The sequence below is a fragment of the Flavobacterium sp. DSR2-3-3 genome, from assembly GCF_049896585.1.
GTDB lineage: Bacteria > Bacteroidota > Bacteroidia > Flavobacteriales > Flavobacteriaceae > Flavobacterium.
Genome location: NZ_JAFCUP010000001.1, coordinates 519,043 through 576,713, shown reverse-complemented (window position 1 = coordinate 576,713; position 57,671 = coordinate 519,043). Strand labels below are relative to the sequence as shown.

General features: G+C 34.7%; 58 protein-coding genes and 1 tRNA gene (2 of these 59 only partly in view). 18 read left to right on the top strand and 41 right to left on the bottom strand.

Features of this window, described 5'->3' with window-relative positions:
* The 5 genes in view from ACP7AQ_RS02600 to ACP7AQ_RS02580 are tightly spaced (at most 47 nt apart) and all read left to right on the top strand, a layout consistent with a single transcriptional unit that may run on beyond the window.
* On the top strand, positions 1-424 hold the 3' portion of the coding sequence (locus ACP7AQ_RS02600) for a hypothetical protein (protein ID WP_426094271.1). Its footprint begins 293 nt before the window's first position; 424 of the gene's 717 nt are visible here — the last part of the coding sequence; the start codon falls outside the window, past its left edge; the stop codon is at positions 422-424.
* A gap of 16 nt (positions 425-440) precedes the next feature.
* Complete coding sequence (locus ACP7AQ_RS02595; RefSeq protein WP_091203405.1) at positions 441-764, top strand: SUF system Fe-S cluster assembly protein; 324 nt, start codon at positions 441-443, stop codon at positions 762-764.
* A 1-nt stretch (position 765) separates the two neighbouring features.
* The gene (locus ACP7AQ_RS02590) at positions 766-2,598 is read left to right on the top strand and encodes an ABC transporter ATP-binding protein (protein ID WP_426094270.1); all 1,833 of its coding nucleotides are present in this window, start codon (positions 766-768) and stop codon (positions 2,596-2,598) included.
* 9 nt (positions 2,599-2,607) lie between these two features.
* Positions 2,608-3,123: a DUF2480 family protein gene (locus tag ACP7AQ_RS02585; RefSeq protein WP_426094269.1), complete on the top strand. Its 516-nt coding sequence runs from the start codon at positions 2,608-2,610 to the stop codon at positions 3,121-3,123.
* Positions 3,124-3,170: 47 nt separating this feature from the next.
* Positions 3,171-4,019, top strand: a complete 849-nt coding sequence (locus ACP7AQ_RS02580; RefSeq protein WP_426094268.1) for a DUF3078 domain-containing protein — start codon at positions 3,171-3,173, stop codon at positions 4,017-4,019.
* Between the two features lie 246 nt (positions 4,020-4,265).
* Here the strand turns inward: ACP7AQ_RS02580 and ACP7AQ_RS02575 are convergent, their stop codons facing one another.
* The 3 genes from ACP7AQ_RS02575 to hflX form a co-directional block, all read right to left on the bottom strand.
* Complete coding sequence (locus tag ACP7AQ_RS02575) at positions 4,266-5,309, bottom strand: hypothetical protein (RefSeq protein WP_426094267.1); 1,044 nt, start codon at positions 5,307-5,309, stop codon at positions 4,266-4,268.
* A 170-nt stretch (positions 5,310-5,479) separates the two neighbouring features.
* Positions 5,480-6,199, bottom strand: a complete 720-nt coding sequence (locus tag ACP7AQ_RS02570) for an SLATT domain-containing protein (protein ID WP_426094266.1) — start codon at positions 6,197-6,199, stop codon at positions 5,480-5,482.
* Between the two features lie 322 nt (positions 6,200-6,521).
* A complete protein-coding gene (hflX, locus tag ACP7AQ_RS02565) occupies positions 6,522-7,772 on the bottom strand; it encodes a GTPase HflX (protein WP_426094265.1) in 1,251 nt (416 codons plus the stop codon).
* A 708-nt stretch (positions 7,773-8,480) separates the two neighbouring features.
* Between hflX and ACP7AQ_RS02560 the strand changes: the two genes are divergently transcribed.
* Positions 8,481-10,595, top strand: coding sequence for a glycoside hydrolase family 97 protein (locus ACP7AQ_RS02560; protein WP_426094264.1), 2,115 nt, complete (start codon positions 8,481-8,483; stop codon positions 10,593-10,595).
* Positions 10,596-10,922: 327 nt separating this feature from the next.
* Here the strand turns inward: ACP7AQ_RS02560 and ACP7AQ_RS02555 are convergent, their stop codons facing one another.
* From ACP7AQ_RS02555 to ACP7AQ_RS02525, 7 genes are all read right to left on the bottom strand, one after another.
* Positions 10,923-11,384 carry an FKBP-type peptidyl-prolyl cis-trans isomerase gene (locus ACP7AQ_RS02555; protein ID WP_426062404.1) on the bottom strand — a complete coding sequence of 154 codons (462 nt, stop codon included), beginning with the start codon at positions 11,382-11,384 and terminating at the stop codon, positions 10,923-10,925.
* A 60-nt stretch (positions 11,385-11,444) separates the two neighbouring features.
* Positions 11,445-12,800, bottom strand: a complete 1,356-nt coding sequence (locus ACP7AQ_RS02550) for a DUF5689 domain-containing protein (RefSeq protein WP_426094263.1) — start codon at positions 12,798-12,800, stop codon at positions 11,445-11,447.
* A 10-nt stretch (positions 12,801-12,810) separates the two neighbouring features.
* Positions 12,811-14,685: a hypothetical protein gene (locus ACP7AQ_RS02545; protein ID WP_426094262.1), complete on the bottom strand. Its 1,875-nt coding sequence runs from the start codon at positions 14,683-14,685 to the stop codon at positions 12,811-12,813.
* 9 nt (positions 14,686-14,694) lie between these two features.
* On the bottom strand, positions 14,695-15,648 hold the full coding sequence (locus ACP7AQ_RS02540) for a carboxypeptidase-like regulatory domain-containing protein (RefSeq protein ID WP_426094261.1): 954 nt from the start codon (positions 15,646-15,648) through the stop codon (positions 14,695-14,697).
* A 459-nt stretch (positions 15,649-16,107) separates the two neighbouring features.
* Positions 16,108-17,319: an MFS transporter gene (locus tag ACP7AQ_RS02535; RefSeq protein WP_426094260.1), complete on the bottom strand. Its 1,212-nt coding sequence runs from the start codon at positions 17,317-17,319 to the stop codon at positions 16,108-16,110.
* A 169-nt stretch (positions 17,320-17,488) separates the two neighbouring features.
* Complete coding sequence (locus tag ACP7AQ_RS02530) at positions 17,489-18,529, bottom strand: Gfo/Idh/MocA family oxidoreductase (protein ID WP_426094259.1); 1,041 nt, start codon at positions 18,527-18,529, stop codon at positions 17,489-17,491.
* A 156-nt stretch (positions 18,530-18,685) separates the two neighbouring features.
* Positions 18,686-19,753: an NADH:flavin oxidoreductase/NADH oxidase gene (locus tag ACP7AQ_RS02525; protein WP_426094258.1), complete on the bottom strand. Its 1,068-nt coding sequence runs from the start codon at positions 19,751-19,753 to the stop codon at positions 18,686-18,688.
* A gap of 191 nt (positions 19,754-19,944) precedes the next feature.
* Here ACP7AQ_RS02525 and rseP point away from each other — a divergent pair, with 191 nt between their 5' ends.
* A complete protein-coding gene (gene rseP, locus ACP7AQ_RS02520; RefSeq protein WP_426090612.1) occupies positions 19,945-21,294 on the top strand; it encodes an RIP metalloprotease RseP in 1,350 nt (449 codons plus the stop codon).
* Positions 21,295-21,431: 137 nt separating this feature from the next.
* A tRNA-Asn gene (locus tag ACP7AQ_RS02515) sits at positions 21,432-21,505 on the top strand.
* A gap of 96 nt (positions 21,506-21,601) precedes the next feature.
* On the opposite strand, the gene ACP7AQ_RS02510 is transcribed toward ACP7AQ_RS02515, so the two are convergent.
* Complete coding sequence (locus tag ACP7AQ_RS02510) at positions 21,602-22,000, bottom strand: NUDIX hydrolase (protein WP_426090611.1); 399 nt, start codon at positions 21,998-22,000, stop codon at positions 21,602-21,604.
* A 691-nt stretch (positions 22,001-22,691) separates the two neighbouring features.
* Here ACP7AQ_RS02510 and ACP7AQ_RS02505 point away from each other — a divergent pair.
* Complete coding sequence (locus ACP7AQ_RS02505; protein ID WP_426062412.1) at positions 22,692-23,081, top strand: Dabb family protein; 390 nt, start codon at positions 22,692-22,694, stop codon at positions 23,079-23,081.
* Positions 23,082-23,189: 108 nt separating this feature from the next.
* Here ACP7AQ_RS02505 and ACP7AQ_RS02500 read toward each other — a convergent pair whose 3' ends face one another.
* The 3 genes from ACP7AQ_RS02500 to ACP7AQ_RS02490 form a co-directional block, all read right to left on the bottom strand.
* Entirely contained in the window at positions 23,190-24,257 is a 1,068-nt protein-coding gene (locus ACP7AQ_RS02500) for an SDR family oxidoreductase (RefSeq protein WP_426094257.1), read from the bottom strand.
* 95 nt (positions 24,258-24,352) lie between these two features.
* Positions 24,353-24,916, bottom strand: a complete 564-nt coding sequence (locus tag ACP7AQ_RS02495) for a Crp/Fnr family transcriptional regulator (RefSeq protein WP_426062414.1) — start codon at positions 24,914-24,916, stop codon at positions 24,353-24,355.
* 204 nt (positions 24,917-25,120) lie between these two features.
* Positions 25,121-25,540: a DUF2452 domain-containing protein gene (locus tag ACP7AQ_RS02490; protein ID WP_426090607.1), complete on the bottom strand. Its 420-nt coding sequence runs from the start codon at positions 25,538-25,540 to the stop codon at positions 25,121-25,123.
* Positions 25,541-26,038: 498 nt separating this feature from the next.
* On the opposite strand from ACP7AQ_RS02490, the gene ACP7AQ_RS02485 reads away from it, so the two are divergent.
* Together ACP7AQ_RS02485 and ACP7AQ_RS02480 are read left to right on the top strand one after the other, a co-directional pair.
* Entirely contained in the window at positions 26,039-27,163 is a 1,125-nt protein-coding gene (locus tag ACP7AQ_RS02485; protein ID WP_426094256.1) for a PQQ-dependent sugar dehydrogenase, read from the top strand.
* Positions 27,164-27,166: 3 nt separating this feature from the next.
* Positions 27,167-27,610: a c-type cytochrome gene (locus ACP7AQ_RS02480; protein WP_426094255.1), complete on the top strand. Its 444-nt coding sequence runs from the start codon at positions 27,167-27,169 to the stop codon at positions 27,608-27,610.
* 22 nt (positions 27,611-27,632) lie between these two features.
* On the opposite strand, the gene ACP7AQ_RS02475 is transcribed toward ACP7AQ_RS02480, so the two are convergent.
* Positions 27,633-29,711, bottom strand: coding sequence for a TonB-dependent receptor family protein (locus tag ACP7AQ_RS02475; RefSeq protein WP_426094254.1), 2,079 nt, complete (start codon positions 29,709-29,711; stop codon positions 27,633-27,635).
* A 330-nt stretch (positions 29,712-30,041) separates the two neighbouring features.
* Here ACP7AQ_RS02475 and ACP7AQ_RS02470 point away from each other — a divergent pair, with 330 nt between their 5' ends.
* A complete protein-coding gene (locus tag ACP7AQ_RS02470) occupies positions 30,042-31,070 on the top strand; it encodes a hypothetical protein (protein WP_426094253.1) in 1,029 nt (342 codons plus the stop codon).
* Between the two features lie 14 nt (positions 31,071-31,084).
* A complete protein-coding gene (locus ACP7AQ_RS02465; RefSeq protein WP_426094252.1) occupies positions 31,085-31,933 on the top strand; it encodes a polysaccharide deacetylase family protein in 849 nt (282 codons plus the stop codon).
* A gap of 213 nt (positions 31,934-32,146) precedes the next feature.
* On the opposite strand, the gene ACP7AQ_RS02460 is transcribed toward ACP7AQ_RS02465, so the two are convergent.
* The 25 genes from ACP7AQ_RS02460 to ACP7AQ_RS02340 all read right to left on the bottom strand — a co-directional run bounded on the left by ACP7AQ_RS02460 (position 32,147) and on the right by ACP7AQ_RS02340 (position 54,660).
* On the bottom strand, positions 32,147-33,364 hold the full coding sequence (locus ACP7AQ_RS02460) for a murein hydrolase activator EnvC family protein (RefSeq protein WP_426094251.1): 1,218 nt from the start codon (positions 33,362-33,364) through the stop codon (positions 32,147-32,149).
* Positions 33,365-33,423: 59 nt separating this feature from the next.
* Positions 33,424-34,209: a DUF4292 domain-containing protein gene (locus tag ACP7AQ_RS02455; RefSeq protein ID WP_426094250.1), complete on the bottom strand. Its 786-nt coding sequence runs from the start codon at positions 34,207-34,209 to the stop codon at positions 33,424-33,426.
* Entirely contained in the window at positions 34,209-35,558 is a 1,350-nt protein-coding gene (locus ACP7AQ_RS02450; RefSeq protein ID WP_426094249.1) for a tetratricopeptide repeat protein, read from the bottom strand. Before ACP7AQ_RS02450 ends, ACP7AQ_RS02455 begins: the two co-directional genes overlap by 1 nt.
* A gap of 109 nt (positions 35,559-35,667) precedes the next feature.
* Positions 35,668-36,678, bottom strand: coding sequence for a sugar phosphate nucleotidyltransferase (locus ACP7AQ_RS02445; protein WP_426094248.1), 1,011 nt, complete (start codon positions 36,676-36,678; stop codon positions 35,668-35,670).
* A gap of 77 nt (positions 36,679-36,755) precedes the next feature.
* Complete coding sequence (dut, locus tag ACP7AQ_RS02440; RefSeq protein ID WP_426094247.1) at positions 36,756-37,190, bottom strand: dUTP diphosphatase; 435 nt, start codon at positions 37,188-37,190, stop codon at positions 36,756-36,758.
* A 223-nt stretch (positions 37,191-37,413) separates the two neighbouring features.
* Complete coding sequence (locus ACP7AQ_RS02435) at positions 37,414-38,880, bottom strand: lipopolysaccharide biosynthesis protein (RefSeq protein WP_426094246.1); 1,467 nt, start codon at positions 38,878-38,880, stop codon at positions 37,414-37,416.
* A gap of 119 nt (positions 38,881-38,999) precedes the next feature.
* Positions 39,000-39,461 (bottom strand): hypothetical protein, encoded by a 462-nt coding sequence (locus tag ACP7AQ_RS02430; protein WP_426094245.1) that lies wholly within the window; start codon positions 39,459-39,461, stop codon positions 39,000-39,002.
* A gap of 10 nt (positions 39,462-39,471) precedes the next feature.
* Positions 39,472-39,915: a GNAT family N-acetyltransferase gene (locus ACP7AQ_RS02425; RefSeq protein ID WP_426094244.1), complete on the bottom strand. Its 444-nt coding sequence runs from the start codon at positions 39,913-39,915 to the stop codon at positions 39,472-39,474.
* Positions 39,916-40,005: 90 nt separating this feature from the next.
* Positions 40,006-40,866: an ATP synthase F1 subunit gamma gene (atpG, locus tag ACP7AQ_RS02420; RefSeq protein ID WP_426094243.1), complete on the bottom strand. Its 861-nt coding sequence runs from the start codon at positions 40,864-40,866 to the stop codon at positions 40,006-40,008.
* 98 nt (positions 40,867-40,964) lie between these two features.
* Positions 40,965-42,542: a F0F1 ATP synthase subunit alpha gene (atpA, locus tag ACP7AQ_RS02415; protein WP_426062443.1), complete on the bottom strand. Its 1,578-nt coding sequence runs from the start codon at positions 42,540-42,542 to the stop codon at positions 40,965-40,967.
* 38 nt (positions 42,543-42,580) lie between these two features.
* Complete coding sequence (atpH, locus tag ACP7AQ_RS02410) at positions 42,581-43,114, bottom strand: ATP synthase F1 subunit delta (RefSeq protein ID WP_426094242.1); 534 nt, start codon at positions 43,112-43,114, stop codon at positions 42,581-42,583.
* A 2-nt stretch (positions 43,115-43,116) separates the two neighbouring features.
* Entirely contained in the window at positions 43,117-43,608 is a 492-nt protein-coding gene (locus ACP7AQ_RS02405) for a F0F1 ATP synthase subunit B (protein WP_426094241.1), read from the bottom strand.
* Between the two features lie 77 nt (positions 43,609-43,685).
* On the bottom strand, positions 43,686-43,886 hold the full coding sequence (gene atpE / locus ACP7AQ_RS02400) for an ATP synthase F0 subunit C (protein ID WP_026708812.1): 201 nt from the start codon (positions 43,884-43,886) through the stop codon (positions 43,686-43,688).
* Between the two features lie 41 nt (positions 43,887-43,927).
* Positions 43,928-45,079, bottom strand: a complete 1,152-nt coding sequence (gene atpB, locus ACP7AQ_RS02395) for a F0F1 ATP synthase subunit A (protein ID WP_426094240.1) — start codon at positions 45,077-45,079, stop codon at positions 43,928-43,930.
* A 131-nt stretch (positions 45,080-45,210) separates the two neighbouring features.
* Complete coding sequence (locus ACP7AQ_RS02390; RefSeq protein ID WP_426094239.1) at positions 45,211-45,594, bottom strand: hypothetical protein; 384 nt, start codon at positions 45,592-45,594, stop codon at positions 45,211-45,213.
* A complete protein-coding gene (locus ACP7AQ_RS02385; protein WP_091203367.1) occupies positions 45,591-45,830 on the bottom strand; it encodes an AtpZ/AtpI family protein in 240 nt (79 codons plus the stop codon). The genes ACP7AQ_RS02390 and ACP7AQ_RS02385 overlap by 4 nt, the downstream gene beginning before the upstream one ends.
* Entirely contained in the window at positions 45,805-46,203 is a 399-nt protein-coding gene (locus ACP7AQ_RS02380; protein ID WP_426094238.1) for a bactofilin family protein, read from the bottom strand. Before ACP7AQ_RS02380 ends, ACP7AQ_RS02385 begins: the two co-directional genes overlap by 26 nt.
* 3 nt (positions 46,204-46,206) lie before the next feature.
* Positions 46,207-48,834, bottom strand: coding sequence for a tetratricopeptide repeat protein (locus tag ACP7AQ_RS02375; RefSeq protein ID WP_426094237.1), 2,628 nt, complete (start codon positions 48,832-48,834; stop codon positions 46,207-46,209).
* Positions 48,835-49,147: 313 nt separating this feature from the next.
* Positions 49,148-49,843, bottom strand: coding sequence for an ABC transporter ATP-binding protein (locus ACP7AQ_RS02370; RefSeq protein ID WP_426094236.1), 696 nt, complete (start codon positions 49,841-49,843; stop codon positions 49,148-49,150).
* Between the two features lie 50 nt (positions 49,844-49,893).
* Entirely contained in the window at positions 49,894-51,357 is a 1,464-nt protein-coding gene (locus ACP7AQ_RS02365; RefSeq protein ID WP_426094235.1) for a DUF5687 family protein, read from the bottom strand.
* A gap of 261 nt (positions 51,358-51,618) precedes the next feature.
* Entirely contained in the window at positions 51,619-52,290 is a 672-nt protein-coding gene (locus tag ACP7AQ_RS02360; RefSeq protein WP_426094234.1) for a hypothetical protein, read from the bottom strand.
* A 10-nt stretch (positions 52,291-52,300) separates the two neighbouring features.
* Positions 52,301-52,972, bottom strand: coding sequence for a hypothetical protein (locus ACP7AQ_RS02355; protein WP_426094233.1), 672 nt, complete (start codon positions 52,970-52,972; stop codon positions 52,301-52,303).
* A gap of 2 nt (positions 52,973-52,974) precedes the next feature.
* Entirely contained in the window at positions 52,975-53,649 is a 675-nt protein-coding gene (locus ACP7AQ_RS02350; RefSeq protein WP_426094232.1) for a hypothetical protein, read from the bottom strand.
* Complete coding sequence (locus ACP7AQ_RS02345) at positions 53,646-54,308, bottom strand: hypothetical protein (RefSeq protein ID WP_426094231.1); 663 nt, start codon at positions 54,306-54,308, stop codon at positions 53,646-53,648. The genes ACP7AQ_RS02350 and ACP7AQ_RS02345 overlap by 4 nt, the downstream gene beginning before the upstream one ends.
* Before the next feature lie 10 nt (positions 54,309-54,318).
* A complete protein-coding gene (locus ACP7AQ_RS02340) occupies positions 54,319-54,660 on the bottom strand; it encodes a PadR family transcriptional regulator (protein ID WP_426062455.1) in 342 nt (113 codons plus the stop codon).
* Between the two features lie 152 nt (positions 54,661-54,812).
* On the opposite strand from ACP7AQ_RS02340, the gene ACP7AQ_RS02335 reads away from it, so the two are divergent.
* From ACP7AQ_RS02335 to ACP7AQ_RS02315, 5 genes are all read left to right on the top strand, one after another.
* Entirely contained in the window at positions 54,813-55,865 is a 1,053-nt protein-coding gene (locus ACP7AQ_RS02335; protein ID WP_426094230.1) for a 2Fe-2S iron-sulfur cluster-binding protein, read from the top strand.
* A 263-nt stretch (positions 55,866-56,128) separates the two neighbouring features.
* Positions 56,129-56,311 carry a hypothetical protein gene (locus ACP7AQ_RS02330; RefSeq protein ID WP_426094229.1) on the top strand — a complete coding sequence of 61 codons (183 nt, stop codon included), beginning with the start codon at positions 56,129-56,131 and terminating at the stop codon, positions 56,309-56,311.
* 73 nt (positions 56,312-56,384) lie between these two features.
* Positions 56,385-56,636, top strand: coding sequence for a type II toxin-antitoxin system ParD family antitoxin (locus ACP7AQ_RS02325; protein WP_426094228.1), 252 nt, complete (start codon positions 56,385-56,387; stop codon positions 56,634-56,636).
* The gene (locus tag ACP7AQ_RS02320; RefSeq protein ID WP_426094227.1) at positions 56,629-56,922 is read left to right on the top strand and encodes a type II toxin-antitoxin system RelE/ParE family toxin; all 294 of its coding nucleotides are present in this window, start codon (positions 56,629-56,631) and stop codon (positions 56,920-56,922) included. The genes ACP7AQ_RS02325 and ACP7AQ_RS02320 overlap by 8 nt, the downstream gene beginning before the upstream one ends.
* Before the next feature lie 25 nt (positions 56,923-56,947).
* Entirely contained in the window at positions 56,948-57,256 is a 309-nt protein-coding gene (locus ACP7AQ_RS02315) for a hypothetical protein (protein ID WP_426094226.1), read from the top strand.
* Between the two features lie 54 nt (positions 57,257-57,310).
* On the opposite strand, the gene ACP7AQ_RS02310 is transcribed toward ACP7AQ_RS02315, so the two are convergent.
* A protein-coding gene (locus tag ACP7AQ_RS02310; RefSeq protein WP_426094301.1) for a glycosyltransferase family 9 protein crosses the window boundary here: on the bottom strand, positions 57,311-57,671 show its 3' end. The gene runs 656 nt beyond the window's last position; the window shows 361 of its 1,017 coding nt (coding positions 657-1,017); the start codon falls outside the window, past its right edge — the gene reads right to left on this strand; it ends in the stop codon at positions 57,311-57,313.

The window sequence follows — 57,671 nt, the reverse complement described above, 5'->3', positions numbered from 1 at the left end:
AACTCATACGATAGAAGGAACCTATGATTTAAAAAAGAATAAAACAAAACTATTTTTTACGAGAGGAAATAACGCATTAAACGAAACTTTTAAAAAATATTTTGGAGGTAATTACAATGCGTTTATATTCAATGTCGTTGTAAATTACAATGAAAAAAAAATACATACTAACTATCCCAAAACGAATTATACAAAATCGTTTGACTCACAATTAAAAAAGATCAACTTTACAAGTGACGATAAAAGTATAGGAACGTACACTTTTCAAACAAACAAAGGTTTTCAAACCAATTTAGTTACTTTAGACAAAAAGTACAATAATAAAATTACTCCTGATATTATATTTTCAAACACTGATTTTGGAGTTATTAAAATAGCTTCCCTATTTGATACAATTACATTAATATCAGTTATTTACGAGTAATAAAATAATAAAAATTATGACACAAGAAATAGACACTGCCGAATTAGGAGAATCAATCGTAAAAATATTAAAGACTATTTACGATCCGGAGATTCCTGTCGATATTTACGAATTAGGATTAATTTACGACGTGATGGTCAATACGGATTTTGAAGTAAAAATCCTGATGACGCTCACATCACCAAACTGCCCGGTTGCAGAAAGTTTACCACGAGAAGTGGAGGAAAAAGTAAAATCATTAGAGAATGTAAAAGACGCTGAAGTAGAAATTACTTTTGATCCACCTTGGAGCAAAGATTTAATGAGTGAAGAAGCAAAATTAGAATTGGGAATGCTTTAAAATGGCGCGGACTCAACCCAAATCTTTAAACGATCAAAAAATTGGATTAAAATCTTCTTTTGATTCGCTTTTTTTTATACCCCGCTTTTTCAAAGAAATTTGGCGTACTAACAAAACGTTATTCTTGACATCAGCTTTTTGCAGAATCGTTGCGGCTTTGTTGCCCGTTGCAATTTTATGGGTTGGAAAACTCATTTTTGATGCCATCATCCAAATTACAACACACGGCGAAAAGGATTATTCTACGCTTTGGAATTCTGTGGCAATAGAGTTTATACTTGTAGTATTATCTGATTTGGTAGGTCGGGCAATTTCACTTACCGATGGAATTCTTGGAGATCAGTACAATATCAATAGTTCGATTAAAATCATCAAAAAGACTAATGAAATCGATATTAGTCTGCTGGAAAATTCTGAATTTTACGACAAGCTTGACCGCGCAAGAACGCAAACGGCTGGTCGTGTCGATTTAATGTCGAATGTTTTAGGTCAGGCGCAAACTACTATTTCTATCTTTTCGCTTGTGATAGGTTTGATTTATTTTGAACCTTATTTGATTGTGTTATTAGTTTTAAGCATTTTTCCGTCTTTTATTAATGAAGTCCGTTTCAGCCAACAACAATATTCGCTTGCTAGAAGCTGGACTTCCGAAAGAAGGGAATTGGATTACCTTAGATTTATTGGCGCCAATGATAAAACGGCAAAGGAAATTAAGCTTTTTGGATTAACTAGCTTTCTGGTCGAAAGATTTGAAACCCTTGCGACGCGCTATTTTAAATTAAATAAATCGCTCGTTGTAAAACGTTCCAGTTATGGGTTTTTATTTAATGTTTTAGGATCAATTAGTTATTATGCAGCGTATGTTTTTATAATTTACAGGGTACTTTCAGGTGGAATTACACTTGGTGAATTAACTTTTTTATCCGGGAGTTTCAATCGTTTAATGAGTAGTCTGCGAGATTTTTTTTCGAAATTTACTCGGATATCCGAAAGCTCTTTATATCTGAAAGATTATTTTGATTTTCTTGACATTCCATCCGAATATAAAAATGAAAAGGAAGTTCCGTTGCCAGAAAAAATTAAAACCGGATTTGAATTTAAAAACGTCTATTTTGCTTATCCGGAATCTGATAATCAAATAGTAAAAGATATTAGTTTTATTATAAAAGCAGGAGAAAAAATAGCATTTGTTGGGCAGAATGGTGCCGGAAAAACAACATTGACCAAATTACTGCTTCGGTTTTACGAGCCAACATCGGGTGAAATTTTGCTTGACGGCATTAATATAAATCGATATAATAAGGCCAATTATCAGGAATATTTTGGAGTCCTTTTTCAGGATTTTTTCAAGTATGAATTTTCAGTGAAAGAAAATATTGCCATCGGAAAAATTGATGAAATTAATGATTCCGAACGAATACAAAAAGCGGCTGAATTAAGTTTGGCTGACGAAGTTGTTTCTGAATTAAAGTATGGCTACGAACAACAACTGGGAAAACGATTTGCCAAAGGTCAGGAACTATCCGGAGGACAATGGCAAAAAATCGCATTGGCGCGGGCTTACATGAAAAATGCTGAAGTTATGATTCTGGACGAGCCCACATCGGCGCTGGACGCCAAGGCCGAAAGCGAAGTTTTTGAACGGTTTATAGGATTAATAAAAGATAAAACTAGTGTAATAATTTCTCATAGATTTAGCACTGTGAGACAGGCAGACCGCATTTTAGTCTTACAAGAAGGTAAGATCTTAGAATCAGGAACGCATAATGAGTTAATGGAAAACAATAAATTATATGCCCAACTGTTCACACTGCAGGCTGAAGGCTATCAATAAAAAAATGGTATGGAAGATGAAATTATAAATAAAGTTGCCAATAGTATTTTGGTAATATTTGATCTTGAGGATTATTATCCAACAGGGATTCGCACACAAATAGATATTTCGCAATGGCTTTTTGATGGATTTTTATTAAAAGAAAAAGACTTTAGAGCGGAATTAAAAAAGCACGATTGGACACAATATCAAAATCAATATGTGGCAATAAATTGCAGTACCGATGCTATCGTTCCGGCTTGGGCTTCCATTTTGGTTGCGATTCAATTAGCACCTTTTGCCAAGAAAATCATCAATGGAACTTTGGAAGATTTAGACGCTTCACTTTATGAACAATTACTGTCTGAAATTGACTATTCAGTTTATAAAAACAAGTCTATTATCATAAAAGGATGTTCCAGAAAACCGGTTCCGATGAGGGCTTATGTTTTAGCTGCCAAATATTTACAGCCTTTTGCGCGAAGCATTATGTATGGTGAAGCTTGCTCTGCCGTTCCATTGTACAAAGCGCTTAAAAAGGACTAACAAAGGTTTATTTTATACTTTAATTGCCACATTTAAAATATAAAGTCATGAAAAAAATAGCTTTTTCATTTGTATTCTTTTTTGTCCTGATTTCTGTTTCTGCACAAGAAACAGTAAAAGATACTACAAAGTTTTGGACCAAAAAAGGAAATATTTCATTGCTTTTTAATCAATCTGCATACAACAAGCAATGGTTGGGTGGGGGAACTTCGAATATTGCGGGGAATTTTGGACTAAATTATGACTTCAATTATAAAAAAGAAGATATCGTTTGGGATAACAAATTTATTTTAGCGTATGGTTTAACCAAAATAAAAGGAGACCAAAAAACTGCAAAAACGGACGATCGTCTGGAACTGAATTCTATTTGGGGAAAGAAAGCAAAAGGACAATGGTACTATTCGATGTTTTTTAATTTCAAGACTCAAATGGATACTGGATTAGACAAAAATGATGATAAAATATCGCATTTTTTCTCTCCGGCTTATTTCCAGTTGGGACCAGGAATGCTGTGGAAAAAAAGCAATAATTTGAGTATCAATTTTTCTCCGGCGACAGCAAAACTGATTATTGTTCATCCTCATTTTACTGAATTTGGACCTTCGTTTGGAGTATTGCAAGGGGATTCAACTCGATTTGAGTTTGGAGCTAGTATTACGGCATACTATAAATTCAATATCATGACGAATGTATCTATAGAAAACCGATTGAATTTGTACTCCAATTATTTAGATAATCCTCAAAACGTTGATATCGATTACCAAATGAATGTCATCATGAAAATCAATAAATACTTGTCGGCTAACGTAGCGGTACAAGCCATTTATGATGACAATTCTATACAAGCCGTTCAAGTACGAGAAGTATTTGGTTTAGGCGTTAATTACGGTTTCTAAGAAAATCCATTTTTATAAAAAAAGATCTTTAGAAATTTCTAAAGGTCTTTTTTTATGTTCTTTAGTGGATTTAAATAGCTTTTTTTTAGCTATCCGTAATGCTAACGCTATTATTTGTATTTTAGTTTAAGTAGGTACTCGTCACAGACGAGCACCAGATAACGTGGACAAACGAGCGCCAGTTGGTTACGAAACGGTAATTCCACTAAACCCGAGTTAGCTCAAAATGACTGTTGTGCCAAGTTTTCATTTTTTGTGATATTCATTATAAAAATTAAATTTTACTTCATTTAGTAAAATAGAGTTCGCATAAATTGTTTTGGTAGATATTAATTGTTTTTTTAAAAAGGTGTTTTGTCCTTCATAGACTTTGGAAATTAATTCTCCAATATATTTTGTATTTTCATTGATCACTGACTCATATTTCAATTTTTTATTTAAATCATTTATAGATCTTACCAAATCATTTTCAATTCTAAATAAAGTCCCTTTTTGCTTCTCTATATTTATACAATTTTCTGTTAAATATGAATCTTTAAAAAAATTAAAGGTGTGTTCATTGCCAGTTTGAATTGGTTGCATAATAGTTAAAACTCCTTTGTCTAATTTTAAATCGCCAATATCCTTTTGTGTATTTCTATTATATTCCCAATCACCTATAATTGTCATTCCATTTTCTTGTAATTCCATTTTTTTAGGATATGGAAACCCACAACTTTGAGAAACTAAATAATCATTTGATCCATTTATTAATAAGATATTGTTTATTCTCAAACCAAAACAAGATGGATTAGATTGAAATACAAAAGTTTCAACTCCAAAAGCATTTAATCCTATTGATTTTTTTGTAGATTCTAAAAAATGTATTTGTAAAAATCTATCTTTTTTACCTAATCTATTATCAATAAATAGTCTAGGATTTATTAATGCTTTATTTTTTTCCAAATAATAATAATTTAACCACAAGCCAATTCTAACTTTATCTAACCAGTCTAAAATTTTAATTGATTCATTACCTGTTAGTTCCTCTTTATTTAATAATTTTTCAACTAAAGTTCTAATTTCGGCTTCAAAGGCAGCATACCTATCATTACATTTCGTGCATGATGGACATGTTAAATTTTTCCAATTAAATACTAATGGTTTACCACTGTTAGTTTCATGACCAAAGGTCACAATTCTATTTGGATCGCCAGTAAGTTTTAATAGCCATTGAGGAAGTACATGCTCTTTATTCTTCTTTTCTGGTTTTTTACCACAAAATACACATATTTTATCCATAGTAATCAAAAGAATAATATTTATAATTTTTAACGATAGGTTGTTATAAAATTTTATAAAAGTTCCCTACCTAAAAGCAGTTTAGGATTAAATTAAGCCCATTATTCGGATTTGCCATTGCATTCAAATACAAAACCAACTCCAATTAAGCCTAAAATCCAAATTGCATTTAGCGTGTATTAGCAATAGTTACTTTTACTTAGTGCTATTATAATTAGTATCAATAAAGGTCCAAATATCAATATGTGGTAAACAAGATAAACTTTGCCATAGTATTTAAACTGAATCCATTTTATCTTTGCAGAACTTAATTCAAAATAGTCTGGTTTAGTTAGTTGAAATTTCATATAATCTATTGGTAAATGATTTTCATATTTTTTTAGAATTCTATCATATTCAATACTTATTTGTAGAAGTTCGCCTTGTTTTGTTAAAGGGTTTGTTGTAAAGTCTTTTGTAAATCTTGCCCTATTGTAGAGTTCAGAAATATCTAATGAACAACTATGATGTCGTTCTGATTTTAAGGCAAAATTTTCAGAACTTTCAAGTTGACTAAAGAGAAGGATTAAAACAGAAAAAGCAGTTGAAATAAAACCAACTTGATTATCAAATATTTCAACACCTAATAAATTGATATCGTACAAATTGACGACTCCAATAATTATAAGATATGCAGATAAATATCCAATTGATTTCGAAGATAATTTGTTTAAGGTATGATTTCTATGACTTGCAGAAAATCTTGCACCTTTAGTTGACCATAATTTATAATTTAATTCTTCTTCAAAACTATTGTTTTTAAGATAAGGCGGGATTTTATTTTTGTTCTTAATTTTGATTTTACGTATATTCTTTGCTTTTTTTATAGCTTTCCATTTTTTACAAAAATATTCTATCATTTACATCTTAAGTTATTGAATTATACGTTTTTTCTCATAATTATTACTAACTTTTATCTAGGCGCTACTGCATAGCGTATTACTTTCAAATATACACTTTAATAATTATCTTACAAATCATCAATTGGACTTTTTATTTGTAAATTATCGTTATCGCTAATCCGCATGAAGGATGGCAGCGAAAATCCTCCCGATTTTTCTTCGGGAGATTGCAACGAACAGCCTGACGCAGCTGCGACGCAGAGAAAGCTGGGGCATGCCCAAAAAAAATCCCTCTTGAAAATTTCAAAAGGGATTGCTGTATTTTATGTTTTGGAAAAAACTATTCGGTTTCTTCCTCTTCTTTTTCTTCTTTTTCCACTGCGTCTTTATAATCCGGATACAAAAACTTATTGTACGGAAAACGGGTAATGTGAATGTGTCGGACCGCTTCGTAAACGCGTTCTCTGAATTCCTCGAAATTTTCTTTCTTGGTAGCCGAGATAAATAGAGCATTTTGCTCGCCTACTCTGCTCATCCAAGTCGATTTCCATTCTTCCAGCGTATAATGCCTTGGCGTTTTTTCGGTCATTAAATCATCTTCATCAATGGTCAAATGCTTGTAAGCGTCAATTTTATTGAAAACCATAATTACAGGTTTGTCATTAGCCTTGATGTCCAATAACGTTTGGTTTACGGATGCAATATGATCTTCAAATTCAGGATGCGAAATATCAACAACGTGCAATAACAAATCAGCTTCGCGAACTTCATCCAGTGTACTTTTGAACGAATCAACCAGTTGTGTTGGCAATTTCCTGATAAATCCTACAGTATCCGAAAGCAAGAAAGGCAGGTTCTTGATGACCACTTTTCGAACGGTGGTGTCCAAAGTGGCAAAAAGTTTGTTCTCAACAAAAACATCACTTTTCCCTACGGCATTCATCAAGGTTGATTTCCCAACATTAGTATATCCCACTAAAGCCACACGAACCATCGCGCCACGATTGCCGCGTTGTGTTCCCATTTGCTTGTCGATACTTTTTATTTTTTCTTTCAATAATGCGATTCGGTCACGCACAATACGTCTGTCGGTTTCAATCTCCGTTTCGCCGGGTCCACGCATTCCAATTCCTCCTTTTTGACGCTCAAGGTGCGTCCACATTCCGGAAAGTCTTGGTAATAAATATTGGCACTGCGCTAATTCTACTTGCGTTCTCGCATACGAAGTTTCGGCACGTTGCGCAAAAATATCAAGAATAAGGTGTGTTCTGTCTAAAATTTTACATTCTGTAATGATTTTAGATATATTTTTTTGCTGTGAAGGCGATAATTCATCATCAAACACCAAAGTCGAAATATCATTCTCTTTTACAAAAAGATGAATCTCTTCAATTTTTCCTGTTCCCACAAAAGTCTTGGGATTTGGACGTTCCATTTTTTGCGAAAAACGTTTCACCACTTCACCTCCTGCGGTAAAAGTCAAAAACTCCAATTCGTCAAGATATTCACGGAGTTTTTCTTCACTTTGGTTTTGAGTTACGATACCAACTATAGCCGTTTTTTCGAAATTTATTACTTCTTTTTCTAACATGTCTTTGAATAAGCTACAAATTTAATGATTTGCTTTGTACTTATGAAGTTATGGGTTTATAAAAAATTAGAAGCCGTAAATAATGATAGTTTTCGGTCGAACCAAAAATTAGACTAATGAAATGTTTTGCCGCGAATCAAATAAATTCAGCTACAGATTTCTACAGATGAAGCTACGATTTTACTTTAAAACGAGAAAAGATTTGCCACAGATTAGCATAGATTAAACGGATTTTTCTCTTGGCGTTAAATAATCTGTGAGTATCTGCCTCAACTGTTTTATCAGCGGGACATAGTGATTATTTCCAAAAAAATATTTTGCCACGAATCAACATTTGATAAAAAAATAGTAAAAATTTGGGTAATTAGTAGCTAAAAAATTTGGAGAATTTGCGGTTATTTTTAAAATTATTGTTTTTGACTTGCTTACATTAAATACTAATTCTGTTTTAATAAATTACGTCATTTGAAAACAGTCTTTAGCAATAATTTTGACTCGCTATTATTTAAATTGAACAAAACAGTACATCATTTCAAATTTTATTCGACTGAAAAGAGAGTGAAATAAACAATAAAGAGGTTACTTTTGCTTTCGCACTATCGGAATTTAAATTAAAACAGTTGCGTTTTTCAATAATTCGATTTCTTAAAAAAAATATCCGAATGCTATTTCCAACCTTGGATTAATTATTAATTTATATTTTATAAAATGAAACAATTACTTTTCACAACCTTACTATGGCTAGCGTTTTTTAGCCCTGCAAAATCGCAGCAGTTAAAATCCCCAAATGGCAAATTTGTAATGGAGTTTATATTACTAAATGACGGAACTCCAAGTTACAGTTTAAATTACAAAGGCAAAGCAGTTATCAAACAGAGCAAATTGGGTCTTGAATTAAAAAATGACAAAAAATCACTATTAAATGATTTTATTGTTATTGATACCAAAACAGCAACTTTCGATGAAAATTGGAAACCAGTTTGGGGTGAAGTTGCCTTCATTCGGAATCATTATAACGAATTAGCAGTAACCTTAAATCAAAAAGAAACCGAGAGACAAATTGTTATTCGCTTTCGTTTGTTTGACGATGGTTTAGGATTTCATTATGAATTTCCTTCACAAAAAAACCTTACTTATTTTATAATCAAAGAAGAAAGAACTCAATTTGCCATGACAGGCGATCATACTGCTTTTTGGATTCCAGGCGATTATGACACTCAAGAATACGATTATACAACCTCAAAATTGTCAGAAATTAGAGGTTTATCAGAAAAAGCAACTACCACAAATGTTTCGCAAAAGTCGTTTTCTACAACAGGAGTTCAGACTTCGCTAATGCTAAAAACAGCGGATAATTTGTATATTAATTTACATGAAGCGGCATTAATTAATTATTCTTGCATGCATTTGAATCTAGATGATGCAACTATGGTTTTTGAATCCTGGTTGACACCAGATGCCAAAGGCGATAAAGGATACATGCAAGCCCCAAATCATTCGCCTTGGCGCACGATAATTGTTAGTGATGACGCAAGAGAAATTCTAGCTTCAAAAATAACTTTGAACTTGAATGAACCCTCTAAAATTGAAGATACTTCATGGATAAAACCGTTAAAATATGTGGGTGTCTGGTGGGAAATGATTACTGGAAAAAGTTCTTGGGCATACACGGATGAGTTTCCAACGGTACAACTTGGCGTTACTGATTTTTCAAAAGCAAAACCAAATGGAAAGCATGGCGCAAACAACAGCAATGTCAAAAAATACATTGATTTTGCAGCTAAACACGGTTTTGATGCCGTTTTAGTCGAAGGCTGGAATGAAGGTTGGGAAGACTGGTTTGGACACTCCAAAGATTATGTTTTTGATTTCCTGACGCCGTATCCGGATTTTGATGTCAAAGGTTTACATGAATACGCCAAATCAAAAGGCATTAAAATGATTATGCACCACGAGACTTCTGGTTCTGTGCGCAACTACGAGCGCCACATGGATAAAGCGTATCAGTTTATGAAAGACAACGGTTATGATGCCGTAAAAAGTGGCTATGTTGGTTCTATCATTGAAAACGGTGGAAATCACTATAATCAATTTATGAACAACCACTTTCAATACGCAATAGAAAAGGCAGCAGATTATAAAATTATGGTGAATGCGCACGAGGCGGTTCGTCCAACTGGTATTTCCAGAACGTATCCCAATTTAATTGGTAACGAAGCCGCAAGAGGAACAGAATATCAATCTTTTGGCGGATCTAAACCAAATCACGTAACGGTACTGCCTTTTACCCGTTTAGTGGGCGGACCGATGGATTATACGCCGGGAATTTTTGAAATGGATTTAAGCAAATTGAATCCAGATAATAATTCTCATGTCAACAGCACGATTGCAAATCAATTGGCATTGTACGTAACGATGTACAGCCCGTTGCAAATGGCAGCCGATACACCGGAAAATTACGATCGCTTTCCGGATGCTTTTCAGTTTATCAAAGATGTAGCAGTAGATTGGACGGACAGCAAATACCTTGAAGCAGAACCAGGACAATACGTTACTGTGGCTCGTAAAGCAAAAGTGACTAACAATTGGTTCATTGGTAATGTAAATGGCGATACGTCTCGAACCTCAACCATCAAATTTGATTTCTTAGAAAAAGGAAAAAAATATACGGCTACGATTTATGCTGATGCAAAAGATGCGCATTATAAAACCAATCCACAAGCGTATACTATTCGCAAAATGACAGTGACTAACAAATCAAAACTAGCACAACTCAGTGTTCCGGGTGGAGGTTATGCGATAAGCATCGTTGAAATCAAATAATAATAACCCGTTGGGTGTAATTCAATTTGTTTAATTTTTTAACCTGCTAGAAATATAGATTTTAAAGTTCCGTATGGCGTTTCACTTTTTTAGAGAAAACCATAGCTATGTGAACCCAAGAATTAGGCTATCTTACTCTTTTTTTCTATGTTTCTATGCGGTTCAAATTTTTTATTAAAGATTAATTGAAATTTTCTTTAATTACACCCAACGAGTTCATAATAATAATCCGTGTATATTAATTCATTCTACCACATAAATTCATAAAACAGAAAAGGCTGCCTAGAAGATCTAGACAGCCTTTTTTAGTTTTATCTTTCTCTTGAACTAATTTACTTTAATCAGTTTAACATTGAAAACAAGAACAGAGCCTCCTGGAATGGGTCCGCTACCGTTGCTTCCATAACCCAAATGGGAAGGAATTAATAGAACTCCGTTTCCACCTTCTTTAAAAAAGGGAATGCCTTCTGTCCAGCCTTTTATAACTTGATTTAATCCGAAAGAAATACCTTCGGCTTTACTCTCATCAAAAACATTTCCATTAGTAAAATACCCTTTGTACGCTACCGTTACGTTAGATGAAGCTGTTGGTTGAACACCAGTTCCCGCTTCATTAACCACATAATACAAACCTGAATCGGTTTTTGTGGCAGTCAATTTATTTTTGGCAATATAATCCACGATTTCTTTTTCATTTTGAACGGTGTAATCAACAGGTTTAGATGCTTCATTATCCGATAAACAAGAAACAAATAATAAAGAAACTAATGCTAATAAAGTAGATTTCATAATTTAATTTAAATGTTAAGGCTGCAAATATAGTAATTCAAGCAAAGCCTTTTATAAAAATCATTTAATACCAAAAACCTGAACGTCATCTACTTGAAAAGCACCATCCAAAGCTAGATTTTTCCCAGAACCGGTATATTTAAAAGCAATGTTAATTTTACCTTTATATGAAGATAAATCTACTGCGCCACTTCCTACAAATTGATACCAAGGTGTGGCTTGCTTGGGCAAATTAACGGCTAACGGAACCCAAGTTGCTGTAGCAAAATTCAATCCATCAAAATTACCGGAAACATATACTTCCAAAGAATTTAATTGGGAATCAACGTCTAAATGATGTTGAGCCGATCTAAAAGATAAAACTTCTTTCGTGTGAACCTCCATATCTATTTTTGGCGAAATTAGCCACGCTACATTTGAAATAACTTTAGTTCCCGAAATATTAAATTCGGCGTATCCATTTCCAGAAAAAACGGTGCCTTTCCAGAAAAGTGTTCCTTTCTGCACCAAATTGGACCAACCCGGAAGACTTAATTTCGATTTATCAACCACGGTTTCAAAATTTTCAATGAAGAAAGGAACCAGTCGAGTTCCAATCATTGCAACGTCTTTTTCGGAACGGGGCAATAATTGGTAATCCGTTCCGTATTTCGTCAAAATTCCCCTTACTTTTCCGCTACCTTGCGGAACTATTTTACTCGCAAAATCAGAGAAACTACTGGTCCTAAAATACACTTTATTGCCTAATTTATCTATTAAACCCCAATTGGTAGCGCCGCCCACGTTATTGACTTCTTCAAAATAGTGTCGACTTACAGCTTCGGCTGAAAATTGAACGTCAGACAATTCGACCAAAGTATTCAAATTAGCATCGTTCAGCAATTCCGACATGATTAATGACCGAACAAGAACCTCTTCCTTTACGTTTGTACAAGATGCATTCAGCACTTTTTTATATTCATTTTGCGAAAGCCGTCCTACTCCGCCTTCATTATAGGAATTCACAAAAATACTTCCGATGCGCATGCCACCGAACGAAATATCCGTGTATTGGTTTTTCAACTTTATGTATACTTTATTGCCCAATTTATAATCAATATACAAATTTGTAGCATCCACAGGAACGCTAAATCCTATGGCTGGTGTAGTGGCTGTTGCCAAAGTCTGAAAGGAAATCGACTTAAAAAAATTCCCCGATTCATCGCTGGAAACCACATACGCCTCGATGACATCATCGTATTTGTATTGCGTTACAATGGCATTTGCAACCGCATGAACTTCGCTCACTGTTTTATTTGTAACTAAATCCTGTTGTGTACAAACTAGTTTTGGAGCCACAACTTCATCTGTCACGCAACTACCAAATGTGATTATCATCAGTAAAAATAGAAAGGTTTTGTAGAATATTGATTTCATATACTATAATTTATAGATTGATATAAAGATTTACAAAATACGTTCTGCCGTATCCGTAAAAATATTTTGGCCCAAAAGAAGGCGTGCCGCTGGAAACATCCTGATTAATTTGTCTGAAATTTGCATTTCGGGCTTGTTCATAACCGCCTGTTTTATAGGTTACATCAAGCACATTATTGATACTGGCAAAAACTCCAACATTTTTACCATAGATGCGCCATGATTTTCCACCCACAAAATTGAGTAACATGGTTGGGTCAAATTTTTCTTGTTTTAATAGCACTACTGCCCGTTCTTCCGTTGCTTCCGGAAAATTAAAACCACTTGCGGGATTTTTATAAAATATCTCAGTTCTGGAAATGGGTGAGATATCAATATAACTGTTGGTGAGGTAATTTACATTTGCGCTAATCCACCAATATTTTGGATCGCGGTATTCCATTCCCGCTGAATATGCGCGTTGTGGCATCCCCGCTTGCTTGTAATTTTTGAGTGCAGCAGTTCCAAAATCAAAAATCGGACTGGTATTTTCTGGAGTTGCTTCAGCATCGTTTGTCAAAGTCACTCTTGGATTACTATCAAAAATGTATTCCCCAAAAGCCGCTGAAAAAGTGGTTTTAAATGTTTGTGTCAATTGGTATTCCAAACTAAATTCGGCACCCACATTCTTCTTGTTTAGTTGCGTTAATGTTTGGCTCACAAAAGCATCGGTGTTTAAATAACCTGCGCCGTCATCAAAAATTCCTTCGGCATAGAAAAAGGAAATTTGAGTCGCATTTTTAATTAAGGAATAATAGGCTGTTAGTCGGGCTTTTAATTTTGGAGAACGATAGATATAGTTGGCGTCCAAACTGCTGATATTCTCGCTCTCAATTCCGTCTACAATCGAATTATTCAAACGGGAATTAGCAAAAGTATTTCTTAATGAGGGTGCTTTGGTCAAATGTGCCGCGTTAAAAGTTACTAACTGTTTTCCGGAAATTTTCAAATTAAATCCGGCTTTAAAGCCAAAGTTTTCAAACGCTACTTTTTCGCTTTTCCCGAAGGAATTGGTTTCATAGATTCCGTTTTTGTACAAACCTTCCCGTTGATAATCTGCCCTTGAAAAATTTTGCGCCAGATAAAAATCCACTTTACTGTAGGTGAATTTAAATTGCGTAAACGCTTCTAAAGTATTGGCACAATAATTATAATTGTATCCATACGTATCTCCAACGACCACTTGCCGGTCTGGATTATTTAAATCCGACTGGGATTGATTCCCGCTATAAAAAGCATCAATATCTTCAAAATAAGAACCGCCAAGTAAGTCCAACAATTTTTGTGAATTATGCGATTTTAGTTTTTTGAAAGATGCTCCGGCATTCAAAAAAATATTCTCGGATAGTTGGGCACTCAAATTTGTTGTGGCCACCGCTGTTTGATCTTCTACTTGATCTTCGTATAATACATATTTACTTTTTGTAGGTTCATATCCCGTAATTGTTCCATTAGCATCCAAAACTGAATTTTGATTGGCTTGGTACAAAGCCGTCCAATCGATTTGCGAATGGGCTAAAAATCCCGTTTTACTTTTCTCCGCATTTTCATAATCTGGAGTAAATGCTCCCGAAAATTCTCCGTTATCCGGTGCGTATAGCGAGCTGTAATAACTGGGCATTTTTCTGTAATACGTGGGATCAGGGCTATTCGCATTTTGATAATCGATGTTGCTGTTGGCAATTTTCCCAAATTGATATATCACACTCGAATTCAGATTGGTTTTATCATTGATTTTAAAATAATGATTCAGCATTATCGCGGGTTCTTCAATCGTTTTTATGCGAGCATTTCTTTTTTTACCGTCTTGAAAACCCCAATAGGAACTGTATTTTACGTTCGTCAATTGCGTAACCTAAGCTGTGTTTGGAGAATTTTTGGCTCTGGAATTGGGCGTATACAGCGCCGTCAGATTCAACGAATGCCTCTCGCTTAACTTTTTTTCGAGACTTATAAAAAAAGAATTTGCATCATAATTTGTTCCTTCAAAATAGCCTTCCTGTGCCCAGCGCTTTCCTGCTGAAACGACAAAAGCCCATCCACGGGAATTCATTCCGGAAGCATGCGTTGCCATCGTGCGCCAACGATAATTAGTGTTTGCTGATGAAAAAGAAATTCGGGAACCGGGTCTGTAAATAGAAGCCCGCGTAGTGATTTCCTGCGTTCCTAAAATTCCGCCAAACGTATAATCCGAAGGAGCAGTTCCAAGGGTGAATTCCTGATTGCGGAGCGCATCATTTAATCCGCCCCATTCGCCCCACTGCGGTCTTCCATCATAAATTTTATTCATGGAAACGCCATTAATCATCATCGTGGAATGCTCGCTGTCTAATCCGCGAACTCTAAAACGAGCTTGTCCCCAGTTGAAAGCGGCGGCCTGCAAAAAAGCATCCCGGGATGATTGTAAAAGTCCGGAAGTACTTTCGGAACTACTGTTGTCCTCACCAAAATCACTTTCGATAAGGGTTATAATACTGTTTTGTTGTTCCGTGGATTGGTCTTCTTCTAAAGTTATGGTTCCTAAATCCAACATTTGTTCTTCGGTAATTTCTACAGGATACAACCCATCTTTGAAACCCTGACTGTGCACCAGAACCAAAATATTTCCTGCGGGAACAGTATCAAAACTGAAATTACCATCGTCTTTAGTGAGTTGCATCAAGGTAGTATTTTGAATACTTATCACCACAAACCCCAATGGCTTTTGGGTTTTTGAATCCACGACTTTTCCAAAAAATCCTGTGTTGTTTTGTGCAACACTACATCCAATATGAACAATAAAGAAAAATGCAACGTAAAATTTATTCATAGATGCAACGGATGATAGTTTATATTTTAAAAGCTGAAAATCCAATAAGTAGTTCAATCGTTACAATCACATGCAACGGTTGAACTACAAACATGACAACATTATCCGAAATGGGATGACGTTAAATAATTAAAACTGAATTTTGGAAAAAGTGGTATAAACCTTAAATACGATACTGCCAATTAAGTGGTATTTTGTGTGCAGCATTAAATTGAAATATTACTTGAAAGAATTCTAATGTTAAATGTATTAAAAAAATACTAACATATTGATTTTCAAGTAAGATATTTTTTATAATCCGTTTTTAAAACTGTTTTTTGGAAAAGTTCTTAAAAAATATAAACGAATTTAATAGCCCCGATGGCAGCAAGTATCCCACGTTTTTGGGCGTGGATACTGCGAACAGCGGGAGGATGTGTTTTTATAAAAACGAAATGTAGTGCTCCTAAATACTTCTATTTACTCGATTGCTTTGATTCGGGACACCATTAAGGAGATAAGAATTCCAAAAATACCGATGAATGCGAATGAAAATCGCAGGCTTGATAGCTCCGCAATGTACCCGATAATTGGCGGACCCATAAGAAAACCTAGGAAACTGACGCTTGAAACTGTAGTCAACGCCACACTGGGAGACACGTTCGGGGTTTTTCCGGCAACACTATAAACTGTGGGTACTATAGTGGAAACTCCCAATCCGACAAACATAAACGCAATGGTTGCGGGAATGACAAACGGGAAGAATACGGCTGTAAAAAGCCCTGCTGATATCATAATTCCGCTGATTTGTAAGACCGTTTTTCGTCCAAATTTGCGAATAAAACCATCTCCTAAGAAACGTCCGCCAGCCATCATAATCATAAAAGAAGTATATCCCAGAATAACTAATGGTCCGGGCGCTTTGATGACATCTTTGAAATAAACACCGCTCCAGTCGAACATTACGCCTTCACTTGCCATACAACAAAATCCGATTATTCCCAACCAAATCAGTGCACTGTCAGGTTTTGAAAAAAGTTTTTTCTTTTCGGCTTTGATGGTTTCTTTCGCTTTTATTAAAAATTTATAGTTGAACGCCATCATCAAAAACACGATTCCGGCAACAATGAGAAAGTGAACGTAAGGTGTCATCTTAAAAGTAAGCATTCCTAGTCCTACTAATGCTCCCATAAATCCGGCAAAGCTCCACATTCCATGAAAAGACGACATAATGGTTTTTTTGAACAACACTTCGGTGTAAACGCCTTGTGTGTTTACGGCAATATTAGATAGATTTCCAAAGATTCCAAATACGAATAATCCCAATGACAATTGCCAAGCCGCCGCAGCCAAACCTAAATTTGTCATACTAAGAACATATAATGAAAGCGCGAATATCAAAATTCTGTGGCTGCCAAAACGAGTAACTAATTTTCCCGAAAACGGCATAATTACTAATTGACCCAATGGCAAAGCGAATAAAATACTTCCTAAATCCCCTTCGCTGAGGTGTAAATCGGTTTTAATATCCGGAATTCGGCTGGCCCAAGTGGCAAAACACAAACCCATGCCAAAATAAAACATGGAAACCGCCCAACGAATTCGGTTCAAATAAGAAACCTTCGCTTCTGTATATGTTTTCTTAAGTTTGGCTTTCGTTTTTGACCTTCCTAAAAAGTTTAAATCTATCAAAGTGATTTATTTTAGCATTTATTGGGTCAAAATTACAAAAAGCAATCATTAATTGTGTAAAAACAACACATTTGAAGAAAAATACAACGTTATTGTTTATAAAAAGTAATTACCGGGAATTTACTAATTTTTTTAACCTTGTAAAAAATCAGTGAATTCCCGGCAGATTTTATAGATCAATTACTTTTTTCTGCGCACTGCTTTGGATTGCAGCTTCAATAATTTGCATTACATATAGACCATCTTGAGCCGTCACCGGTTCGGTTAAGTCATTTACAATCGAATGATAAATTCCGTCAAAAAAATCATAATAATTCCCTTGAAGTGTGGATATAATTTCCTGAATAATTTCTCCATTAATTTCAGTGTGCAAAAGTCCCCGTTTTTCAATGGATTCCGTTCCCCACGTTTCTAAATTTGGCTTATTTCCTGCTTTCAATTCGTCTTCCTGTACATCACCACGCAGTTTTAGGAAAGAACCTTTTTTTCCATGAATAACATACGCCGGAATGGCTTCGCGCACAAAAAATCCAGCTTTGAGTCGGACACGGAAATTGGAATAATACAGTAAAACATCAATGTAATCATCTACTAACGAATGTTCCCGCGTGATGCGAATATCGGCAAAAACCGATTGTGGTAAACCAAATAAACACAACGCCTGATCAATTAAATGAGGCCCTAAATCCTTTAAAATTCCAGCACCAGAATTGGCGGATTCTTTGTGTTGCTTTGGACTTAAAATAGGATTATAACGGTCAAAATGGAATTCGGCTTCGACAATTTCGCCCAGCACATTATCCGAAATAATTTTTTGAACGGTTTTGAAATCGCTGTCCCATCTTCTGTTTTGGAAAACGGCGAGCTTTAGCCCTTTTTCTTTGGCGATAGCCGCTAATTCCTGCGCTTGGGCAACTGTTGTGGTAAATGCTTTTTCGACAAGAGCGTGTTTTCCTGCCAAAAGGACCTGTTTTGCATATTCATAATGCGTATTCACCGGCGTATTAACGATCACCAAATCAACATCATCTTCCAACAACTCTTCCATAGTGGCGTAACTTTTTACCATAGGAAAATCCTGATGAATTAATTTCTTGCTTCGCTCCCAAGAACCAAGCAACTCAAATCCTGGATGAAAATTCAAAAAAGGAGCATGAAATACTTTTCCGGACATGCCATAAGAGAGCAATACTGTTTTTATTTTTTGCATATCATATTTTTCAGATCAGTAGAGTGTGCGTTTTTAAACAAATAAATCATATAAGTTCATAGAAGAATTGGGTGAAATGGCTAACTCTGAAATTCTACCTTTGAAATTCAATCCCAATAATTAGTGCCAATTCGTGAAATTCGTGATTGGATTTCATTAAATTTTAGCTCTTTCGTATTGTTCTGGCCATTTGACATCTGCTTTTAAATCAAGGGCGAATGTCAATCCCAGATACGGATTTCTAAGTGATTCTCTGGCAAATAACACTAAATCTGCCTTCCCTGAAGCGACAATTTCCTCCGCTTGAACGGCATCAGTAATTAAACCTACGGCTCCAGTTGGAATTCCAGTTTCCTTTTTTATGTTTTCCGCAAAAGGAACTTGGTAATTTGGAGCTAACGAAATTTGTTGGTGCGAGACTAATCCTCCTGAAGAAACATCGATTAAATCGACTCTTTTTTCTTTTAATATTTTCGAAAGCTGTACTGATTCCTCTAAGTTCCAGCCGCCTTCCGCCCAGTCTGTAGCAGATATTCTAACGAATAAAGGTAAGTTTTCCGGCCATTCGGATTGAACGGATTCGACTACTTCGAGAGTCAAACGGATTCGGTTTTCGAAAGTTCCGCCATATGCATCGGTTCTAAAATTAGATAATGGCGAAAGAAACTGATGCAACAAATACCCGTGCGCCGCATGAATTTCCATCACTTGGAAACCTGCTTGAAGTGCTCTTTTAGTGGCTGATTTAAAGTCGGAAACTACTTTTTGAATTCCTGCTTCATCTAATGCAACAGGCAATTTTTCAGTATGATGATACGGAACTGCACTTGGCGCTACGGTATCCCAGCCGCCTTGGGTTTCGTCTAGTTTTCGGCCTCCGTTCCAGGGTGACGCGGCACTTGCTTTTCTTCCGGCATGAGCCAATTGGATTCCGGGAACCGATTTATGACTGATTATAAATTGATTAATTTGCTGCATTTTTTCAATTTGCTCGTCTTTCCAAAGTCCCAAATCCTCGGGAGAAATTCGGCCTTCAGCAGAAACAGAAGTCGCTTCCTGAATGATTAATCCCGCACCGCCAATGGCACGACTTCCAAGATGTACGAGATGCCAATCATTGGCAAAACCATCTTGAGCAGAATATTGGCACATCGGCGAAATTGTAATTCTATTTTTTAGCGTTATGCTTTTTATTTGAAGAGGAGAAAATAATTTTGACGACATAAATTTATTTTAAAAGTGAAAGAAACAAGAAATACTCATTTCTAAAAAGTAAAGTTAAGATTCCCAAATCAAACTTAGAATTCAATTTACATTAATTAACAAATATTTAAAATGGTATGGAACAATTATTGTAAAATAAACAAATAGAAAACCTTACTTTTGTGAGTTGTAAAAAGAACTAAAATTAAAAAATGGACATAGTTATCAAGCTTTCTCAATTTTTATTGAGCTTATCATTACTGATTATACTTCACGAATTAGGACATTTCATTCCTGCTAAATTGTTTAAAACCAGAGTCGAAAAATTTTATTTGTTTTTTGATGTTAAATATTCCCTTATCAAAAAGAAAATTGGCGAAACCGAATACGGTATCGGGTGGCTGCCTTTGGGCGGTTATGTTAAAATTTCGGGAATGATTGACGAGAGTATGGACAAGGAACAAATGGCTTTGCCACCGCAACCATGGGAATTTCGTTCTAAACCGGCTTGGCAACGTCTGATTATTATGTTGGGAGGAGTTACCGTCAACTTCATTTTGGCTTTCATTATATACATTGGAATGGCATTTGCTTATGGTGATACTTATATTGCTAATGAGGATTTGAAAGATGGAATTTGGGTAACCAATCAGGCTATTGAAAAGGCAGGCATCCAAACTGGCGATAAAATTCTTTCTATAAACGGAAAGAAAATCGATCGCTATGACGATATCTCTAAAAATTTATTTCTGGCAAGAGAAGTTACTGTAGAAAGAAATAACGAAACAAAAATCGTTAATTTCCCTATAAATATTATCAATCAGATAAGTAATTCCGGAGCAAAACGTACTTTGGTCGAAATGAGAATCCCGTTTATAATAAGTGACATAGATAAAAGTTCTCAAAATTTTAAAACTTTAAAATCTAAAGATATCATAACTCACTTTAATGGAGTTCCTGTAAAATATGCTGACCAAGCTATATCACAGTTTAAAAACTTTAACGGAAAAACAGTTTCTGTTACTCTAAAAAGAAATGGGCAAATTATTCAGACAACTGTAAAATTCGACAACAAATCTAAATTAGGGATTGCTTATCCTTCAAGATTACCTTATTCTAATATCGAAAAATTGAATCTGTACAAGATCAATCGTCAACAATTTGGCTTTATTGAATCTATTCCAATCGGAATTAATATTGGTGTAGATGGATTAGTTGAATACGGTAACCAACTTAAAACCATTTTCAATCCTAAAACCGAAGCTTATAAAGAAGTAGGTGGTTTTGCCGCTATTTACAATATTTTTCCTAATACATGGAGCTGGCAAGTTTTCTGGAATATCACTGCTTTATTATCGATAATGCTTGGTGTAATGAACTTATTGCCTATCCCGGCACTTGATGGTGGACACGTTATGTTTTTATTATATGAAATCATCAGCGGTAAAAAACCAAGTGACAAATTCCTAGAAAACGCGCAAATGGTTGGTTTCGTATTACTTATAACACTGTTATTATTTGCTAACGGAAATGATATATACAAGGCAATTGTAGGGAAGTAAAAAAAAATAAAAAAAGTTTGATTTTTATTTGCACAAACCAAATGATAGCCTATCTTTGCACCGCTTTACAAGTGAAACACACCGCACAAATAAGCATATAAAACGTTCATTCAGCATCAGAATAAAAACATACAGTTTCCTTCTTAGCTCAGTTGGTTAGAGCATCTGACTGTTAATCAGAGGGTCCTTGGTTCGAGCCCAAGAGAGGGAGCTTTTTAAAAAGACTTTACAGTGATGTAAGGTCTTTTTTTGTTTTAAAAAAGTGTGGTTTCACATTAGAACTCCTATTTATTTTCTATATAATTGTTTATTCCAACATATTGCGTTCTTTCAAAAAATCAAAAATTAACTTATCCACCGCTGATATTTTACCTTTATCAGAATAAGTTAACCATATCATTTCTTCGATTTCTGAATCCACTTTTAGCAAACCATTATAACTTGCAGCATAACAAGTCATTTTGACAATCGTGTCTTCAGAATGCCCGTGAGCGTGTGCTTGAAATACTCCAATAAATTTTAGGGTATCTGGGATTAACACTACGCTTAATTCTTCTTTTATTTCACGACATAACGCCTGTTCGTCACTCTCAAAATTTTCTCTTTTACCTCCAGGAATATAATATTTATCTTTGCCAAAAGATTTTGTAGATAGAATTTTATTGTTTTTAATTTCAATCCAAGCGAGCTTATCAATTATTTTCATTTGCAGTGTTTTTGAAATTATCTCAATGATTGCCTATAAAATAACTAAATTCCCTATTGATAACCTCTTTTTCAACTGGCTTTTTATTAAATAATTTTCCGAGATTGCAAATGAGTTTTTTGATTCAGTAAATTTGTTTTGAAAATGGAACTTAATCGGAAACTTTAAATCCAGCTGAATTACACAACTTAAACCAATTCATAAGTGGCTTATAAAAATAATATTCTGCGTTGTGACCACTATACTTGAATTAAAAAATAAAACGTATTAGGAAGTTTTTGTGTTTCTAAATTCTTCTAAAAAATACCGTAAGGCGCTGGTCCCGTTTTTAATTTAGTATTCTTTAAAATCAAAAAACAATTTTAGAACACAAAGGCACCATTGGAGATTAACTTGACATCGTCATTTATAAAATTTTAAAATTTGAATAGAATGCAAGTACACAGGCTGCCGCCAAAACATTAGATTAAAATCTCCAATTAATACTTTGGAGTTACATACAATTACAATTTTGATTTTAAGATCTTCGATGTCGTTAAAAAGAAAAAGATTAAAATTAATGATCTTAAAGTAGATCAAAACGACCAAGGTAGAATGCCTCCTATAAAATAATACTACTCTATTCAAACAGATAAAAAGTGTTATTTTTCTTTTTTAAAGTTCGATATTTACCTTTTAAAAAAATAAATTGATGATACGTAGAAGATTTATTGGTTTCGCAACTTTACTTGGAGTTGCTGGTATTATGGGCTTTGCAATACGTCCAAAGAAAAAATCATTGTTGCATCATGTGTTTTTTTGGTTAAAGAACCCACAATCCGAGGCTGATAAACAGCAATTAATTTCTGGTTTGAAAACCTTATCGGGAATTCCAGCGATTCGTCAAATTCATGTTGGGGTTCTAGCTTCAACTGAGAAACGGGAAGTTGTAGACACCTCTTGGGATGTTTCAGAACTTATGTTTTTTGATGATGAAGCCGGGCAAAAAATATACCAGGATCATCCCATTCATCAAGACTTCGTAAAGAACTGTTCTCATTTATGGAAAAAGGTCTTGGTTTATGATGCAATAGATGTGTAAATATTGAAAAAGTGGCTACGGCCAATTCAAAGAAAAATACAAATAAAACAGGGGTTTCAAGAAATATATCTTGCGACCCCTATTTTTATGCATGCTATTTTACGATAACTATGGAATCAGTCGGTCAGTACGAAGCTGTGCAAACAAATCGTAAAAGGAATCTTCGGTACGTTGAAAAACGGTAAAGCCGAGTTTGCGACTTTTAGACATATCCGTCATTACTTCTATGGGACGTCCCAAGTCAAGATCAGTGTGCCACGGAGAAGCCAATTTGTTTAAATCAGACTCTTCAAGAGCATATTGTGTGGCGATTTTTTTCCAAACTGGAGCTTCATGTTTCATTTGTTCTTCAAGAGTATGAATTGTATCATCAAAACCTACTGCTTCAATTCCAAACGATTCCGCTAGTTTTTTCCAAAGCCATTTCCAGCGAAAAAAATCACCATTTACCACATTGAATGCTTCGTTACGAGCCGATTCAGTAGTCGAAGCCCATATTAAATGTTCCGCCAAAACTCTGGCATCGGTAACATCTGAAAGTCCATTCCATTGTGCTTCTGAACCCGGCCACTGAAACGGTTTGCCTGTTTCTCTGCAAATACTGGCGAACACCGCGAGCGTAGTGCCAAGATTCATTAAGTTTCCTACCGCTTTTCCTATAATCGTATGCGGGCGGTGGATGCTCCATGTAAAACCATCTCGTCCTGCAGCGGCATAAACCTCATCTTCTTGTGCGTAATAAAAATTATCCAAATTGAGACGCGGTTGCTCTTCCCTCAGTGGCGTTTCCGGCAGAAATCCTTCTTTGGCGTAGGCCTCAAATGGCCCAAGATAATGTTTCAGTCCTGTAACTAGCGCCACATGTTGTACTGATTTTTTAGGAGATAATACCTCGAGAAGGTTCCTGATCATCAAACTATTTACCCGAATGTTTTCGGCTTCAGAATCCTGACGCATCCAAGTTGTAATGTAAATGTGCGTGGGAGAAATGTTTTTTAACGCTGCTTTTAAATTTTGCAAATCTAAAAGATCTGCAGCAACAGGCTGAAGGTTTTCTATGTCTTTTCGCGGGTTTCTGGCTAAACCAAAAGTAGTCCAGCCTTTAGCAATAAGTTTTCCTGCGAGATTGCTACCCGTTATTCCGGTCGCTCCAACTACTAACGCTATATTTTCCATGTTTCTGTTTTAAAATTTTATGAATTACAAAATTCGAAAATATTCCATAAGTTACAAAGGACATAAGTCACAGATAATTTGTGACCTATATCACGTTAATGCGACAAACGGCTCAAAGTTTCTCTTGAAATTCCCAGATAGGATGCTATTAAAGTTTTAGGAATGCGGTGTATCAAATCCGGGTATAATTGGATAAACTGCATGTATCGTTCCTCTGAGTTTTTGCTCATCAAAGACAGAATTCGGTTTTGAAGCGCAATATTTCCGGCAGTCATTTTTTGCAAAAAGAAGAATTCCATTTTCGGTAATTCGGCACACAATTTTTCTCTGTTTTCAAGCGTGATATAATAAGTTTGTGCGTCTTCTAAGCAATCTATATTGAGTGTGGCATTCTGTTCATTATAAAAACCTTCATTATCAGTAATCCACCAGTCTTCCTTGGCAAATTGAAGGATATGGCTCTTGCCCGATTTGTCGATATAAAAAGATTTCATAAGCCCTTTTACAACAAAATGAACGTATGGAACAGGATTCCCCTGCTGCACAATGTATTGATGTTTTTTATAGTTACCAACCAAAAAATAAGACAGTACGAATTGAAATTCATCATCCTCTAGTAGTACAATTTTCTCAATTTGTTTTCGTAAAATTTCTTCCATAGTTTCTTATATTAAAACCCGGATAAAAATACGATTAAAAAAAGAACCGTTTAAATCTATTCCTAATCTTAAATAAAAATTAAAACTCGGAAGGAAAACGCAAACAAGGCAACACGATTAGTTTACTATAATTTTTGTAAATCAATTCTGCTCTTAGAAATACTAATAAACGCTTTAACCTCAAATAATCTCGATTATTTTAATTTAATAGAGATGCGGATCTTGTGCGTTCAGCAGAATCCATTTTTTATCACTGTTGAGTTTAAAGGTGCCAATATGTTCCTTGTTCCATTCATCAGGTCCTATCAATGATAGAAAATTTACGCCTGCGGCATCTCTGTACAAATGATAAATTTCACCAATAACGGGTTCAAATGAAAATTTAGCACTGTACACTAATTCATTCCACTCGTATTCTTGCATCAACTTTTGATATTGCAGTTTGAGTTCGTTAAACTTATTTCCAAGCTCTTTATTTACATTGTCAATCCCTCTACTTTTCCAAGAAACCACATCATCAACCCTGATTACCGGGGCTCCAACATTTGTAGCGTAAGGCAGTACACTGGCATTAAAACCTTTTTCAACAGAGTATACAACATTATCTGGTTTTTTATTTTTCATCTATTTTTAATTTATATTTCCCAATTAATTACAAGTAATTAATGAGTAACGTTTCATTTATTAGTTTTAAAATCAGTTTAAAATGTTTATTCATGCAACACTTTTCTGTATCTACAACTATTCTTTTGAAAGCAAAAGCATATTTAAAAATTTCAAAGCGGACATTTTAAAAGCTGTTTTGTTTAATAATTATGCTGCAAAGTTAAACAAATAATTCAAATCGGCAGTAAAATTTAAGCCTTGAAGAGCAATATTAATTCTGTTTCGACTTCTTGTTCCAAAATTAATAATATATTTATTTTCAATGTGTCGTAAAAAAGAATTTAATGTAGAGATTTGGAAGACTATAAAAAGCTAATTGAATTCTGACAGCAAAAACAGGGTTTTAAAAATTAAGATTTGTTAATTCTAAGCAAAATTAAAAACTTATTTATCTTTTTAAATCAGCTTTTACTACCTTTAAAAGATTTCTTTTTTAAAAGATTAAAAATTATACTCATGAAAAAAACAGCAATAGTTTCTCTCGCGATTCTTTCATTCCTTTCTTTCAGTTGCGATGCGCAAGTAAAATCCAATGATATTCCTATTAAAGACGAAGTAAAAAACTATACACTCCAGACTGTAGCTTCTGATATTGCAATTCCGTGGGGAATGACTTGGCTGCCTGACGGGAGCATGTTAGTTACGGAAAAAAGCGGTATATTATATCACGTCAAAAACGGTGTGAAAACGGAAATTAAAAATGTTCCCAAAGTATATACTCGCGGACAAGGCGGATTACTAGATATCGTGCTGCATCCTAATTATGCTAAAAATGGCTGGATTTACATGACGTATGCTTCCGATGAAGGGGAAGGAACTGGCGGTCACACAAAACTCATTCGAGCAAAATTATTGGACGGAAGTCTGACACAAATCGAATCGCTTTATAAAGCCACTCCAAATACCACAAAAGGACAGCATTTTGGTTCCCGAATTGTATTTGATAACGACGGATATTTGTATTTCTCTGTAGGAGAACGAGGCGAGCATTTCGTAAATCCACAAGACATCAAACGCGATGGCGGAAAAATATACCGATTAAACGATGACGGAAGTATTCCTAAAGACAATCCTTTTGTAGGCCAGACCGGAGCTAAAGAAGCAATTTACACCTATGGGAATCGCAACCCGCAAGGAATGGCAAAAAACCCCGTAACAGGAGCAATTTGGGCACATGAACACGGTCCTCAAGGTGGCGATGAAATCAATATCATAAAAAAGGGAGTCAATTACGGATGGCCAGTTGTTACTTACGGTATCGATTATGACGGAACAACCATCAGCAAAGAAAACGAAAAACCAGGCATTGAAAAGCCTATTTATTATTGGTTACCTTCTATCGCTCCTAGCGGAATGACTTTTGTTACCAGCGACAAATATCCGGACTGGAAAGGGCATTTATTGGTTGGTTCTTTAAAATTTCAATATCTTGAATTGCTAAAGTTGAAAGGCAATGAAGTTATCGGCAGACAAAAAATCGCAACCGACATTGGCCGTGTACGTAATGTGGCACAAGGTCCAGATGGCTATATTTATATGGGCGTAGAAGGAAAAGGAATTATTAAAATCATACCTAATTAGACTATGTTTACAACGAAATTATTTTTGGGATTTGGACTATTTGTATTGGGAAGCTTTTCTTTAGAAAACCCATTTTCTCCAGACAACTACATTGACTTGAATACCGAAACCACAGTTGTTTCAAAATTTCAGTCACCGGGAAAAGAAATTTATGCTGATTTTTGCATGCAATGCCATGGTGCAAATGGCAAAGGAGATGGTAAAAACTTCCCTCCTCTTGCCGGTTCTGATTGGTTAAAAACCAAGAGAAATCAAAGTATAGCTGCCGTAAAATTTGGACAAAGTGGCAAAATTGTCGTCAATAAAATAACGTATAATAGCAGCATGCCAGCCATGGGACTTACAAATCAGGAAGTTGCCGATGTGATGAATTACATCATGACTTCTTGGAGTAATAAACAAACCAAAATCGTTACCGAGAAAGAAGTCGCAGCCATTAAAAAATAAAATTCGGACTTAGTATTGGTCTCTAAAAAACATAAGACACCGAAAAACCTCCATAAAAATTGACAGGATTTCCCGGATAAAAATAGCGTGGGGCGGCAGTCCCAAAACCTACAGCATTGGGTAGAATGTTTGCTGCGTATTTAGTGTCCAATGCATTATTAACTCCAGCATTCAACTCTGTTTTTAGGATTTTAAGAATCGTAAAAACATACGTCGTTTTGATGTCAAGCAACGAATACCGCTCGCTGTATTTTGTATTGGCATCGTTTAAAGGAATTTTACCTATCGTTCGGAACGAAGTGTTGACACTAAATCCGTTTTTTGTATTTAGATCCACTCCAAAATTGAATTGTTTTTCGGGAACCCCTGTAAGTTGGTTTCCCGAATAATTCGCATTGCCATCCAAAAATTCTTTAAATTTAAAAGTATTTACCGCTCCTGAAAAATAAGGTGTAATTTTAAATTGGGTCAGCTCTAAAAGTTTATAATTTACTAAGAATTCAAATCCCGTATGCGAACTGCTGCCCGCATTAATTCCTACAAATTGATCATTGGCGGTGCGTCGTGCCACCAATAAATTTTCAATTTGTGTGGTGTAAAACGTTACTTCTGTATACACTTTATTTTTAAGCCAATTTCCTTTGAAACCGAGTTCGTAATTCCAACCTATTTCTGGTTTTAAATCGGTGTTTATTTGACCTTCCGGAGTCAATGTTTCAGCAACAGAAGGCACCGAAAATCCTTTGCTAACCGACGTAAATATGTTTTTCCCTTTGCTTACTTTATACGAAAAACCAACTCTTGGCGACCAAACATTTCCAAAAGTGAAAGGCATCTTTTGACCTCCAGAATTATTTTCGAAAACATCCTCTAACGAATATTTGGTTGTGTTAAATGCTACTCCGGTTTCCAGATGCAGTTTTTCTGAAATCCAAAGTTCCATTTGTAAAAAGTAGTTTGCGTAATTCCGGTTTTGTTTGATGGCACTAAATTCGTCGCCCTTAATACTGCCTTGACCCGGTTGCGATTGGTACAAATTTTTAAAAAGAGAATACTCGTACTTTTCAATTAATAATTCGGTGCCAAAACTCAGTTCAAATGGCAAGGAAAACAATTGGTCTTTATAATTTACATTGGAACGAAATCCCGCAGCATTTGTTTTTTCATCCAAAATATCAAAAGGTCTGGGTTCGTATGCGTCTTTAAAATTAGAAAAAACACTGGTTTGTATAGACCATTTCTCAGAAAATTGATGATCGTATCCTAACCCGAACATAAATTTGTCATACGACTCAAAACCTTGAGCGGCTGCCCAAGTAGCGGCTGCTTTCTCAGGATTATTTTTTAAATCCGTCTCATTGATAGAACTTGGAATAAAAGCTTTCAGTCGGGTAAACGTTCCTAAAAATGACAAAGTGCCGGCGGAACCAATTTTTTGTTTACCATGCAGGTTCAATGATTTTCTGTTGTAGGAGCTGTTTGCTCTGAATCCGTCACTTTGTAAATCCGTAAAGCTTGTAAATACATTTGTTTGGGAATCGCTGTATCCTGCCGAAAGACGTTGTTGCAACAACCCAAAACTTCCAAAAGTAATCGTTGATTTCCCGAATGATTCCAACAAAGGCGTTTCTCGTGAAAACAATTGGATTACACCGCCCAAACCGGAACCAAAACTAGTGGCATTTGGCCCTTTTATAATTTCAATTTTTTCGATTGATGCTAAATCAATATCATCAATCGTAGTTTCGCCTTCACCGGAAGTCAATGGAATCCCATCAAAATAGGCTTTTATTTTATTGGTACCGTATTGAGATCGGGCGCCAATACCCCGAATCGTAATCCTGTTGGTATTAATAGCACCTTGCTGCATCGTAACGCCAGGGATTTTGTTTAAGACCGGAGTAAGAATAATTCCATCACTTTTATTTATGTCAGCTGTGGTAATAACTGAAACAGAAGAAGCCGTATTCTGAAGTACATTTTTGATTGGCGAACCCTTCAATGTAATTTCTGAAAGGGCAATCGTATCTTTTTTTATTTGTCCAAAAACAGCAGTCGCACTACATAAAAAAAGGAGGAAAAAAAAGGAATTTTTGAACAATTGCTTGAGTATTTGAATGAATAAAAACGTTGATAAAGTTAGCTATTTATTTTTATTTCTAAAAATCATTTTTAAACAAGAATCGATTAAAGAAAATTCTCGATTGCATGTAAGCGAAATTATATTCTGTTTTTATATTTGATGACATTAAATTGTGAAATTACATAAAGCCTTAGTTAAACCGTAAATTATATAAAAAATACCGCTTTATGACACTACTTTACATAAAAAGACGTTCTTTAAAAATCATACCTTTGTCGTTGAAACAAGAATTAAATTACCTTTAAACTTCGATATTTCTTTTAAATAAAAAAACAACATTATTTACTTATGAAAAAATTAGCACTTGCATGTATCACACTTCCTTTATTGTTGTTAAGTACTTTATCCTGCGATCGTGGCAAAGCGGCCGATACTGTGAACGGAGAAACGACAACAGAGACTAAAAAAGCGGATTCAATTGAAAAAAAGAAAGTTCTTACCATTGACACACTTGATTTCAACAAAAGAATGGTCGCTTTAAGCAACAATGACACTACCGGAAGATGGCCTGTAAAAGCGCCTTATCCTTTACCCGGCGCGTTATTACCATACAATAGAATTATTGCTTATTACGGAAATTTATATTCCACGAGAATGGGTATCTTAGGTGAACTTCCTCGTAAAGAAATGTTGGCAAAATTACAAGGCGAAGTCGCTAAATGGCAGGCAGCTGATTCTACTGTAAAAACAATTCCTGCTTTGCATTACATTGCTGTTACGGCTCAAGGCGCTCCGGGAAAAAACAACATGCACCGCCTGCGAATGCCTTTTAAACAAATTGACACTGTTATCAGTTGGGCAAAACCTATTAATGCATTAGTGTTTTTAGATATTCAGGTAGGTCACAGCACTGTTAAATCAGAAGTAGCGGAACTGGAAAAATATCTTGCCATGCCTAATGTACATCTTGGAATTGATCCTGAATTTTCGATGAAAAACGGAGAACGTCCAGGTTCTAAAATCGGGCATTTTACTGCCTCAGACATTAATGACGCCATTGATATTTTGGCAGACATTGTGCGTAAAAATAAACTGACTCCAAAAGTATTGGTAATACACCGATTTACACAAGGTATGGTGAAAAACTACAAAGAAATCAAAACCGTACCCGAAGTACAAATCGTAATGGATATGGATGGTTTTGGAAGTAAAGTATTAAAAAAAGATTCTTACGTAAGTTATATTTATAGAGAACCTGTACAATTTGCCGGTTTTAAATTGTTTTATAAAAATGACAATAAAAACGATTGGAAAATGTATAGTCCTGAAGAATTAGTAAAATTCACTCCAAAACCAATTTACATTCAGTACCAATAATAACGATTCAACTTATGAAAAATATTCTTTATTCCGTTTTCATTGGATTATTTTTATTGGTGGGATGTCAATCAGAAACGCGTAAAATAGTTCCTGAAGTCCCACTTGTCGCGGCTCCAGCAAAAATTGTTGCTCCAAAAAAAGTAGCTGCAGATGCCGCGACCATTCTTTCGAAAAAAGAAGTACCCATTTTATGTTATCATAACATCAGGGATTTTAGCGCCAGTGCGAGTGGAAACGTGAAGGTATATACCGTAAAACCTCCTGCTTTTGCTGAACAAATGAAAACGTTAGCTGATGCAGGCTACCACACCATCTTGCCGGAACAATTGTATAATTATTTAGTTTTTGATGGCCCATTACCTGAAAAACCAATCATGATTACCTTTGATGATACCAGAGAAGAACAATTCAGTATTGGCGCAGCCGAGATGAAAAAATACGGTTTCAAAGGGGTGTTTTTTATTATGACTGTTTCTATTAACCGTCCCGGATATATGAGCAAAGAGCAAATCAAAAGCTTGTCTGACGACGGGCATGTAGTAGGCGCACATACTTGGGATCATCACATGGTTACAAGATATACCGGAGACGACTGGAATACCCAATTGGTTAAACCAAAAGCAAAACTGGAGGAAATCGTAGGGAAACCAGTACCCGATTTTGCCTATCCGTTTGGATTATGGAATACCGAGGCAATCCCTGAAATAAAAAAGAGTGGATATAAAATGGCTTATATTTTATCTACCAAAAGAGATCCTGTTGATCCATTGTATACTATCAGACGTATTATAGTTTCGGGAACTTGGTCTACTGAAGGGACAATGAAGGCTATAAATTCTTCTTTTACTAAAGCTGAATAGCATTTTAAACCGATTCTAAATTTGCATTTGTTTTTGGAAATTAAATCAACTGCACGACTTATGAATTAACAATATAACCGTTGAAAAGGTTCTTTGCACAACTTTTTTTGCTTTAGTTTTAAAGAGTTTCTTAACTAAAATATAGGTCATAAAAAAAACACTATCGTATTCCAAAGAATATAATAGTGCTTTTTTTATTTAAAATAACTGTTTTTATCTTGGTGACAACCAACCTTCAGGATTGTTGTAAGTAGTGTTTTGAAGGATTAAGAATTTAATTATCGTTTTACCCGTTTCACCGTTGGTTCTTACTTTTCCAAGGCTTTGCTTTATACTCACTTTATCTCCTTTGCTAACATTCACGGAACTTAAATTTTGATAGACCGTGAAGTAATCACCGTGTTGTATCATTACCGCTTTGTTTACTGGTGACAATACAATAACGCTGGTAACTTCTCCTCCAAAAACGGCTCTTGCACTTGCGCCTTTGTCTGTAGTGATTTCTACACCGCTATTGTGCACGGTTATCGTGTTAAACAAAGGATGCGTTTGGTTTCCGTATCCTAATGACACATATCCTTTTTCAACTGGATAGGGCAATCTTCCTCTGTTAGCTCTAAAATTATCCGCAATAATTTTAGATTCAGGGGTCAGTTCAATTTTAGATGATGATACCGCAACTTTAGAAACTGGAGCACTCGGATTGGCTTTCGCTTTTTCTAGAGCCGCTTTCCTGTTGGCTGCAGCAATAGCTTCCCGTATTAGTTTATTTATTTGTCTGTCAATCGTTCTGTATTCCTGTTGTTTTTTCTTGATTTCTTTAGCAATCTTATTTTTATCTTTTTTGATAACGCTTACTAACTTCAATTGCTCTTGTTTTTCCTTTTCTAAAGACAAACGTTCTTTTTGGTTTTCAGCAATCAGTTTTTGTTTTGCTGTTTTTTGTACATCTAGTTTTTGATTAAAATCTGTAAGCTTATTTGTTTTTGTTTTTATTTCTTCTCCCTGCATTTTTCTGTAGCTGGTATATTGTTTCATATACTGCGCTCTTTTATATGCCTGCAAAAAGTTTTCAGACGATAACAAGAACATCGCTCTGCTCTCCGATGAACGGCTTTTATATGATTTCACAATCATCTTAGCATAATCTTCCTTAAGTTCAGCTAATTCTTTTTTCAATTTATTGATTTGAACCTGATTAATATACATGTCATTATTCAGCAATTTGGTTTGCTTTTCAGTAGTGTTTATTAATTTTTCCTTCAGCTTTATTTTGGTGCTTTGAATGACAATTACGTTAACAACAGATTTTTCTTTTTTCTTTACAGATTGTAATAACTTTTCATTTTCTCGAATTTCTTTTTGAATTTGAGCTTTACGTTCTTCTAATTTTTCTTGTTGAGATTCCTGACTCCACAGTAATGAAGTCATACAGATAAAAATTAGGCTTAGGAGAAATTTTGGCATATCGAAAAAATATTTTTGCTAATTTACTTAATTATAATTCTTTTGTACCCATTTGGAACACTATAAGGAAAAGAAAGTTCTTCATTGAAAGTTACTGAGTTGTATTCGAGATTAATTTCGGTATTTCCTTTCTTCTGAAATGTATTGATTAAAACGCTTGTTGGTAGTGTAGCCTGATTGTATACTTTGTTGTCAGCATATGCTACTTTGATCGTTCGCTCTTCAGCAGTTTGCGTGATTTCCTGTTTTTGAACCAAGAATTTATCGGCATCCAAAAAGAATGATTTTTTGGTGTTTTTATTTGATGTATCATCCAATCGATACGTTTGTTCCAATAATGATTCTAAATATTTTCCTTTTGTCAAATCATCAATTGCCTGGCCTAATAACATGTTCTGGATTTTATTATAATCTAAATCCGTTCCTAACCACTGGCTTAAAGTACTGAAATCACCATCAAAATATTTCCCGTTTATCTTTTCGTAATAGCTTACTGTAGTAGGAGTAATTAATGCTTTTGCCATTGTAATTCCCAGGAAACGGATGCTTACCAAAATCTGTTCGTCTTTCTTTATTTTGATTTCAGCGGTAACATTTTGCGTTTGTTTGTCATCAGCGTAACGGGCGTTTGACTTAATGTATAATGTAGAAAATTCATTTTTATTGTTGTAATGATTTTCTATTATTTTTTTAGCCGTCATGTATCCTGCCCCCATGACAGGCTCATTACTTGCTTCGACGGCAATAGCTTTCGATTTGCACGATACCATAAAAACAGTAAGTAGCACTAATATTGAAATTTTTTTCATTATTTTTTTTCTTTTAATAATTGATTGGCTTTAGAGAAAAACAAGTCTTTTTTCTTGAAATCTCCCAAACCATTGTACGCTTCTCCAAGCTGGATATTGAAATTTATTTCCAATTCCTTATTCTCCACTACATAATCCATGCCCATTTCTAATAAATCTTTCGCTTTTTTAAATTGTTGGAGCTGATTGTTAGCCAAACCGGCATAATAATAAAATTGCGGTTGTGTTGGAAAAGTCTCTACCAGCGCCAACGATTTTTTGGCTACTGCATCAAATTGTTTCATCTCTGTATGCGCTTGAAGCAAAAGTAAATTCGTTTCTACAGTATCTCCTATTCCCTTGCTTGTCGATTTTTCATAATAAATAATAGCTTTTTCCCATTGTTTTTTAGTATGGAAAAACTTCCCTATTTCTTTGGCTACATCTACGGAAGAATCATTGTCAAAATAGCTGACAGCTTTCTCTAAATCAGGCGAATATTGCGGATTCTTATCGGTGAAAATCAGAAACTCATTCAGAATTCTGTGTTTAATTTTCGAATCTATTTTGGAACTGGCCAAAACGATATTCATCGCTTTTATCGCTTTTGGTGCGTCACTAGCATCCAGATAATTCTTGAATAAACTCACTTGTGCCCATTCCGAATCTGGAATTGCTTTTTCCAGTTTTTTGACCGTTTCAAAAGCTTTTGTTTCTTCATTATTTTTGGAATACAAAAATATTAAACTAATATAATTGAACTCATCCTGTGGATTTTTAGCAATTAGATCTTCCAGATTGGTAATCTCCATATTTTGAAATTTCCCTACTGATAAAATCTGACTTTTGTACAATTCCCTTCGGTCCGTTTTTCCATAGGTTTCGTTGAGCTCCTGAATCAACGCAAGTGCTTTTTCATACTGATTGGTCCCCATGTACAGTGAGGTCAAATCTTCTTTGTACTTTGGATCAAATTCAATCAACTTATTAATGACTGTAATTCCTTGAGTGAAATTTTTAGTCTCGTAACTCACATCATACATTCCTATCCAGAACCATTTATTTTTTGGATCTATTTTAGTGGCGTTTTCAAAGTAATTATAGGCACTCTTATACTCTTTTAATGCTAAATAATTCTTTCCCAATTCATAATAAACAGTTGCATCGTTCGGTTTTATTTTGTTGGCTTTTTCCAAAGCTACTATCGCTTTATCATAATTTTCAATTCCTTTCTGAAGCAAGGATTCATAAAAAAGTTCTTGAAACTGATCCGTATCAAGCTTGATTTCTTCAGGTTCCGTTTGTGCCCACAGCAAAGCAGGAAATAATGAAATTCCTAAAATATACAGAATGAAAGCGTTGTTTTTCATGTTTTTATTTAAACCGAAATATCTAAAATTTTTATAAAAAACTATATTAATTTTTTTAGACACCGATTCACAGAATAAAAAAAAGTAATCTATGAATATGTGCGGAACTTTATTCTAAAACCGAATAATCACCAATGCTAATGCTTGAAAAATTACCGTCAAAACTGGCGTGATTTCCAATCATTGCGTTGTCTAAATTTGCATTTTTGATGTGAGAGTGTGTTTGTATTAAACTGTTTTTTACGGTACTGTTTTGAACATGACATCCATCACCTAAAGATACATTTGGTCCAACAGTTGCGTTTATCAAAATTACATTTTTACCAATATAACAAGGCGGAATTATGGTTGAATTTTCTAATTTGACATCAAAGTCCACTAAATGTTCGCCATCATTATGCAAGAATCCTAACATTCTGGAATTCGTTTCCACGGTTACATTTTTATTACCGCAATCCATCCATTCGTCTACTTTACCCGGAACAAATTTCATGCCTTTGGCCATCATCTGCTTGATTCCGTCATTTATTTGATATTCGCCCCCATGGATAATGTTGTTGTCTAATACTAATTGTAATTCGTTTTTTAAAACGGCAACATCTTTAAAATAGTAGATTCCAATTACGGCAAGGTCAGATACAAAAGTTGCCGGTTTCTCCACTAATTCTACTATTTCATTCGCTTCATTCAGTTTTACAACACCAAACGCTTCTGGTTGATCTACTTGTTTTACCCATATCACACTGTCTGCATTTTTATCTAAATCGAAATCGGCACGTATTAGCGTATCTGCGTAAGCAATAACCGCAGGACCGCTCAAAGAATCTTTGGCACACATAATAGCATGACCGGTTCCTAACGCTTCATTTTGGTAATAAATAGTGCCTTTGGCGCCTAATTTTTGCGCGATAGCAAGTAGTTCCTCTTCTACTTTTTTACCAAAACTTTCATGAATAATAAAGGCAACTTCTTCAATATCTTGATTCAACACTCCGGCAATATCCTCGACCAGGCGATGAACAATTGGTTTTCCGGCAACAGGAATTAATGGTTTAGGAATGGTTAATGTATGTGGGCGAAGACGTGAGCCACGTCCGGCCATTGGGACAATTATTTTCATATTATTGTATATTAATAGATTAAAAAATTAGAATTAAAAATCTTTGAATTTTTCAATCTTTGAATTATTAAATTAATTTATTTTACTCCCGTACTTCCAAAACCGCCTTCTCCTCTTGAGGTTTCTGCTAACTCTTGTACTTCAACCCACTGCGCACGTTCGTGTTTTGCGATGATGAGCTGTGCAATGCGCTCTCCGTTTTCAATAACGAAATCTTCATTGGATAAATTTACTAAAATTACACCAATTTCACCACGATAATCGGCATCTACTGTTCCAGGAGAATTCAGAACCGTAATTCCTTTTTTGGCGGCCAAACCACTTCTCGGACGTACTTGAGCTTCATAACCTATGGGCAATTCAATGAAAAGACCTGTTTTTACGATTGTTCTTTCCAATGGCTTTAAAATGATGGATTCAGTTAAATTGGCTCGTAAGTCCATTCCTGCAGAGGCTATGGTTTCATAGTTAGGCAAGGCATGTTGTGATTTGTTGATTATGTTTACTGTCATTGTTTTTTATTTAAAATATGGAAGTAGGAGCAACAAGTCGCGACTTGTCCCTACATGATCTTTCGTATTGTTTTAGATTTTTTTTAGCCCTGATAACAGTGGAAATCCTTTTCCTTTTTTCTTTAAAAAGGAAAAGATTACTTCACTATACTTTTATTTTCATTTGAGTTCAGTGAATTTCATTTGCAGCGAATAGTAGGAAATAGCTCCTGAAAACTAGCTTCTAATTCTTTTTTCGATTCAACATTTTGATTAATAATTCTTTTTCGTTGTGGTATATAAAATACATAAATACCAGTAATAACGTGATTCCTACGTAATAATTCTCTCTAAAACCGTAAAATGAAACTGCCGAAAATCCTACTGAAATCAATAGATATATGAAGATTTTATTGGTATCGTACGGAATAGGATAATATTTATTCCCAAAATAATAGGAAATACACATCATGCTTCCATACGCCGCAATCGTGGCAATTGCCGACCCGTAATAACTCATTGTTGGGATCAGAAGATAATTTAACGCGAGTGTGATTATGGCCCCTACTATGGAAATATAGGCGCCGATATGTGTTTTGTCGATCAGTTTGTACCAAACGGAAAGATTGGTATAAATTCCTAAGAAGAAGTTGGCCAAAATAATCAGCGGCACTACTTTCATGGCTTCCCAATAGGACTCATCCCTGATCATAATAACTTTGAGCACATCGGCAAAAACGATGACGGACAGTAATATAAAAGAGCCAAAAATGACAAAATATTTGGTAATTGTAGCATACGTTTGTGGTGCATCCTGACTATCCGAGTGGCTAAAAAAGAAGGGTTCGATTCCCAAAGTATAGGCAGTTCGGTACAAAACCATGAACAATCCAAGTTTGTAGCAGGCGTTATACACTCCCACTTCGGCATCAGCAATGTCAGGAGGCAATAAGTATCCCAATAAAATTTTGTCAAATTGGTCGTTGATGGCAAATGCTATTCCGGCCACCATAACAGGCATACCGTATTGCATCATTCGTTTCCAAAGCGAATAATCAAAATGCCATTTCAATATAAAGTAATTGGGTGACAACACTATAAAGGTCAGTAGACTGGCAATTAAATTAGACACAAAAATATAGCCTATCTGAAAATCTTCCAAGTAAAAAGAACCTAAAAAACTATCCGGATTCGATTGTGAAATCACCGGTAAATAACTCAAAAAGAAGACGTTCAAAAACAAATTGACAGCTACATTTCCTATTTTGATTATGGCGTATTTTATCGGTTGTTGATTGACCCTTAATTTAGAAAAAGGAACAATCACCAAAGCGTCGAGCACTAAAATCCAGATGTTATACGTAATAAATTGCGCGTCAATTCCAGCCCAAACGGCTAAATTGTTTCGGAATAATAATGCTATGAATAGGAACGAAATGGAAGTCCAAAAAAGCGAAACGGATGTGGTTTCCACTACCGATTTCTTGTCTGTTTCTTTATTGTAAAATCTAAAAAAAGCGGTTTCCATTCCGTACGCAAGAATGACATTAAAAAAAATAATGCCGGCAAAAATGATGGAAACCTTTCCGTATGCTGCTTTTGGGAGTAAATCCGTGTACAATGGCACCAAAAAAAAACTGAACATTCGGGGGATGACCGTTGCCAATCCGTAAATGGCAGTCTGTTTAAAAAGATTTTTATATAATCCCAAAATGGTGTTTTTATTAAAATTAAAAAGCCAAAAATAACTAATTCTTTGGTTTAATCCGCTGAAGTGCATGTTTGTTTTGAAAGAGAACAATCAAAAACAAAAGCTTTTCTATTGCGCAATTACCGCAATGGCTTTTCTATGAGATTGGTTATTTTAAAGAACTGGGTTTTATTGTCTTTCTTGTATTTCAAAATTGCTTCGTTGGGTTTCAAATCAAATTTAGATTTTTGAATTACGGGCGCTTTATTACCATATTCTTTGGCAGGATTACTATCCAAAATTAAATCTTCTTTTTTATTACGTTGATAAAAATGTGCTACAAAGGTACTTTTAGTAATTTCGTCAACAGAAGATTCTTGATTGTGAAAATAGATTTTCTCCAATTCGATGTTTACAGCAAGCGGTTTTTTAAATTCGATATAAAAATGCGTAGCGGTATTTTCGTTGCCATTCTTCATTTTCTGATAAAAAGCCGATTGTATTTCCTGTGGAAATTCTGTTTGAAGTTCTTGTTTCATGGCACAAAAAGTAAGGCTGCTAGCGGTGATCAACAAGAGACTAATTATTTTATATCTTTTCATAATTTTCAATTTAACTTAATCCTTCTTCATTTAAAATCTTAAGAAAGTGAAACCCTTTTGGCACATAACCTTGGTTGTAGTAAAAGCGATGTGCGGTGAAATTTCCGGTAAAGGCATCTAAAACGATCATCGTACAGCCCGTTTTTTTTGCCAAAGCATCAACATAATCCGTCATCATTTTGCCCAATCCTTTGGAACGGTGATCCGGGTGCACAATAAAATTATCAATCTCGATGTATTTTCCCGACCAAAGTTTTGTTCCCGACCAAAACCCGGAAACGGCAACGCATACCTCATTTTCAAAAACGGCTACCTGCTTGTAATTATGCGGAATCATCTCCGTAAGATACGATTGGTATTTTTCTACCGTAAATGTGGGGTATAAAAATCGCATTACTTCAATGTTTTCAAGCATTTCTTCTACTGTGCTGAGTTCTCTTAATTGTATTTTCATTCTTCCTAGTATTATTTTAAACTATAAAATTAAACAAAAAAAGAGCCAACATCTGTTGGCTCTTAGAATATATTTCGAATCAATAATCTATTACCCATTCAATGCTTCTGCTCCACCAACAATCTCTAGGATTTCGTTAGTAATAGAAGCTTGACGTGCTTTATTATAAGTCAATTTCAATTGATTTCTCAATTCTGTTGCATTATCAGTCGCCTTGTGCATCGCAGTCATACGCGCTCCGTGCTCAGAAGCAAATGAATCACGAATTCCTTTGTACAATTGTGTTTTTAATGATTTTGGAATCAAAGTCAACACGATTTCTTCTTTTGATGGTTCAAAAATGTAATCTCCAGGAGTAACCGTAAGATCTGACTTGAGAGACGCTAAAGGCAAGAATTGTTCCGTTTGAACGATTTGTGTAGCTGCATTTTTAAATTGATTGTAAATCAACTCAATTTTATCGTATTCACCAGCAACGAATTTCTCCATTAATGAATTAGCAATTTTAGCCACATTATCAAAAGTCAAATCATCAAAAACAGCGCTTTCATTAGCTACAACCGGTAATGTTTTGCTTAAAACATCGTTTCCTTTTTTTCCTATGGCAAAAATATCCACTTGTTTACCTGCGTAAAATTCAGCACGGCTTTTAGCTTCTTTAATTGCATTCGTATTAAAAGCACCCGCTAAACCTCTGTTAGAAGTCACTACAACAAGTAACACTTTCTTAATTTCGCGTTGGGTTGTAAATTCTCCACCAGCATCACCTTCCAGTGTAGCAGAAAGATTTTGCAATAATTCAGTTAATTTTTCGGCATAAGGGCGCATTGCTGTAATTGCATCTTGTGCTTTCTTTAGCTTTGCTGCAGAAACCATTTTCATTGCCGATGTAATTTGCATCGTCGATGAAACGGAAGTAATTCTATTACGGATTTCCTTTAAATTTGCCATTTTATATTAGTCTAATGTCGTAAAGTCATAAAGTCTAAAGTCCTCAAAAGCAGATAAACTGACTTTAAGACTTTCGACTTTACAACTTTTGACTAGTTTTAGTTATATTTTGCTGATAATTCTTTTGCTACAGATTCGATTACATCTGTAATTTCGTCTGTTAATTTTCCTGCTTTCAACGCATCAAGAGTTGCTCTGTGTTTGTTGTTCAAGAATTCCAAGAAGTCTTTCTCAAATTCTCTTACTTTGTTCACAGGAACATTTCTCAATAAGTTTTTAGAACCAGCATAGATAATCGCAACTTGATCTTCTACAGTATATGGATCGTTCAAACCTTGTTTCAAAATTTCAACGTTCCTTTTTCCTTTTTCAATTACATTTAAAGTAACGGCATCTAAATCAGAACCAAATTTAGCAAATGCTTCCAATTCACGGAATTGTGCCTGATCCAGTTTCAAAGTACCTGCTACTTTTTTCATCGATTTAATTTGCGCATTTCCTCCAACACGAGATACCGAAATACCTACGTTAATCGCCGGACGAACTCCAGAGTTAAACAAATCTCCATCCAAGAAAATTTGACCATCTGTAATCGAAATTACGTTTGTTGGGATGTATGCAGAAACGTCACCAGCTTGAGTTTCAATGATTGGTAAGGCAGTAAGAGAACCACCACCTTTTACAATTGATTTCAATGAATTTGGTAAATCATTCATATTTTTAGCGATGCCATCATCTGCAATTATTTTACAAGCACGTTCTAATAATCTACTGTGCAAGTAAAAAACGTCTCCAGGATATGCCTCACGTCCCGGTGGTCTTCTTAACAAAAGAGAAACCTCACGATACGCAACCGCTTGTTTTGATAAATCATCATAAACAATTAAAGCCGGACGACCTGAATCTCTGAAATATTCACCAATTGCAGCACCTGCGAAAGGAGCATACACTTGCATAGGAGCTGGATCAGATGCATTTGCAGCAACGATAACAGTATACGCCATTGCACCTTTTTCTTCTAACATTTTAGCAATTCCTGCTACAGTCGAAGCTTTTTGTCCAATAGCGACATAGATACAAAATACTGGTTTCCCAGCATCGTAAAATTCTTTTTGATTTAAGATAGTATCGATACAAACAGTTGATTTACCTGTCTGACGGTCACCAATAACCAGCTCACGTTGTCCACGACCCACCGGAATCATAGCATCTACTGCTTTGATACCTGTTTGTAATGGTTCAGTAACGGGCTGACGGAAGATAACTCCAGGAGCTTTTCTTTCTAAAGGCATCTCATATAAATCTCCACCGATTGGTCCTTTTCCATCAATAGGAAAACCAAGAGTGTTTACTACACGACCTACCATTTGCTCTCCTACTTTGAGAGAAGCAATACGTTGTGTTCTTTTTGCAGTTGAACCTTCTTTGATTCCTGTTGATGGTCCTAAAAGTACCACACCAACATTGTCTTCTTCAAGATTCAAAACAATAGCTTCTAATCCATTGTCAAATTCAACTAACTCTCCGTATTGAACATTAGAAAGCCCGTAAATACGAGCAATACCATCTCCAACTTGAAGTACGGTTCCTACTTCTTCTAGTGTAGCACCAGATTCAAAACCTTCTATTTGCTTTCTTAATATCGCTGAAATTTCAGCAGGTTTAATTTCCGCCATCTTAATTTATAATTTAAACACTTAAATGTGCAATAAAACTAATTACTTAACTCTCTTTTTAATACTTGTAATCTGTTGGCAACTGAAGCGTTGTATTGCTTATCACCTATTCTCAAAATAAATCCTCCAATTATCGCAGGATCTACTATATTTTCTACTGTAATTTTTTTATCTGAAAATGTTGCTATTTTCGCTAAAACTTTTTCTTCTAAAGCCTTATCCATAGGAATTGCCGTAGTAACTTGCGCTACTTCGATACCATTTTCCAAGTCAGATAATTTACCATATTCAGTAGCAATAGCCCCTAATATTTCGAATCTTTTGTTTTCAAATAACAAATGAAATAACCCTTGAGTTACTCCGTTGATACCCGCAAAAACTTCTAACAAGGCATTTTCTTTAACCGCAACTTTAATGGTAGGATTTTGAATAAAAGTACTCAATTCTAAATTTCCATTGATAGTTGTAGCAATAGTTTTCATATCACTGCTTACCGCTTCGGCAACACCTTTTGAGTTTGCTAAGTCTAAAATTGCTTTTGCATAACGAATTGCTGCTCTTGTACTTGCCATAATTAGTTCAATTTAACGTCACCTAACATATTCTCAATCAATTTTGTTTGAGCTTCTTTGTTAGATAATTCATCTTTCAATACTTTTTCAGCAATACTCAATGACAATGATGAAACTTGTGATTTCAATTCAGCCATAGCGGCATTTTTTTCTGCTAAAATAGCTGTTTTAGCTTGCTCGATCATTCTTGCGCCTTCTGCTTGCGCGTCAGCTTTAGAATCAGCAATCATTTTATTTCTCATTTCACGTGCTTCTTTCAATAAAGAGTCACGCTCTAATCTTGCTTCCTGAAGAATACGTTCGTTTTCGGCAGTAAGATTTTGCATTTCTCTACGAGCAGTTTCTGCTGAAGATAACGCTTCATTGATTGAATCTTCTCTACCTTTTACTGCGCCAAGAATTGGTTTCCAAGCGAATTTTCTTAAAAGGATAAAGAAAACTATAAAGATGATCGAGGTCCAAAAAATTAAACTCTCTGGTGCTGTTAAATTCATATTTTTATATTTAAAAAGTTTGTTTTAGAAATAAAAACTCCCTGATACCAACCGTATCAGGAAGTTTTAAATTTTAATTATTGTGCGATCAACGCAACAACTACTGCGAAAAGTGCAACACCTTCAATAAGTGCAGCAGCGATAATCATAGCAGTCTGGATTTTTCCAGCAGCCTCCGGTTGACGAGCAATAGCGTCCATTGCAGAACCACCAATTTTTCCAATACCTAGACCTGCACCAATAACAGCTAATCCAGCTCCGATTCCAGCTAATACCATAATACTAAATTTAATATAGTTAATAATTAATAAAACACACTTTAATGATGATCGTGCTCTGCTACGGCCTGACCAATAAATAATGCTGTCAACAACGTAAAGACATAAGCCTGTAACGCCGCAACCAACATTTCAAGTACACTCATGAACAGTACGAAAGCTCCAGAAATTGGCGCAACGGCTACTGATTTGAATATAAAAATCAATGAGACTAAACTCAATATAATTATATGTCCCGCAGTAATATTCGCGAATAAACGAATCATTAATGCAAAAGGTTTTGTCAACATTCCAATGATTTCTACAGGAATCATGATAGGATACAACGCTTTAGGAACTGGAGGCATAAAAATATGTTTCCAATAATCTTTGTTGGCACTAAAAGAGGTTACAATAAAAGTAATCAATGCCAAAACGAATGTAAAGAATATATTTCCGGTAAGGTTTGAACTGAAAGGGAAAAAAGGAATCAATCCAATAAGGTTATTAATCCAGATAAAGAAAAATATAGTCAATAAATACGGCATGTATTTCGCGTATTTTTTTGTTCCAATATTAGGTATCGCGATTTCATCTCTAACGAATATTACTAATGGCTCCAGAAATCCAGCGATTCCTTTCGGTGCTAGTTTATTTTTATTGTAAGAACGCGCTACAGCAAGGAACAAAAAGAACAACACAAGAGCTGACATCAACATCGAGAAAACATTCTTAGTGATCGAAAAATCAAGTGGTCTGGCATCAAACGCAAAAGCACCGTTTTTTCTTTCTTCTTCAGTTAAGGTTTCAAATTTATCCGCATAAAAAATAACCTCGTTGAAACGAACTAATTTTTGACCATTAACATCAACAACATGGTGTCCTTCATTATCATGGTGAAATTGTTCTGAAGAAAAAATCTCCAATCCATTGTTTGTCCATAAAATCACAGGAAGATAAAACGTTATAGGATGACCATCATAATCCGCAATGTGAAATTCGTGAGAATCTCCAATGTGATCATTAATCAATTCCGTAGCATTAAATTCTTTTTCAGCAGAATGACCTGTTTCTCCGTGTGCTTCTGTAACAGGAGCAGCGTTTTCTGTGTGATTTTGAAGACTATCCGCTGTTGGATTTGCGAAAGTAACCAACGGCATACACGCTAGAAAAGTAACTAACAGGAATTGAAGTGATTTTTTAGAAATTACCATTATTAATTGTGTATCTGATTTTACGTTTTTAAAATTTTTTGCAAAGGTACATATTTAATTGAAAATTGAAAATTATAATGATGATTTTAAAAAATGAATTTTACAATCGTATTGCATTATTTTCAAGCAATTTATCTTTTATTTAGTAATCGTATTGCAAAAATGGTTTCAAAAAGCAAAAATAGGAAATAAGGGATGAAAAAAGCTGCTATATCTAAATTAGTTTCTCTGCCTTCTGATTGGATTAATGGAATCAAAAAAACGACAGCCGCCATCATTTTCACAAAAGTGGTGCCCAGAAAAGCAAAACCGGTAAAATCCGGAAAATTTAAATTTACAAAAAGCAACAGCAAATAGATCAAAAGCGTGGAAACAAACAGGAAAAGATAAATACTCCAAGTAGCATAAAAAAATTCATGATGTGCACTCCAGGCTGCTGTTCCATAATATTGTGCAACAAAAAAGAGCAATGTGAAGGGTATTAAATACTTCAAAAACGGTAAAATTTTAATCATTCGTTATTTTTATTAATATTTTTAACTTGGCGAATTACGTTGTAAAGAGCTATAAAAACGGACAATAGTGATAAAATAATAGTGTAAAAGGAAGAGCTTTCATCTGAATATTTTTTATCGAGCCACATCCCAAAGTAAGTGAACGCAAAAATGACAATTCCCATTTGAAACGGAATTCCCATAAATACCAACCACTTGTTAGAATTGTTTTTATTTGGTGTTTTGTTGTCCATCATTCAAGATTTGATTTTTACTATTGGTTTTCATCGCGCAAGACGCAGTGAAATCAGCACCTGGTTCCACGGATAATTTTCCTACTGAAACTTCGCCATGAATACTGGCCTTCGCTTTTACATTCAGGACTTCAGTAACTTGTATTTTTCCGTCAAATTTTCCTTCGACATCCGCATTTTTACAGATAATATCGCCGGTGACACTTCCCGCAGGTCCAATAACAATTTTTCCTTCCGACTGAAAATTTCCTATTAAATTCCCGTCCAATCTAAAATCAGCTTGGGATATAATGTCGCCTTTTATCGTTGTTCCTTCCACAATTCGATTGGTTTTTCCCAAAAGATCGGTGTATGATTTTTGTTTTTTATCAAACATATTTTACTTTTTTGCTGGTGCTAAGTACGTTTCAAGATTTTTCTTAATTTGAATCACTTTGTAGTTATCGCCCGAAATCACAATAGCTGGTTCGGCCATTTTATATTTTACATTTTCTTTCAAAACCAATGCAATTTCATCCGAGTAAACTCGTGATTTTATCCCATGAATTGTAATAAAATTTTCTTTCTCCGTGTAAATATCATACGAATAGTATAGTTTTTGAAGATTTTCACTCGCAATGAATAATTTGATTTTTTCTTCTAAAGCTTTTGTGTTTTTATCGTCGCGGGAACCCACTAGAAATAGAATTTTCCAATTGTTTGAATCCGTTGTTTTGAATTCCATATTCTCTAAAAATGGGATTTGTTCGGTCAGAATAACTTGTGCATTTTTCCCTTCTTCACTGTTGGGATAATTATCCGCTACCACTTGCAATGCGTTCTTGTACGCCGACAAACCCTTTAATTTACCAATAGCATTTGCTTTAAGCAACTCAAATTTGGATACAATCTCATCTCCCGAAAACTGACTAATCAAAACGTCTGCGTTTTCTAAAACCGTAACAAATTGTTCTTGTTGAAATAACTTATACCATTTCTTATAGACACTTTCCGGGGTTTCATTTTGAGAAATTCCATTTGGATTAGTGTTATTTATTATTTGTGCATATCGAGAATCCGGAAATTGAGCTGAAATGTTGTTTTTCATTTCTGCCGCTCTATTTACATCTGCGATTTGATATAATTTATACAAATTGTACATCGCTGGCGGCGTGAGTTTTTCTTCTGGATTATTGATTAAAAATTGTTCCAGTTTAGCAATTGCCAAAGAATTTTCTTTGAATTTTTCCTTGTAAATAATCCCCAATTGATAATACGCAAAATTGCGTTCTTTATTGATGCTGTCCAATTCTATTTGCGCTGTTGGAAGTTGTTTCAGGTAAAAATCAGCGGTGTATTGTTCCACAATTTTATTTGGTTCCGCTTCCTTTTCAACAGATTGTTTATCCTCATCCGAAGCAGTAGCTAAAGATGAATTTGCATTTCCTGATGAAATTCTCCAATTGCCATTTAAAGTCCTTTCGCCCCAATTTTTCTTAAATTCTACTTTTCCAAAAGCGACCGTTGTCGGATTATAAAAATAGAAAACTCCAGCTGCCGGTTGTGTAGCTGTACTGGTAATAGTAGGCGGAGCCATTGATGATTTACGGGCTGATTTTGCCGGCTCTAGACCTGAAGCAGGATCAATCGAAGTCATCGAATTGTTTCTGTTTATGTTTTCCTGTTTCGCTTTGTTTTTCTCCTCTAAAAGTCGCTTAACCTCATCTTTTTCTTTTAGCGCAACAATGTACTTTTCAAAATAAGTTTTACGATCCGCAGGATTCATCGCAACCACATTTAAAATACTGTCATTTTGCTTTGCAAGCGCTTCATACAAAATCACCTCATCAAGGTTGCTCCTTATTTTTTGGATTTTTGCAAATTCCCTTGTTTTAGTATTCAGTTTAACCAAAGTGCTGTCGTAATATTTTGCTGCCGACGGATATTCTGCATTTCTAAAATACAGATTTCCCAAATTCCTGTAATTTGAAGCTACTAAATAGGTGTCTTTTGAATTGGTTTTCAACGATGCATTATAAAAATCCAATGCTGTTTTCTGATTGTTTTTCTTGTCATGAAATACTGCCATTTGATGAAAAATCAAATCTTTGTACGGACGATTTTCCCGGTCTTGAATCAATTTATCGAATGTTTTTACAAAAGAAACCGAATCTCCCGATTGATAGTCAAACAACTCCGCTTTTTTGGCATGTGCTTGAATAACAAATTTGCGCTCCGCTTTTCGGTTCATTTCAATCACGGATTGATAGGAAGTAACAGCGCTGTCTTTGTATCCCAATTCTTGATACAATTGTCCCAAAACAAAACGGTAACGGGCTCTTTGCTGATTTACTTTCGTAAATTCTATTGCTAATTTTAGTTTAGCAACGGCACTGTCTATTTCTTCTAAATTTAAAAAAGAAGCGGCTAAAAGAGCGTTTGCATCTGCAAAAACTTGTTTTTTTACATCTTGATCTTCTAATAATTTACTGATATTTTTTATCACCAAAGCATCATTTCCCAAACGCATGTTGGTTTTTTCGCGCCAAATTTTAGCTTCATAAATTCGGCTGCTGTTTGGGTATTTGTATAGAATATAATTGAATGCATCGAGCGCAGGAACAAATCGTTGGTCGTAATATCTGGCTTTTCCAAGCATCAGATACGCTTCGTCAATTTGACTGTTTTTTTCTTGACCACCAATGTTCATCGAATGTTTTTGAATGGCTTTGGTAGCTTTGGTTTCTGCCAATTCAAAATCGGTGTTTTTAGATTTTGTTGTGGAAGTGAAATCTTCTACAATTTGCATTTTTTCTACCGGCAGAAGTTGCCAAAAATCATCATCGTTGTTGGCATTTACCGCCAGAACTCCTTTATCCAATCCTATTTGCCCGTTGTATAAAATATTATAATTAGTGCTTAAGGCATGCGTATTCCTAGCCATAAAAGTGTCTCTCTTGATAGAACAAGCTACTAAAAAAGCAAATAACAACAAGAAGGATAACGGTTTAAATATATTGATTTTCAATGGAAAACGTTTTTATCAATTAACTGCCAAATATACTTTTTAGTATATGCACTGGTAAAAATACATTTCTTTTTGATATCGTGAAAATTATGACATTATATTTGGATATTCGTCTGCTGCGTAAGGAATGGAAGCGGCATCCTTTATTTTCTTTCTTTAAGAAAATAAAGATACAGCGGACAGCCCGACCCGAAGTTTTTACGGAGGGTTACGCCCAAAATAAACCGCTAATTCGCAAACTGAACATTCAAATTAGTAAATGCAATTAGCAAATTAGCGGTAAAAGTTTTGTCTACGACAGTTGCGTTGAATTTTAAACAGCAAAAAACAGTTCTAATTCCTGTAAGGTTTCCTCTGAAGTTTGAATGTCTTTGACCACTTCGCCTTTGTGCAGCGCGACAATCCTGTTGCTGACCTCAACGGTGTGCAGTAAATCGTGGCTGGAAACCAGGACGGTTACTTCCGGATTATCGGCTAAATCCTTGATAATTTTTTTTAATCGAAATTGGGTCGTGGGGTCTAAATTGGCAAACGGTTCGTCCAGAATAATGACTTCCGGATTTCCGATTAAGGTGGCGATGATGCCAACTTTTTTCTGGTTTCCTTTGCTTAAATCACGTAAATATTTCTTGTTTTTAAGGATTTCTCCGTTGAAAAATTCTTCATGTGTGGCCAATAAAGCATCGACATCGGCTTTGTTTTGTCCGCGTAAATCGCCAATGAAATAAAAATATTCTTCGGGTGTTAAGTAGCCAATAAGAAAACTTTCATCCAAGAAAGAAGCAGTGAACGGTTTCCAGTTTTCGCTGGTGTTTACCTGAATGTCATTATTGATAATATTTCCTGTTGATGGCTGGATCAAGTCCAATAAAAGACTGAAAAAAGTGGTTTTTCCGGCTCCGTTATTCCCCACTAATCCAAAGCTTTCGCCTTTTTTTATTTCTAAAGTATCTATTTTTAATACGGTTGTTCCGTTGTATGTTTTTGAAAGGTTGTTTACTTGTATCATTTTTTGAAGTTTAATCGGTTGACTCGTTATTTGGTTAATGTGATTGCTAATTATCCTTTTTGTTTGTAAGCCGCAATGGTCGCGTATTTCTCTGATTTATAGATTTTTTCAATTAACGAAAATGCTTTCTCTTTGAATGCAAAACCAATCACTCCTGCCCCTGTTACTAGCGCTAAGCCTATATTGGCATTGCCAAATTTAGAACCTAACCAATACAATAAAACGGGCAAAGCCAATTGCGGAATCGAAATCAGCATGGTTTTTATGTTGAATGCTTTTTTATCGCCAAAAGCGCCTTTTCCGGAACTTAAATCGATTGGTGTTTTAGTGTATGCGCCGCCCAGCAATACCAAATGGGAATTGACTCCAATGTTATAAATAGCACCCACAATAATTGTTAAATATACCTGCCATCCAAAATAAAGATAGAACGACGCAATGGTTGTGGTCACTACTGTAGCAATCACCATCAGCCACCATTTCGAACTTAAATACCCTTTATAAGGAATGTTTTGCGTCATCATTAACTGGTAGTAGGCGCTGTCCCAACTTGGTACAAATTGTCCGAAAGTAATTAAGAATCCACCCGAAACGAAAATCCCGGCAAAAATGTGCATTACAGGATTATAGAAAGCATTATTAGTGAAAAATAGAAGACCATAAAAGAGGAACATGACACTGAGACCTACTGTGGTTTTTGACCGTTTGTTTCTTTTGATTAATTTAATGTCATTTTTCAAAAAGGTTCCTATGGTTCCAAATTGGTTTAACCAAGTCAGCTCTTCTGTTTTAGCAACATCATGTTTGTTTGACAATCCCGCATCGAGGTATAAATTCTTTTTGAAATACTGAAAAGTAACATAATAAAGCGCAATTAAAACAAAAACCGGAATGGCAAAAGCCCAATACGTATTGAAAATAGCATTGAAAAATGGCGCGGTAAACTCCGTGATATTAAAGAATCCGTAATACTGTAATCCTCCTAAAATAGCAGCTGTTGCTAAGAAAATGGCAAATAAATTGTCTTTATTACTCAATAGAATATTTAGAAAATTGTTGCTGAATAGTAAAGAAAAGATCGCAGTGTACCAAAGCACTACGGAAAGCACATCATAGCCTTCAATAATTAAAACAACACAAAACGGAATCAGGAAAAAACCATGCGCCAAATTGAAGAACGACAAAACGGTTTTTCCTAATGAGAAATGAACAATCGTGGATTTTTTTATAGGGAAAATCAACATGGGGCGAATATTCATCACCGGAATTTTTTGCAACAGCAATCGGATTATTAAATCCATCAATACATAATAAATCATGAATTGATTTACGGTTACGATGGGGTCTAAATTCATTTTCTTTAGAATATAAAAGGCTCCGACTCCTAGTGCTAGGAAGATTAAAATGAAATAAACGGCGACAAAACCCATCAGGATTTTCAAAGCCAGATTTGTAGCGAAGGAAGCTGACCGAAAAAATGCTTTCCATTCGAGATAAAGGAATTTTTGAATCATAGTTTGGTTATTTTGGTTTTAAGGTAAGTATGTCAAAGTAGGAAAACGTTACAGATTTTGTGGTTTGTATTCAGGATAAGTTTGTTTTAGATAGGATTCTGTTTTGGAAGGTATTAATTTAAAAATGATGAAAAGTGCGATACTTACTACTATAAAAACAATATTTGCTCCCCATAAAAAATAGTCATTGATTAAAAAACTACTGAATAATTGGAACAATATGTTGTGGATAAAGTAAGTCTGTCCGTTGGGCTAGTAGTTTCATGCATTAGAAATAGATAGTTTCTTTTTGAATTGTAAGTGTTTGTATGCCAATTGCAGGTAAATTCCCGTGATTAAAACATAAGTTATTGCAAAAAAAACAGTTACAAAAGCAATTTTAGCGTCTGGATGATTTAACCTTACTGGAAATCCACCAATTCCAATCATAAAAAGAAATAGAATGAGACCAAAGCTTTTTTTCTTCATCAAATAACTGTAGGTTGTTTGGATCTTTGATTTCCAGATTAAACCCCAAGCCAAAATAACCAAACAGAATTCGACTAAAACAAATGACCTCAGGACTCCTTGACTATTTGTTATAACTAATTCAGAGTTTGAATTTCTAACAAACAACATCAATGACAGTGTAATCAAAGAAGAAATTGCAATTACCGTAAATAATTGCCTTTTTACTATTTTGTGACATTTAACAGTCATTATTTTAGGGTTTGTAAAACCTATTAATCCTGAAAAGGATGGCTGTAATTCTGGTTTCCATTTCTCTAAAACTTCATCAAAAATAACTTCAAAAGAACTTTTTTCATCATTTAATTTTTCTTCTATCTCTGAAGCAATATGATCAATCAATTCTAGTTTAATATCATCATAAACAACTCCATTTAAAACAAGCGTTTCTTCAATAATCGTTAGTTGGTGGTTAGTTAGTTTCATCTTCAAAAAATTAATTTAATTGGTACTGTTTTTTGACATTTTTGATTGTTTTCTTTTGAAGGTGAATTCCCGTCATTAAAAATAATATTCCCAATATCAAAGCACAACAAAAAGGTAATATTAAAATTGGATGCCTTTGAACTGACTCCTTACAAGAGTTTAATAGATAAATTATCCAGTACATAAATCCAAAAATCCCGGTGAAAGTAATATGACTGATATTCAATTCTAAAAAACGTTTTCCCTTGATTTTTCTATTTGTATAAAAAGAATAGAATGCTGGTATAAATAGTATCGCTAATAAACCAAATAAATTTCTAACAAACTTAACTGGTTCATCAAAATAAAAAGATGCTTTAAAGATAAAAAAGGCTAAAAAAATACCCACAATAATTTTAGGGAATTTCAAATACTCAGATATCACATTCCACTGCGCTTTTCTAAATTCTTTCCTTAAAATTTGTGTGCGATCCTCTTCAATCGCATTAAAACCATTTCGACCAAAACGATCTTCAGCATACTGTTTCACTTGATGAAAAGTAAGTTCTGGATCTTTCTCCCAAATTTCCTCCATACTATTTACCATGTGATCTGTAAATTCTACTTGTAATTCATACCACTTGATATCAAAGGATTTGACATAATTGGATACATATTGTATTTGTTCGGTGGTTAGTTTCATCTTCATAAAATTAATTGATATTGTTTTTTGACATTCACGATCGTCTTTCTTTGAAGGTGAATTCCCGTCATTAAAAATAATATTCCCAATATCAAAGCACAACAAAAAGGTAGTATTAAAATTGGATGCCTTTGAACTGACTCCTTACAAGAGTTTAATAGATAAATTATCCAGTACATAAATCCAAAAATCCCTGTGAAAGTAATATGACTAATATTCAATTCTAAAAAACGTTTTCCCTTGATTTTTCTATTTGTATAAAAAGAATAGAATGCTGGTATAAATAGTATCGCTAATAAACCAAATAAATTTCTAACAAACTTATCTGGTTCATCAAAATAAAAAGATGCTTTAAAGATCAAAAGGGCAAGCAAAATACCCACAATAATTTTAGGGAATTTCAAATACTCAGATATCACATTCCACTGCGCTTTTCTAAATTCTTTCCTTAAAATTTGTGTGCGATCCTCTTCAATCGCATTAAAACCATTTCGACCAAAACGATCTTCAGCATACTGTTTCACTTGATGAAAAGTAAGTTCCGGATCTTTCTCCCAAATTTCCTCCATACTATTTACCATGTGATCTGTAAATTCTACTTGTAATTCATACCACTTGATATCAAAGGATTTGACATAATTAGATACATATTCTATTTGTTCGGTGGTTAGTTTCATGCTTTGGTAAAGGATAGTTTCTTTTCAAATTTAAAATGCTTCATTGCTAATCTTGAGCTAAATAAAAGATGGAGTAACATTAGAGAACCCGTAAAAACAAATATGATTTGGTTTGTAGTGCCTGCTGGAGTGTTAATAAAACAAAAAGGATAAATCCAAGATATGTATACAGCTACTCTATTTTTGTGTTGAGGATAAAAAGATGTATTTATTTTTGAATTCCAAATTCTAATTGTATTTATTATCAATAATAAATATCCAGTAATAAATACAAATCGAGCCCCAACTTGGAAATAATAAGTAAGTAACTTTAGATTGTAAAATGCTGAAAAACCAAGAAAAGTAAATAAAAAAATTAGACTTATCAAAAATCCAATAAATATTTGTTTTTTTATTGCTGCTACCTTCTTGTCTAAAACTTTTTGTGGATAGTTAACGTTAAGTCCTGTGAAAATTGAACATGCAGGTTTTAATTCTTCTGACCATTTATCCAGTGCTATTTCAAAATTTTCATCAAAAGAAGGTGTTTTTTCATCCATCAGAACTTGTATTTCCGTGGCAATATGATCTAAAACTTCCTGCCTTATATCGTCGTATACGATACCGTTTAAAACTAATGTTTCTTCTATTTGAACTATTTGTTCTACAGTTAATTTCATCTTCAAAATTTTAAAATTCTAATTTTGGACTTGGGTTCACTAAACTCTGCATGTTTCGAATGAAATCTTCGAGTTCTGAAAGTCTGTTTACGGTTTCTTTCTGGCCGCTTTCCGTGAGTTTGTAATATTTACGCATGCGGTTGTCCACTTTTTCGATTTCAACATCCAGCAAACCTTCGGCTTCCAGTTTGTGCAAAGCCGGATACAAAGCGCCTTCGGTAATGTTGAGTTCGCCTTGGGTAATCACCTTGACTTTTTGGGTGATTTCATACCCGTACATCTTGCCGTTTTCTTCGAGCAATTTCATTATAATCGTATTCAGACTTCCTTTATATAATTGTGAGTTTTTCATTTTTTTATCATTGCGAGGCACGAAGTAATCTCATTTTGAAAAACAAATATACATAAGATTCTTATACATAATAGTTTTAGGTATTAAAATTTTCAAATATTTTGAATTCAAAAAATCTAATGTGTTTCCTATCTTTGTAAAAAAATAATCACATGTCATCCTTTCTGAAATTAATCATAAAAGAAGTAAAACGCGAAACCAGAGACGCTGTTTCGATACTTTTTAACGTACCCGAGGAATTAAAAGCAGATTACGCTTACATTGCCGGTCAATACATCAATTTAAAATTAACACTTGACGGTACCGAAATTCGCCGGGCGTATTCTATCTGTTCTTCTCCGGAAAGTGACGAGTTGCGCATTGCAGTGAAAGCGGTAAAAAACGGTGCTTTCTCTCAATTTGCCAACACAAAACTTAAAGCTGGCGATGTTCTTGAAGTAGGAAAACCAGAAGGGAAATTCACTTTTGATCCCCAAGCGGATCGACAAAAAAACTACGCGGCTTTTGTTGCGGGAAGCGGAATCACACCCGTAATGTCTATCTTAAAATCCGTATTGAAAAACGAACCGAAAAGTTCATTTGTATTGGTTTACGGAAACAAAACGCCTGAAGAAACCATCTTTCATCAAGAATTACACGATTTGCAATTGCAACATGTGGGACGTCTTTTTGTACATTATGTGTTCAGTCAAGCCAAAGTAGAACATGCTTTGTTTGGACGAATTGAAAAATCGACAGTTAATTTTGTTTTGAATAACAAACACAAGGAATTGGAATTTGATAAGTTCTATTTGTGTGGACCGGAAGAAATGATCAATATTGTTTCCGCTGTTTTAAAGGAACATAATGTAAAAGAATCGGCAATAAAATTTGAATTGTTTGCTTCTTCTACCAAAGAACATAAAATAGAACAATCATTAGAAGGTCATACTAAAATTACCGTAATGGTAGATGACGAGGAAATGACTTTCGAAATGTCACAAAAACAAACCGTTCTTGATGCCGCTTTAAAGCAAGGTATTGATGCTCCGTATTCGTGCCAAGGAGGAATATGCAGCAGTTGTCTGGCCCGTGTTACGGCCGGAACTGCCGAAATGACGAAAAATTCCATCCTTACCGATAAAGAAATTGCCGAGGGTTTGATTCTTACCTGTCAAGCGCATCCTACCTCAGCGACCATTTATGTGGATTATGATGATGTTTAGGAAATAACCTTAAATGACAACAAAAACTTCTCTAAAAAGGGAAGTTTTTTTGTTTTAGGGAAGTTGGGATTTGTAGTATATTAGTAAAATAATAGTACGGTCAAAATCCATACGATATTTCGATAAATTATTATCGTTAAGTAGTACATATAATTTAGGGTATCCATGTATGACCTTAAAACATATATAAAAGTCAGCAGGAAACGCTCAAAAATTGTGCTAAAAGAAACTGGAAATCATTGATTAACTTAAAATTGAATGCTATGTTTTGGGGAATAGCCTTTATTATTTTAGGAATGGTAATTTTGATATATTTGAGAAAAGACATTAGTACAGATTTGCATTTGTCCAAGTTTTTTTCGAAGAACACAAAAACATGGCAAGGAAATCTTGCTGGAATTGTAATGATCCTAATTGGAATCGCTCAAATGATTAATTCTCTTTGATGTTAAGTTAAATTTTCAGAACAAACATTATAATTGTTACCAAATTTTGGTACTTTAGTGAAAAATTAAAATCATGGGAAAGAATACATCCGTCTCTTTAGGAAATCATTTTGAAACTTTTGTCGAAAAAAGTATTTCAAAAGGTCGGTTTCAAAATGCAAGTGAGGTAATTCGGGCTGGTCTTCGTATGCTAGAAGAAGAAGAAGATAAAGTTCTACTATTAAAAAATACCATTCAGGAAGGAATCGATAGTGGACTTGCAAAAGACTTTGACCCGAAAAATCACCTAGAATCGTTACAAGCAAAGAAAAGAGCAAATGGCTAACTGTTATTTGACAAATTTAGCTGTAAATGATTTAGCTGAAATCTGGGAGTATACTTACGAGGAATGGTCAGAAAAACAAGCCAATAAATATTATGAACAACTATTAGAAGCTTGTCAGGAATTAGCCAACTATCCCAACTTTGGGAAAAATTATGTGTTAATTCAACCTGATATTTTAGGATTTAAAACCAATCATCACATTATTTTTTATAGAATTATTTTGGTCAAAGAAATAGAAATAATAAGGATTCTTCACGAAAGAATGGATTTGAAATCTAAGCTTTAAACTGAGACTGTAAACTGTTTTTTATATGAAATCCTTTCGAGAAATATTCAAAAACAACCCTTCCCTTCTTAACGAACCAGAAGTAGCGCAACTTTTAGAATATTGTGAGCAATTGCAAGATGAAATCGTGGAATTCAAATTTCAAAAAACAACCAACAAAGAATTGGCGATGCTTGATATGCTTAAAGAAGTCATAAAAGGCTGCGATGCTATCGAAAAAGAACAAGCCGAGCACGAACGTTTTGGGTATGACGCTCCAAATTATCAGGAAACCATTTCGAATTTAAAAAAATATGTTTTGAAGCGATGTCAAGATGAAAAAATTTGGCTTTGAATTCTTGAACCATTAAAGAATTAAGTTTCATTAAATCCTAAATTTCTTAATGCCTTAATGGTTCAAAAGAATATTTTTTGTTTTTAAAACTATTGTTTTTGGCAAAATCGTTCGCATGGCATCTACATATCCTGCAACTTTTTTATTTCCATACACCGACGTTGGTAATTTAGGAAATAGCTTTCTATCCGAAACTATGGCATTTTCTAAAGCCTGATTAAACGGCGAAAATCCCGCATACGGATGCGTAGCTCCCCAAAGCGTAATTACTTTTACGCCCAACATAGCCGCAATGTGCGCATTCCCGGAATCCATGGAAAGCATCACATCCAAATTACTGATGAGCTGCAATTCTTGCTGCAATTTGAGTTGTCCTGCCATATTGATTACGTTTTTTTTGTTGCAAGCAAGTGAA

Coding starts and splice junctions, on each gene's coding strand:
- ACP7AQ_RS02595 (WP_091203405.1), top strand. CDS start 441: ATGACACAAGAAATAGACACTGCCGAATTAGGAGAATCAATCGTAAAA.
- ACP7AQ_RS02590 (WP_426094270.1), top strand. CDS start 766: ATGGCGCGGACTCAACCCAAATCTTTAAACGATCAAAAAATTGGATTA.
- ACP7AQ_RS02585 (WP_426094269.1), top strand. CDS start 2,608: ATGGAAGATGAAATTATAAATAAAGTTGCCAATAGTATTTTGGTAATA.
- ACP7AQ_RS02580 (WP_426094268.1), top strand. CDS start 3,171: ATGAAAAAAATAGCTTTTTCATTTGTATTCTTTTTTGTCCTGATTTCT.
- ACP7AQ_RS02570 (WP_426094266.1), bottom strand. CDS start 6,199: ATGATAGAATATTTTTGTAAAAAATGGAAAGCTATAAAAAAAGCAAAG.
- hflX (WP_426094265.1), bottom strand. CDS start 7,772: ATGTTAGAAAAAGAAGTAATAAATTTCGAAAAAACGGCTATAGTTGGT.
- ACP7AQ_RS02560 (WP_426094264.1), top strand. CDS start 8,481: ATGAAACAATTACTTTTCACAACCTTACTATGGCTAGCGTTTTTTAGC.
- ACP7AQ_RS02555 (WP_426062404.1), bottom strand. CDS start 11,384: ATGAAATCTACTTTATTAGCATTAGTTTCTTTATTATTTGTTTCTTGT.
- ACP7AQ_RS02550 (WP_426094263.1), bottom strand. CDS start 12,800: ATGAAATCAATATTCTACAAAACCTTTCTATTTTTACTGATGATAATC.
- ACP7AQ_RS02540 (WP_426094261.1), bottom strand. CDS start 15,648: ATGAATAAATTTTACGTTGCATTTTTCTTTATTGTTCATATTGGATGT.
- ACP7AQ_RS02530 (WP_426094259.1), bottom strand. CDS start 18,529: ATGCAAAAAATAAAAACAGTATTGCTCTCTTATGGCATGTCCGGAAAA.
- ACP7AQ_RS02525 (WP_426094258.1), bottom strand. CDS start 19,753: ATGTCGTCAAAATTATTTTCTCCTCTTCAAATAAAAAGCATAACGCTA.
- rseP (WP_426090612.1), top strand. CDS start 19,945: ATGGACATAGTTATCAAGCTTTCTCAATTTTTATTGAGCTTATCATTA.
- ACP7AQ_RS02510 (WP_426090611.1), bottom strand. CDS start 22,000: ATGAAAATAATTGATAAGCTCGCTTGGATTGAAATTAAAAACAATAAA.
- ACP7AQ_RS02505 (WP_426062412.1), top strand. CDS start 22,692: ATGATACGTAGAAGATTTATTGGTTTCGCAACTTTACTTGGAGTTGCT.
- ACP7AQ_RS02500 (WP_426094257.1), bottom strand. CDS start 24,257: ATGGAAAATATAGCGTTAGTAGTTGGAGCGACCGGAATAACGGGTAGC.
- ACP7AQ_RS02495 (WP_426062414.1), bottom strand. CDS start 24,916: ATGGAAGAAATTTTACGAAAACAAATTGAGAAAATTGTACTACTAGAG.
- ACP7AQ_RS02490 (WP_426090607.1), bottom strand. CDS start 25,540: ATGAAAAATAAAAAACCAGATAATGTTGTATACTCTGTTGAAAAAGGT.
- ACP7AQ_RS02485 (WP_426094256.1), top strand. CDS start 26,039: ATGAAAAAAACAGCAATAGTTTCTCTCGCGATTCTTTCATTCCTTTCT.
- ACP7AQ_RS02480 (WP_426094255.1), top strand. CDS start 27,167: ATGTTTACAACGAAATTATTTTTGGGATTTGGACTATTTGTATTGGGA.
- ACP7AQ_RS02470 (WP_426094253.1), top strand. CDS start 30,042: ATGAAAAAATTAGCACTTGCATGTATCACACTTCCTTTATTGTTGTTA.
- ACP7AQ_RS02465 (WP_426094252.1), top strand. CDS start 31,085: ATGAAAAATATTCTTTATTCCGTTTTCATTGGATTATTTTTATTGGTG.
- ACP7AQ_RS02460 (WP_426094251.1), bottom strand. CDS start 33,364: ATGACTTCATTACTGTGGAGTCAGGAATCTCAACAAGAAAAATTAGAA.
- ACP7AQ_RS02455 (WP_426094250.1), bottom strand. CDS start 34,209: ATGAAAAAAATTTCAATATTAGTGCTACTTACTGTTTTTATGGTATCG.
- ACP7AQ_RS02450 (WP_426094249.1), bottom strand. CDS start 35,558: ATGAAAAACAACGCTTTCATTCTGTATATTTTAGGAATTTCATTATTT.
- ACP7AQ_RS02445 (WP_426094248.1), bottom strand. CDS start 36,678: ATGAAAATAATTGTCCCAATGGCCGGACGTGGCTCACGTCTTCGCCCA.
- dut (WP_426094247.1), bottom strand. CDS start 37,190: ATGACAGTAAACATAATCAACAAATCACAACATGCCTTGCCTAACTAT.
- ACP7AQ_RS02430 (WP_426094245.1), bottom strand. CDS start 39,461: ATGAAAAGATATAAAATAATTAGTCTCTTGTTGATCACCGCTAGCAGC.
- ACP7AQ_RS02425 (WP_426094244.1), bottom strand. CDS start 39,915: ATGAAAATACAATTAAGAGAACTCAGCACAGTAGAAGAAATGCTTGAA.
- atpG (WP_426094243.1), bottom strand. CDS start 40,866: ATGGCAAATTTAAAGGAAATCCGTAATAGAATTACTTCCGTTTCATCG.
- atpA (WP_426062443.1), bottom strand. CDS start 42,542: ATGGCGGAAATTAAACCTGCTGAAATTTCAGCGATATTAAGAAAGCAA.
- atpH (WP_426094242.1), bottom strand. CDS start 43,114: ATGGCAAGTACAAGAGCAGCAATTCGTTATGCAAAAGCAATTTTAGAC.
- ACP7AQ_RS02405 (WP_426094241.1), bottom strand. CDS start 43,608: ATGAATTTAACAGCACCAGAGAGTTTAATTTTTTGGACCTCGATCATC.
- atpE (WP_026708812.1), bottom strand. CDS start 43,886: ATGGTATTAGCTGGAATCGGAGCTGGATTAGCTGTTATTGGTGCAGGT.
- atpB (WP_426094240.1), bottom strand. CDS start 45,079: ATGGTAATTTCTAAAAAATCACTTCAATTCCTGTTAGTTACTTTTCTA.
- ACP7AQ_RS02390 (WP_426094239.1), bottom strand. CDS start 45,594: ATGATTAAAATTTTACCGTTTTTGAAGTATTTAATACCCTTCACATTG.
- ACP7AQ_RS02385 (WP_091203367.1), bottom strand. CDS start 45,830: ATGATGGACAACAAAACACCAAATAAAAACAATTCTAACAAGTGGTTG.
- ACP7AQ_RS02380 (WP_426094238.1), bottom strand. CDS start 46,203: ATGTTTGATAAAAAACAAAAATCATACACCGATCTTTTGGGAAAAACC.
- ACP7AQ_RS02370 (WP_426094236.1), bottom strand. CDS start 49,843: ATGATACAAGTAAACAACCTTTCAAAAACATACAACGGAACAACCGTA.
- ACP7AQ_RS02365 (WP_426094235.1), bottom strand. CDS start 51,357: ATGATTCAAAAATTCCTTTATCTCGAATGGAAAGCATTTTTTCGGTCA.
- ACP7AQ_RS02360 (WP_426094234.1), bottom strand. CDS start 52,290: ATGAAACTAACTAACCACCAACTAACGATTATTGAAGAAACGCTTGTT.
- ACP7AQ_RS02355 (WP_426094233.1), bottom strand. CDS start 52,972: ATGAAACTAACCACCGAACAAATACAATATGTATCCAATTATGTCAAA.
- ACP7AQ_RS02350 (WP_426094232.1), bottom strand. CDS start 53,649: ATGAAACTAACCACCGAACAAATAGAATATGTATCTAATTATGTCAAA.
- ACP7AQ_RS02345 (WP_426094231.1), bottom strand. CDS start 54,308: ATGAAATTAACTGTAGAACAAATAGTTCAAATAGAAGAAACATTAGTT.
- ACP7AQ_RS02340 (WP_426062455.1), bottom strand. CDS start 54,660: ATGAAAAACTCACAATTATATAAAGGAAGTCTGAATACGATTATAATG.
- ACP7AQ_RS02335 (WP_426094230.1), top strand. CDS start 54,813: ATGTCATCCTTTCTGAAATTAATCATAAAAGAAGTAAAACGCGAAACC.
- ACP7AQ_RS02330 (WP_426094229.1), top strand. CDS start 56,129: ATGTTTTGGGGAATAGCCTTTATTATTTTAGGAATGGTAATTTTGATA.
- ACP7AQ_RS02325 (WP_426094228.1), top strand. CDS start 56,385: ATGGGAAAGAATACATCCGTCTCTTTAGGAAATCATTTTGAAACTTTT.
- ACP7AQ_RS02320 (WP_426094227.1), top strand. CDS start 56,629: ATGGCTAACTGTTATTTGACAAATTTAGCTGTAAATGATTTAGCTGAA.
- ACP7AQ_RS02315 (WP_426094226.1), top strand. CDS start 56,948: ATGAAATCCTTTCGAGAAATATTCAAAAACAACCCTTCCCTTCTTAAC.